General features: G+C 41.4%; 49 protein-coding genes (1 of these 49 running past the window's edge). 20 read left to right on the top strand and 29 right to left on the bottom strand.

From position 1 onward, the window contains the following. Window positions 1-325 carry the end of a glycosyltransferase family A protein gene (locus tag LKO26_RS01725; RefSeq protein WP_227586077.1) on the top strand. Its footprint begins 515 nt before the window's first position, so the window shows 325 of its 840 coding nt (coding positions 516-840); the start codon falls outside the window, past its left edge; its stop codon occupies window positions 323-325. Next, window positions 322-1,455, top strand: a complete 1,134-nt coding sequence (locus LKO26_RS01720) for a glycosyltransferase family 4 protein (RefSeq protein ID WP_227586076.1) — start codon at window positions 322-324, stop codon at window positions 1,453-1,455. Before LKO26_RS01725 ends, LKO26_RS01720 begins: the two co-directional genes overlap by 4 nt. Here LKO26_RS01720 and LKO26_RS01715 read toward each other — a convergent pair. Together LKO26_RS01715 and LKO26_RS01710 are read right to left on the bottom strand one after the other, a co-directional pair. Continuing rightward, on the bottom strand, window positions 1,423-2,355 hold the full coding sequence (locus LKO26_RS01715; RefSeq protein WP_227586075.1) for a glycosyl transferase family 90: 933 nt from the start codon (window positions 2,353-2,355) through the stop codon (window positions 1,423-1,425). The genes LKO26_RS01720 and LKO26_RS01715 overlap by 33 nt on opposite strands. A 3-nt stretch (window positions 2,356-2,358) precedes the next feature. After that, window positions 2,359-2,697, bottom strand: coding sequence for a phosphomannose isomerase type II C-terminal cupin domain (locus LKO26_RS01710; RefSeq protein WP_227586074.1), 339 nt, complete (start codon window positions 2,695-2,697; stop codon window positions 2,359-2,361). Window positions 2,698-2,775: 78 nt separating this feature from the next. Here LKO26_RS01710 and gltX point away from each other — a divergent pair, with 78 nt between their 5' ends. Both gltX and LKO26_RS01700 read left to right on the top strand, forming a co-directional pair. Then, window positions 2,776-4,278 carry a glutamate--tRNA ligase gene (gene gltX, locus LKO26_RS01705; RefSeq protein ID WP_227586073.1) on the top strand — a complete coding sequence of 501 codons (1,503 nt, stop codon included), beginning with the start codon at window positions 2,776-2,778 and terminating at the stop codon, window positions 4,276-4,278. Window positions 4,279-4,323: 45 nt separating this feature from the next. Beyond that, a complete protein-coding gene (locus tag LKO26_RS01700) occupies window positions 4,324-5,280 on the top strand; it encodes an acetyl-CoA carboxylase carboxyltransferase subunit alpha (RefSeq protein ID WP_227586072.1) in 957 nt (318 codons plus the stop codon). A gap of 49 nt (window positions 5,281-5,329) precedes the next feature. Here the strand turns inward: LKO26_RS01700 and LKO26_RS01695 are convergent, their stop codons facing one another. After that, on the bottom strand, window positions 5,330-5,923 hold the full coding sequence (locus LKO26_RS01695) for a DUF6759 domain-containing protein (RefSeq protein ID WP_227586071.1): 594 nt from the start codon (window positions 5,921-5,923) through the stop codon (window positions 5,330-5,332). A 349-nt stretch (window positions 5,924-6,272) separates the two neighbouring features. Here LKO26_RS01695 and tsf point away from each other — a divergent pair, with 349 nt between their 5' ends. The 4 genes from tsf (at window position 6,273) to LKO26_RS01675 (ending at window position 18,067) form a co-directional block, all read left to right on the top strand. After that, window positions 6,273-7,094, top strand: a complete 822-nt coding sequence (tsf, locus tag LKO26_RS01690; protein WP_227586070.1) for a translation elongation factor Ts — start codon at window positions 6,273-6,275, stop codon at window positions 7,092-7,094. Window positions 7,095-7,198: 104 nt separating this feature from the next. Beyond that, window positions 7,199-11,350 carry a gliding motility-associated C-terminal domain-containing protein gene (locus LKO26_RS01685; RefSeq protein ID WP_227586069.1) on the top strand — a complete coding sequence of 1,384 codons (4,152 nt, stop codon included), beginning with the start codon at window positions 7,199-7,201 and terminating at the stop codon, window positions 11,348-11,350. A 76-nt stretch (window positions 11,351-11,426) separates the two neighbouring features. Beyond that, a complete protein-coding gene (locus tag LKO26_RS01680) occupies window positions 11,427-14,534 on the top strand; it encodes a T9SS type B sorting domain-containing protein (RefSeq protein WP_227586068.1) in 3,108 nt (1,035 codons plus the stop codon). 83 nt (window positions 14,535-14,617) lie between these two features. Further along, on the top strand, window positions 14,618-18,067 hold the full coding sequence (locus LKO26_RS01675; RefSeq protein WP_227586067.1) for a gliding motility-associated C-terminal domain-containing protein: 3,450 nt from the start codon (window positions 14,618-14,620) through the stop codon (window positions 18,065-18,067). Between the two features lie 137 nt (window positions 18,068-18,204). Here the strand turns inward: LKO26_RS01675 and LKO26_RS01670 are convergent, their stop codons facing one another. Together LKO26_RS01670 and LKO26_RS01665 are read right to left on the bottom strand one after the other, a co-directional pair. Further along, window positions 18,205-18,768: a DUF2892 domain-containing protein gene (locus tag LKO26_RS01670; RefSeq protein WP_227586066.1), complete on the bottom strand. Its 564-nt coding sequence runs from the start codon at window positions 18,766-18,768 to the stop codon at window positions 18,205-18,207. A 60-nt stretch (window positions 18,769-18,828) separates the two neighbouring features. Continuing rightward, entirely contained in the window at window positions 18,829-19,329 is a 501-nt protein-coding gene (locus LKO26_RS01665; RefSeq protein ID WP_227586065.1) for a dihydrofolate reductase, read from the bottom strand. 92 nt (window positions 19,330-19,421) lie between these two features. Here LKO26_RS01665 and LKO26_RS01660 point away from each other — a divergent pair, with 92 nt between their 5' ends. From LKO26_RS01660 to LKO26_RS01640, 5 genes are all read left to right on the top strand, one after another. Further along, complete coding sequence (locus tag LKO26_RS01660) at window positions 19,422-20,030, top strand: LemA family protein (RefSeq protein ID WP_227586064.1); 609 nt, start codon at window positions 19,422-19,424, stop codon at window positions 20,028-20,030. A 5-nt stretch (window positions 20,031-20,035) separates the two neighbouring features. Further along, entirely contained in the window at window positions 20,036-20,464 is a 429-nt protein-coding gene (locus LKO26_RS01655) for a TPM domain-containing protein (RefSeq protein WP_227586063.1), read from the top strand. Then, entirely contained in the window at window positions 20,445-21,257 is an 813-nt protein-coding gene (locus LKO26_RS01650) for a TPM domain-containing protein (RefSeq protein WP_227586062.1), read from the top strand. Before LKO26_RS01655 ends, LKO26_RS01650 begins: the two co-directional genes overlap by 20 nt. Before the next feature lie 321 nt (window positions 21,258-21,578). Then, window positions 21,579-22,469: a DMT family transporter gene (locus tag LKO26_RS01645; protein ID WP_227586061.1), complete on the top strand. Its 891-nt coding sequence runs from the start codon at window positions 21,579-21,581 to the stop codon at window positions 22,467-22,469. Beyond that, entirely contained in the window at window positions 22,469-23,554 is a 1,086-nt protein-coding gene (locus tag LKO26_RS01640) for a PorV/PorQ family protein (RefSeq protein WP_227586060.1), read from the top strand. Before LKO26_RS01645 ends, LKO26_RS01640 begins: the two co-directional genes overlap by 1 nt. 7 nt (window positions 23,555-23,561) lie before the next feature. Here LKO26_RS01640 and ygiD read toward each other — a convergent pair whose 3' ends face one another. Together ygiD and LKO26_RS01630 are read right to left on the bottom strand one after the other, a co-directional pair. Further along, the gene (gene ygiD, locus LKO26_RS01635; RefSeq protein WP_227586059.1) at window positions 23,562-24,389 is read right to left on the bottom strand and encodes a 4,5-DOPA dioxygenase extradiol; all 828 of its coding nucleotides are present in this window, start codon (window positions 24,387-24,389) and stop codon (window positions 23,562-23,564) included. Window positions 24,390-24,473: 84 nt separating this feature from the next. After that, the gene (locus LKO26_RS01630; protein WP_227586058.1) at window positions 24,474-24,983 is read right to left on the bottom strand and encodes a YceI family protein; all 510 of its coding nucleotides are present in this window, start codon (window positions 24,981-24,983) and stop codon (window positions 24,474-24,476) included. 199 nt (window positions 24,984-25,182) lie between these two features. Here LKO26_RS01630 and LKO26_RS01625 point away from each other — a divergent pair, with 199 nt between their 5' ends. The 3 genes from LKO26_RS01625 (at window position 25,183) to LKO26_RS01615 (ending at window position 28,801) form a co-directional block, all read left to right on the top strand. Next, window positions 25,183-25,893, top strand: a complete 711-nt coding sequence (locus tag LKO26_RS01625; protein ID WP_227586057.1) for a phosphatase PAP2 family protein — start codon at window positions 25,183-25,185, stop codon at window positions 25,891-25,893. A gap of 48 nt (window positions 25,894-25,941) precedes the next feature. Further along, the gene (locus tag LKO26_RS01620) at window positions 25,942-28,083 is read left to right on the top strand and encodes a S9 family peptidase (protein ID WP_227586056.1); all 2,142 of its coding nucleotides are present in this window, start codon (window positions 25,942-25,944) and stop codon (window positions 28,081-28,083) included. Window positions 28,084-28,195: 112 nt separating this feature from the next. Then, window positions 28,196-28,801: a DUF4919 domain-containing protein gene (locus LKO26_RS01615; protein WP_227586055.1), complete on the top strand. Its 606-nt coding sequence runs from the start codon at window positions 28,196-28,198 to the stop codon at window positions 28,799-28,801. A 159-nt stretch (window positions 28,802-28,960) separates the two neighbouring features. Here the strand turns inward: LKO26_RS01615 and LKO26_RS01610 are convergent, their stop codons facing one another. The 3 genes from LKO26_RS01610 to LKO26_RS01600 form a co-directional block, all read right to left on the bottom strand. After that, window positions 28,961-29,353: a hypothetical protein gene (locus tag LKO26_RS01610; protein ID WP_227586054.1), complete on the bottom strand. Its 393-nt coding sequence runs from the start codon at window positions 29,351-29,353 to the stop codon at window positions 28,961-28,963. Window positions 29,354-29,644: 291 nt separating this feature from the next. Beyond that, window positions 29,645-30,196 carry a DUF7010 family protein gene (locus tag LKO26_RS01605; RefSeq protein ID WP_227586053.1) on the bottom strand — a complete coding sequence of 184 codons (552 nt, stop codon included), beginning with the start codon at window positions 30,194-30,196 and terminating at the stop codon, window positions 29,645-29,647. Window positions 30,197-30,735: 539 nt separating this feature from the next. After that, window positions 30,736-31,293, bottom strand: a complete 558-nt coding sequence (locus LKO26_RS01600; protein WP_317206364.1) for a hypothetical protein — start codon at window positions 31,291-31,293, stop codon at window positions 30,736-30,738. A gap of 412 nt (window positions 31,294-31,705) precedes the next feature. Between LKO26_RS01600 and LKO26_RS12750 the strand changes: the two genes are divergently transcribed. Beyond that, window positions 31,706-32,632, top strand: a complete 927-nt coding sequence (locus LKO26_RS12750; RefSeq protein ID WP_317206363.1) for a tyrosine-type recombinase/integrase — start codon at window positions 31,706-31,708, stop codon at window positions 32,630-32,632. 463 nt (window positions 32,633-33,095) lie between these two features. Here the strand turns inward: LKO26_RS12750 and LKO26_RS01585 are convergent, their stop codons facing one another. The 16 genes from LKO26_RS01585 to LKO26_RS01510 form a co-directional block, all read right to left on the bottom strand. Beyond that, window positions 33,096-33,905 (bottom strand): hypothetical protein, encoded by an 810-nt coding sequence (locus tag LKO26_RS01585; protein WP_227586051.1) that lies wholly within the window; start codon window positions 33,903-33,905, stop codon window positions 33,096-33,098. 879 nt (window positions 33,906-34,784) lie between these two features. Then, a complete protein-coding gene (locus LKO26_RS01580; RefSeq protein WP_227586050.1) occupies window positions 34,785-35,348 on the bottom strand; it encodes a DUF2141 domain-containing protein in 564 nt (187 codons plus the stop codon). A gap of 40 nt (window positions 35,349-35,388) precedes the next feature. Next, a complete protein-coding gene (locus LKO26_RS01575; protein WP_227586049.1) occupies window positions 35,389-35,715 on the bottom strand; it encodes a cupin domain-containing protein in 327 nt (108 codons plus the stop codon). Between the two features lie 95 nt (window positions 35,716-35,810). Further along, entirely contained in the window at window positions 35,811-38,312 is a 2,502-nt protein-coding gene (locus LKO26_RS01570; protein ID WP_227586048.1) for a cation-translocating P-type ATPase, read from the bottom strand. Between the two features lie 15 nt (window positions 38,313-38,327). Next, window positions 38,328-39,452, bottom strand: a complete 1,125-nt coding sequence (gene chrA / locus LKO26_RS01565) for a chromate efflux transporter (RefSeq protein ID WP_227586047.1) — start codon at window positions 39,450-39,452, stop codon at window positions 38,328-38,330. Window positions 39,453-39,590: 138 nt separating this feature from the next. Then, window positions 39,591-40,157: a cytochrome b/b6 domain-containing protein gene (locus tag LKO26_RS01560; protein ID WP_227586046.1), complete on the bottom strand. Its 567-nt coding sequence runs from the start codon at window positions 40,155-40,157 to the stop codon at window positions 39,591-39,593. A 33-nt stretch (window positions 40,158-40,190) separates the two neighbouring features. Continuing rightward, window positions 40,191-41,324 (bottom strand): efflux RND transporter periplasmic adaptor subunit, encoded by a 1,134-nt coding sequence (locus LKO26_RS01555; protein ID WP_227586045.1) that lies wholly within the window; start codon window positions 41,322-41,324, stop codon window positions 40,191-40,193. Between the two features lie 11 nt (window positions 41,325-41,335). Then, on the bottom strand, window positions 41,336-45,679 hold the full coding sequence (locus LKO26_RS01550; RefSeq protein WP_227586044.1) for a CusA/CzcA family heavy metal efflux RND transporter: 4,344 nt from the start codon (window positions 45,677-45,679) through the stop codon (window positions 41,336-41,338). 80 nt (window positions 45,680-45,759) lie between these two features. After that, window positions 45,760-46,137, bottom strand: a complete 378-nt coding sequence (locus LKO26_RS01545) for a hypothetical protein (RefSeq protein WP_227586043.1) — start codon at window positions 46,135-46,137, stop codon at window positions 45,760-45,762. A gap of 94 nt (window positions 46,138-46,231) precedes the next feature. After that, window positions 46,232-46,687, bottom strand: a complete 456-nt coding sequence (locus tag LKO26_RS01540; protein ID WP_227586042.1) for a hypothetical protein — start codon at window positions 46,685-46,687, stop codon at window positions 46,232-46,234. 11 nt (window positions 46,688-46,698) lie between these two features. Beyond that, window positions 46,699-47,289, bottom strand: a complete 591-nt coding sequence (locus LKO26_RS01535; RefSeq protein ID WP_227586041.1) for a TetR/AcrR family transcriptional regulator — start codon at window positions 47,287-47,289, stop codon at window positions 46,699-46,701. A gap of 976 nt (window positions 47,290-48,265) precedes the next feature. After that, entirely contained in the window at window positions 48,266-49,000 is a 735-nt protein-coding gene (locus LKO26_RS01530) for a YggS family pyridoxal phosphate-dependent enzyme (protein ID WP_227586040.1), read from the bottom strand. Beyond that, entirely contained in the window at window positions 48,997-49,719 is a 723-nt protein-coding gene (locus LKO26_RS01525; protein ID WP_227586039.1) for an AAA family ATPase, read from the bottom strand. The genes LKO26_RS01530 and LKO26_RS01525 overlap by 4 nt, the downstream gene beginning before the upstream one ends. After that, window positions 49,716-50,261: a GNAT family N-acetyltransferase gene (locus LKO26_RS01520; RefSeq protein ID WP_227586038.1), complete on the bottom strand. Its 546-nt coding sequence runs from the start codon at window positions 50,259-50,261 to the stop codon at window positions 49,716-49,718. Before LKO26_RS01520 ends, LKO26_RS01525 begins: the two co-directional genes overlap by 4 nt. Before the next feature lie 13 nt (window positions 50,262-50,274). Further along, a complete protein-coding gene (locus LKO26_RS01515; RefSeq protein ID WP_227586037.1) occupies window positions 50,275-50,793 on the bottom strand; it encodes a GNAT family N-acetyltransferase in 519 nt (172 codons plus the stop codon). Between the two features lie 530 nt (window positions 50,794-51,323). Further along, window positions 51,324-51,836: a hypothetical protein gene (locus LKO26_RS01510; protein ID WP_227586036.1), complete on the bottom strand. Its 513-nt coding sequence runs from the start codon at window positions 51,834-51,836 to the stop codon at window positions 51,324-51,326. 358 nt (window positions 51,837-52,194) lie between these two features. Here LKO26_RS01510 and LKO26_RS01505 point away from each other — a divergent pair, with 358 nt between their 5' ends. Continuing rightward, window positions 52,195-52,503 (top strand): hypothetical protein, encoded by a 309-nt coding sequence (locus LKO26_RS01505; protein ID WP_227586035.1) that lies wholly within the window; start codon window positions 52,195-52,197, stop codon window positions 52,501-52,503. Between the two features lie 173 nt (window positions 52,504-52,676). On the opposite strand, the gene LKO26_RS01500 is transcribed toward LKO26_RS01505, so the two are convergent. Then, window positions 52,677-53,531, bottom strand: a complete 855-nt coding sequence (locus LKO26_RS01500; protein WP_227586034.1) for a hypothetical protein — start codon at window positions 53,529-53,531, stop codon at window positions 52,677-52,679. Beyond that, on the bottom strand, window positions 53,528-54,241 hold the full coding sequence (locus tag LKO26_RS01495; protein ID WP_227586033.1) for a hypothetical protein: 714 nt from the start codon (window positions 54,239-54,241) through the stop codon (window positions 53,528-53,530). Before LKO26_RS01495 ends, LKO26_RS01500 begins: the two co-directional genes overlap by 4 nt. A 303-nt stretch (window positions 54,242-54,544) precedes the next feature. On the opposite strand from LKO26_RS01495, the gene LKO26_RS01490 reads away from it, so the two are divergent. Together LKO26_RS01490 and LKO26_RS01485 are read left to right on the top strand one after the other, a co-directional pair. Then, window positions 54,545-55,426, top strand: a complete 882-nt coding sequence (locus tag LKO26_RS01490) for a tyrosine-type recombinase/integrase (RefSeq protein WP_227586032.1) — start codon at window positions 54,545-54,547, stop codon at window positions 55,424-55,426. A 65-nt stretch (window positions 55,427-55,491) separates the two neighbouring features. Next, complete coding sequence (locus LKO26_RS01485; protein ID WP_227586198.1) at window positions 55,492-56,703, top strand: IS91 family transposase; 1,212 nt, start codon at window positions 55,492-55,494, stop codon at window positions 56,701-56,703. Between the two features lie 290 nt (window positions 56,704-56,993). Here the strand turns inward: LKO26_RS01485 and LKO26_RS01480 are convergent, their stop codons facing one another. Beyond that, on the bottom strand, window positions 56,994-57,341 hold the full coding sequence (locus LKO26_RS01480; protein ID WP_227586031.1) for a hypothetical protein: 348 nt from the start codon (window positions 57,339-57,341) through the stop codon (window positions 56,994-56,996). Between the last annotated feature and the right edge of the window lie 330 nt (window positions 57,342-57,671).

The raw sequence follows: 57,671 nt of genomic DNA, 5'->3' as shown, positions 1-57,671 counted from the left end.
CGAAGACTGGGAATTCTGGCTTCAATTGCTAAGTCCGGAAGATCAGGTATACCGACTGAATTCTGTACAATTTTACTACAGACAGCGCGATCAATCCATGATTTCCTTTCTGAATGAAAAGAACAAAAGACGGGATATGGAAACCTATATCATGGAAAAACACCGGGAAAAATACCCGCCACTATTACGGGATGGTTTTTCTATGGAAAATTTCCTGGAAATCAGCAGCAAACTGGAAGAACTGAAATCTTTTAAAAAATCTGTCGCATTCCGGACTGTTTATAAAGTTGAAAAATCTATACAAAAAATTTTCACAGCGGGATGATTAAAGAATTACTACTCATCAGAAAGTTTTACAGACAAGTAAATACAAGTGGAAATTATTTGTTTTTTCCGTTTTATCATGTGGGCGGCGCCGAAACCGTACACCTCAACATCCTCCGGACTTTTCAGGAGAAACCCAACTGTTTCATCACCAACAAGTCATTTTCTGATGCTAACAGGCCCTCATTTCAAAAATATTCAAACCTCATTGAGATTGAACCACTTACCCGTACCGGAAAATATCGCAAGTATCTTTTAAAATCCATTGCTAGAAGAATAAACCACGATAAAAATCCCGTAGTTTTCGGATGCAACAGCATCTTTTTTTATGATTTAATTCCCATGCTGAAATCCCATGTATGGATTGCAGATCTCACACATGCGTTTTCTTACGAACAATACTCTCCGGAATTTTACAGCCTGCCGGTAGCAAACCGATTTAATGCCCGCATTGTACTGGGGCAGAAAACCAAAGAGGATTACGCCAACTTATATAAGGATCATGGAATAGATTCAAAATATACTGAGCGGATTAATATCATCAAAAACAACGTTTACGTGCCTGATTCACTGGTAAAACCAAAGAATAACATCCTGCAGATTGTCTTTGTAGCAAGAAATTCTCCGGAAAAAAGACCCGAAATTGTGTTTGAAATTCTGCGAAGGCTGAATCAGGATGGTATTCCTTTTCAGTGCACAATTGTTGGCGATTTCGACCAGCTGAACCTGCAAATAGACTACGCAAAATTTACAGGGGAAATTCATAATAAAGCCACCCTTCAGAATGTGTACCTTAACAGTGATGTATTATTGCTTACCTCTGAACGGGAAGGTTTGCCCATGGTAATTCTGGAAGCAATGGCACATCAAGTACTACCAATTAGCACAGCTATAGGCGAAATCTCTGAGCTAAAGCGTGCTGAGCCGGGCATCATTCTTTCCGAATCTTTGGAACCGGAAGCGGTTATCTCTGAAATGCTGAAAATCATCAGACACCTGAATGAAAACAAGTCTGAATTGCGCATCCGCCAAAAAAATTGCTATCATACGGTAAAAGAAAATTACAGTACAGAAAAATTCACAGACAGTTATCGAAAACTATTCCACAAAATACTTCCTCAAAACCAATAAATTACAGAGGTCTTCGGTGTGTTTATTGAAAAACTGAGCGCAGTGCCGGTTGGCATTGTTGATAATTTCCAGGCACTTGTCAGGATGACTGATGTAGTAGCGGAGCTGCTCTTCCAGATCTGAATAATCTGATTTGATTTCAATATAATGTTGGCCGCCTGTCAGAGTGCCCTCCATAAACCAGGTCTCCAGCGTAGGTTTTGGCATCACGGCTACAGAATTGGAAGACATCACCCATTTCAGATTGGTGGCCACATCGTTGCCCTGAAGACACAAAATGAACTTGTAGGCCAGATGATCCTGCACGGAAATCTTGGGTTTCCACCAACGGGGATTGCCTCCTTCTTTATTCACCTGCCCCAGATCACACAGCGGATGGTCAAAAAACAAATCATAAAAGCGGTACCGGTGCTCCTGAAAAACAGTCCCCCTACCTATAAGCATATCTTTTTTCTGAAGGAAAGGCCGGTCATTTTTAATCCATTTCACATGACGTACTTTGTTCAGGCTCATCAGCACACTGTTCTGATTATCTGCTGATACAGGTCTGCTTTTTACCAGACTGGGAACTTCCGGGATATGCGTAACATCGCCAAAAACATGATTTAACCGCAGATTCTCATCAAAAAACCGGGCATATTCGTACGCATCAAAATAATACACTTTAGGTTTCTGTGCTTTTCTGAGGTTTTTAATGGAATGCTGACCAGAACGTGCAACATGGTCTTCCAGTTTATTATAGTAGGACACCCGCGCTTCCACCTCTTTCAGTTGCTGCGGTGTGAGTTTTTTCTTCAGGCTTTTAATTCTGGAAACATAATCATCTGCCGGCAGCAGGCTTCTCAGGAAAGCTTGGATATAGTAGATAACTTTATTCTGTCTGATAATGCTGGCCATCATCTACTACCGTGCATAATCATCCTGAATCCGGATAATGTCGTCTTCGCCAAAGTATGTGCCGGTCTGAACTTCCACAAATACCAGTGGCTCTCCGGTCCGGTTTTCTATGCGGTGTCTGGCACCCAGCGGGATGAAGATACTTTCACCATATTTTACGATGTGCTCTGCATCATCCAGAATAACCATTGCCTCACCCTGTACAATGGTCCAGAACTCTTGCCTTTTGTGATGATATTGGTAAGAAAGTCTCTGCCCGGGATTTACCAGAATTCTTTTTACTTTAAAGGTGGGTTCGTCCTGCAATACATAGTATTTCCCCCAGGGTCTGTCTCCTATTTCCATTTGTTTTAAATATTCTACAAAACTAACAATTTTTTCCTTTCGTTTTTTCCGTAAATTTGCAGCCAAAATTATGAAATAATGAGCAGAGTGAGAGTGCGTTTTGCACCCAGTCCTACCGGACCCTTACACCTGGGCGGAGCCAGAACCGCTTTATACGACTATCTTTTCGCCAAAAAAAACGACGGCGATTTCGTGCTTAGAATAGAAGACACAGACACTGCACGTTTTGTAGAAGGTGCAGAGGAATATATTATGGAATCCCTGGAGTGGATGGGCATCACACCAGATGAAAGCCCGAAACACGGTGGACCCTACGGACCCTACCGTCAGAGCGAAAGACGCGAAATCTACGACCAGTACACGGCGCAGATCCTGAAAACCGATTATGCGTACATTGCCTTCGATACCCCCGAAGAACTGGACGAAATCCGCAGCAAATATGAAGAAAAGGGCGAAATATTCTCCTACAACTATATGACCCGAAATCTGCTGAGCAACAGTTTGTCCCTATCAGACGAACAGGTTGCGGAAAAGCTTCAAAATAAAGTTCCGTATGTCATCAGATTCAAAATGCCTGTAGACCGTATTCTGAATCTTGAAGACATCATCCGCGGAAAGTTTTCTGTAAACACCAACACGCTGGATGATAAAGTTCTGGTAAAGCAGGACGGAATGCCTACTTACCATTTTGCCAATATTATAGATGATTATGAAATGAAAATCTCACACGTCATTCGTGGAGAGGAGTGGCTGCCCTCCATGGGACTGCACGTTTTGCTGTATGAAGCAATGGGTTGGGAAGCCCCACAATTTGCCCACCTGCCGCTTATTCTGAAGCCTGAAGGCAAAGGAAAACTGAGCAAGAGAGATGGCGCAAAATTCGGATTCCCGGTTTTCCCGATGAATTTCACCGATCCTGTGACCGGAGAAATGTCTCCCGGATATAAAGAGGCCGGATATCTGCCCGGTGCTTTTGTGAATTTCCTGGCACTGCTGGGCTGGTCACCGGCAGACAACAAGGAAATCCTGAGCCTGGAAGAAATGGCAGCAGAATTTGACCTTCACAAAGTTCATAAAGCCGGCGCACGCTTTTCAAAAGAAAAAGCAGACTGGTTCAATCAGCAGTACATTCAGATGAAAACCGATGAGGAAATGCTGGCTATTCTGAAGGAACTCTATCCTGAACTGCCTGTAAATGACGACAAATTGCTGAAAATCATTCACCTCATGAAAGAAAGAGCTGTTTTCCCGCAGGACATTTACGAAAACGGCAAATTTTTCTTCTCGGCGCCGGACCAGTATGATGAGAAAGCCGTAAAAAAAGCATGGAGCGACTATACAGGTAGTATTTTGCACGAATTTTCGACCCATTTGCAGCCGGAAATGAACAGCGAAAGCATCAAATCAAAAATTCAGGAATTTGCTGCCGAAAAGAATCTGGGTATGGGCAAAGTGATGATGCCCCTGCGCCTGGCACTGGTGGGCGAACTGAAAGGCCCGGATGTTCCGGACATTATGGAAATACTTGGTTTCGAGGAGACTACGCGCAGAATTTCAAACGCAACGAATAATATCTCTTAACTTTCTTCAATTTTCACTAAATTTGAAGGATAATTTTTTCAGAATATGCAATACTTAGAATTTGAAAAGCCGATTGAGGAGTTGATGGAGCAATATCAGAAATGTTCCATTGTAGGCGAAGACACCGGTGTGGATGTGAAATTGGCCTGCTCGCAGATCGAAGATAAAATAGTAGAAAAGAAAAAAGAAATATACCTGAACCTTACGCCATGGCAGCGTGTCCAACTTTCGCGTCATCCGGACCGTCCTTATACCCTGGATTTCATTGGAGGTATTGTAGACAAGGACAGCTTCCTGGAGCTTCACGGCGACCGCAATTTTGCAGATGATCCGGCCATGATTGGTGGTATGGCTACCATAGACGGACAGCGGGTCATGATTATTGGTACACAAAAAGGCAGAACTACCAAGGAAAGACAGCACAGAAGATTCGGGATGAGTAATCCGGAAGGATACAGAAAAGCACTGCGTCTGATGAAACTTGCAGAGAAATTCAGCATCCCGGTGGTTACTTTTATTGATACCCCGGGGGCATATCCGGGTCTTGAGGCAGAAGAAAGAGGACAGGGAGAAGCCATTGCCAGAAATATTTTTGAAATGACCATGCTGAAAACACCTGTATTCTGCTACATCATAGGCGAAGGAGCCAGTGGCGGTGCATTAGGAATTGGCGTGGGCAACAAAGTCTATATGCTGGAAAACACCTGGTACACGGTGATTGCGCCGGAAAGTTGCTCCTCTATCCTGTGGAGAAACTGGAATCATAAAGAAGATGCAGCCAATGCGCTGAAACTGACCCCGAAAGATGCACTGGAACATAAATTTATAGACGGCATCATAGAAGAACCACTGGGCGGGGCGCACTACGACCCTGCTGTAGCATTCGAAAATCTGAAGCAATCCATTCTGCAAAACATCAAAGCCTTCTCTAAGTTTTCCGGTAAAGAACTGGAGCGCCAGAGACAGGATAAGTTTATTGCGATGGGACAATTTAAAGGTTAATTCATTTACTCATTAATAAAGAACGCTCACCTGGCGGTGAGCGTTCTTGTTATTTTGAAGCCAGTGTGATGGCAATGTCTGAACTGATGTTTTTGGCGCTGGCATATTTATAATCACAAATACTGGTGGTGAGCATATAGTTGCCTTTATCCACCAGAATATAATTCTGATTATTGGCCGGGACATTCAGGTTATAATAATTGCCTTTGCCGGCAAACTTTACAATGAGATTGCATGAAGACTGATTCACAATCTGCACATAAGCCTCCCTTTTGTTTGGATTATTATCAAACAGGTGATTCAGAACTTTGGCGGCCATCTTGCTCTTATCATTGACGCCGTCTTTCAGATCGGTTTTCACGTCCTTTACGAGTTTCCCTTTGGTGAGTTGCTGTACTTTTGGTTTGGCCTGCACATCATCTGCGGGAGCAATGAGTTGTACCAGTTTTATTTTAAGCGACTGCACATTGGGATCCTCAGGATGATCTTTTATAAAAGCCGCAATAATCTTCGGATCGTTGCTCATTTGTGCCTGCTCTGCCGTAATCACGGTTTTCTCTGCTTGTTTAGCCGCACTTTTTTTCTTTTGAGAAAAAGCCACGCAAAACAGCATGATGAAAACTAAAGAAAAATATTTTGTCATAAGTGGATTTCTATTTTTAATCGCCATCCGGTGCCGGTGCCAGTAGCATTTTTGCCGGTTCTGATGACGGTTTTTTGTTATCAATTAAAAATTTGAGCGTTAAAATTAATAAAAATTCAGTTACAATCCGTTCTCAAAATTGAAATAAACGCAGTCTCATCATTGAGAAATGGGTCTTTTATCTGCTCTCACAGAATAAGATTGTTTAGAGATCTTTTAGTTAAATTTTAAAACACACTTCAACATAACGAAAAAATCCATGTTTTAGTTTCCGTAATAATTTATATCTTTGCACTGCTCAAAAAAGAAGCAAAAAATAACCTAGTTTTTAATATAAAAATACAGAAATATGTACACACCAGTGGCTGCAGACGTAGCGAAACTTAGAAACACGACAGGAGCAGGGATGATGGACTGCAAAAAAGCTTTAACAGAAGCAGAAGGAGATTTCGAAAAAGCAATTGAAATTCTTAGAAAAAAAGGACAGAAAGTTGCAGCAAACAGAGCAGACAGAGAATCTACAGAGGGAGCTGTTATTGCTAAAGTAAATGCAGATCAGACCGCAGGTGTAATCATCGCACTGAACTGTGAAACTGATTTCGTAGCAAAAAATGACAATTTCGTGGCTTTGGCTCATGATCTTGCAGAACTGGCACTGGGTAAAACCAAAGAAGAATTCCTGGCTTCTGACTATAAAGGAATCACCGTAGCAGAAAAACTGACTGAACAAACCGGAGTTATTGGTGAAAAAATTGAAGTAGGTTCTTTTGAAACGATTGAAGGACCATTCGTAGGTGCTTACATTCACGCAGGGAACAAAATTGCAGCCATTACTTCCCTTTCAGCCAATGTAGATGGTTCTGAAGAAGCTGCGAAAGCAGTATCTATGCAGGTAGCGGCTATGAACCCGATTGCTCTGGATGAAACTCAGGTGTCTCAGGACATCATTGAAAAAGAACTGGATATTGAGAGAGACCTGCTTACCAAAGAAGGGAAGCCTGCAAACATCATTGATAATATTCTGAAAGGAAAAATGCAGAGATATTACAAAGACAATACGCTGGTACACCAGGCGTTCATTAAGGACGGAGGTATGTCTGTAGCAGATTATGTAAAATCTGTAAACGGGGACCTGAAAGTGGTAGGTTACGTAAGAGTAAGCCTTACTTAGTAACCCGGCATCACATGGCATGATCTCCCTGATTTTCGGGGAGATTTTTTTTGTAAATAATTGATAATTAATGAGTACATTTGTCACCCTTTTGTAATAATTTTATGAAAAAACTTCTACCGGCTCTCTTTCTGCTTCTGTCGTTTTTTGGGTATGCACAGCTGGATACGGAACATTGGTTTGCACCTATGGCACCCAAATCTGCCACAAGTGGATTTGACAGTAATTTATATCTCTCCACCAATGAGACTACACCATTTACCGTAAGCGTCTATTACAATAATATGGTATTTGCCACAGCAAATATCAGCAAGGGAAATCCCGCAGTAGTACCGGTACCGGGTGCATATATGATGGGCACCAATTCCAGCCAGCTGTTCACTCCCATTGCAAAAGGAATTTACGCTAAAGGTTCAAAAAAATTCTTTGCCAATTACCGTTTCGCAGTAACCAATCATGCCGAAATCATCACTTCAAAAGGTCTTGCCGGACTCGGAACCACATTTTATGCAGCGATGGCAGCCAACACCGGAACCGCCTATTATATAAATTCTACGATTGGTGTAATGGCCACAGAGGACAACACCACCGTGACCATTTCGGGTTATAATCCAGCCGTAGTTTTTTCTAACGGCACCTCCTTGCCCACGCTCACCTTTACGCTGAACAAAGGACAGTCCTATATTCTGGATGCGGTGAGTGATGTGGTGACCGCCAATAAAGACGGGCTCATAGGAGCCAAAATAGTGGCGAACAGACCCGTGACTGTTACCAATGGCAACTTCAACGGCATCTATACCAACCAGAATTTTACCAATAATGATATCCTGATGGACCAGGCAGTACCCGTGGACCGCCTCGGTGACCTATTTGTACTGGTTAAAGGCAACGCACCCACTTCATCCGGAATGGAAACCGCAATGGTGGTAGCTACCGAGGATAACACCCAGATTTCCGTTAATGGAAATCCGATCGGAACCATTCTGAACGAAGGAGATTATTTCATGGTCGACGGTGCCGCAGGATACGTCAACCAAGGGAACAATCATTATAACATGAGCATCTCCTCCAGCAAAAACGTGTATGTGTATCAGTTTCTGGGAGGGACCGCCACAGGAACAGTGCATGCCGCAGGAGGATTTAACTATATACCGCCTCTGAATTGTTTTCTGCCAAATAAAGTAGATGAAATCGGAAATATCTCCAGTATGGGATCCTCACAGTACAGCACGAAACTGAACATCATTACCCAAAGCGGAGCGGTAGTTACCGTAAACGGAGCGGTACTGGGTGGTGCGAACGGCCCTTACCCCGTAAATTCCAATCCGAACTGGGTTACCTATTCAGTAGCAAACGTCAATGGAAACATTACCGTAAATTCTACCAAATCCGTCACCGCAGGAATTGCGGCCGGAAGTGGTGCCGTAGGATATGGTGGCTATTTTGCCGGATTCTCTTCCATCCCTTCCATTACTAAGACAGGTGATTGCTTCGCAGGCATACAACTACAGGTAGACAACTCTTATGATGCTTACCAATGGTACCTGAACGGTGTGGCCATACCGGGAGAAACCGGCTATAGTATCAACCCGGAACTTTATGGAGCTGGCAACTATACCGTGATGGTAACCAAAAACCTTTGCGAATCAAGGATTACTGAAGCTTATGACTATACACTGTGTCCGCCCATTACAGAATCCACGCAGACCATAGGATCCTGCAACACATTCACCATCAATCCGGCCTTTACCACATCTACTCAAACCATTGATCCGGCTCTTACACAAATCATCCAGGCACCGGGCAGCGGAACAACCAACGTAAATCCGGTTACAGGAATAATTTCATATACCCCACAAAACGGCCTCACTGCAAATACGCAGGTTCAGTTTGTGTATTATCTCCAGGGAACCGGAAATCCGGCAGATTTTGAATACTTCAGAGTCATTTTAAATATTGAAGTTTTGCAGACAACGGGCGCATCCATTGCCACCTGTGCCAATGCCGACGGCAGCGGAACCTTTGACCTGACTTCGGTTACCGTGAGCAACGATCCCGGTGCTGCAGTGACCTATTTCTCAGATGCAGCACTCACAAATGCTATCCCGAATCCGGCAAATTATACAGGACCGGCAGGCATGGTCTACGCTTCTGTAGTTTCCACCTACGGGTGTGCGGGCACAGCACCCGTGCAACTTACCATAAACCCTGCGCCCAACATTGACACCAGTAATTTTAATGCTGCCTTGTGCGACGAAAATCTGGACGGAACCGTTCCTGTGGATTTCACGGTGATTACTCCACAGATTGTCAATAACGCTGCGCAATTCACGACCAGATATTATTTGAATCAAGCCGACGCTGCTGCCGGAAATGCGAATACTCTTCCTGTAAACTGGACGTACAATGCACCCACTACGGTTTATGTACGTGTGGACACCATTACAGGTAACTGCCCGCCGGTTTTCGGTCAGATTGACTTCATTATTGCCAATCCGCTGCCGCTACTGACTTCGGAAATCACGAGCACACTCTGTGATCCGGACGGGAACGGATCAGAAAATGCCAATCTTACAAACTATATTCCATCCTTTACCACCGCTGCAGGGGTCAGTGCAACCTTTCACAGCAGTCTGGCAGATGCTCAGAATGGAAACAATGCCATTAACCCTAACCAGCTGGTCACCGGCACAGGAATATATTATATTCGTTTCAGCAGTAATGACGGATGCCCGAATACCGGAAAAATCACACTGAATCTGGAAACACTTCAGGTAACCCCTGCAACACTTTCAGCCTGTGGCAATACCGCCGGAACCGCTACCTTCAATCTTTCTCAGGCCAATGTGACCACCAACACCGGTGTTACCCTGACTTATTTTACAGACGCCGCTCTTACAGTTCCTTTGAACAACCCAAATGCCTATAATTCGGCCTCTGCTACCGTATATGTACTGGTATCTACACAGAACGGCTGTATCAGCAGCACTACAATCCAACTGAACGTGATTCCGCTGCCGAACATCAATACGGCAAATTTCAACGGCGCACTCTGCGATGACAATTTTGATGGCATTGTGACGGTAGATTTCAGCACCATTACGCCACAGATTGTGAACAATGCGGGCGCCTTTACCGTTCGGTATTATACCACACTTGCTGCTGCACAGGCAGGCGGAAACAACAACTTACCTAATAACTGGACCTATAACGCCACAACCACCGTGTATGTGCGGGTAGACAGCATTACCGGCAATTGTACACCGGCCTACGGACAGATTACTTTCAGTATAGGCAATAAAATTCAACTGTTAACCAATGATGTGACCACTGAAGTCTGTGACAATGATCTGAGTGGTGATGAACAGGTGAACCTGAACGGCTTCATTGCACAATTTACCACTGCTCCGGGAGTTTCGGCGAGTTACCACCTGTCACTGGCCGATGCTCAGAATGATGTAAACGCCGTGAATTCCAATCAGAACATTACCGGTCCTCAGACTTTCTATGTCCGCTTTGAAAGCAATAACGGCTGTCCCAATACGGCAGAACTGAATATCAGTCTTAAATCTCCCAAAGCGTCGGAGACCCTGAAAGATATTTCCATTTGCCCCGGAACCTCTGTCACTCTGGACGCGGGAGCTGGATTTACCAGCTATCTCTGGAGCACCGGCGCTACTACACAGACCATAACGGCGACCATCGGCAACTATTATGTGGATCTGAGTTTTAACGGATGTGTGTACAGGCAATATGTTCAGGTTTTACCCGCAGAGCAACCGGTCATCACTAAAATAGAGGTGAAGGGAGACATAGCCACCATCCATGTATCCGGCGGAACACCACCATATGAATACTCCCTGGACGGTGTTATCTATCAGGCCTCCAATGTTTTCATGGGTTTATCCAAAGGGACACATACTGTATATGTACGTTCTGCCGAAAAATGCCGGCCGGTCATGAAAGAATTCCTGGTATTGAATCTGATTAATGCAATTACACCAAACGGAGATGGTGTGAATGATGTTCTGGACTATTCTGATTTACGCACGAAAGAAAATGTAAGCATTCAGATTTTTGACCGCTATGGCTCGGTAGTATACCAGTCTTCAGCAAAAAAATACATCTGGGACGGTAAGGTTTCCGGCCAGGCCATCAGCAGTGGCACGTACTGGTATGTCCTGAAATGGACCGACCCCGACACAAAAGAAAATTCAGAATACCAGGGCTGGATACTGCTTAAAAACAGAGAATAACATAAAATATTTAAGCCGATAGCCGGTATATGAAGAATTTATTATAAATTTGTGAAAATGAAATAACTTTTGAAAAATGAAAAAACAACTACTTCTTTTTTTGATGATTGTGTTTTCGTTCGGTAAGTTAAGTGCTCAGTATGACACCGATCACTGGATTGCGCCATACTACGCCAATACTACCGGATACACACATGGTCTGTACTTCTCTACGAAGTCTACCACGCCTTTTGATGTGGAAATTTTTAACAATGGTACCATCATTCACACCATTACAGGGTTAAGTAAAAACAACCCCAAGGTGTTGATTATGCCATCTACTGTAGCTCAGCAGTATTTTTTCGCAAATACTGCAGCAGAAGCTTTAACGGTAATAAATAAAGGGGTTTATACTAAATCCGTAGGAAACAACCCGGATTTCAAGTATTTTGTCTCTCTTAGAATGCAGCAATCAGCGCATGGTGAATTCTTAACCTCCAAAGGCCGTGCAGGTCTGGGCACCGAGTTCTTTGCAGCTCCGGCACCATTAACTGCTTCGTCCACAGGAATGAACTTCACCGCGGGGATTCTGGCCACAGAAAATAACACCACTGTAACCGTGAGCGGTTACGGTGCCGGTGTACGGTTTGTAAACGGACCCACCACCACCACTCCGCCATCCTATACCTTCACCCTGAACAGGGGTCAGTCTGTACTGCTTGCCGGTATCGCCAATATTGGAGGAAACCAGACCGGATTCATCGGAGCACGAATTAATGCGGATAAACCCGTCACCATGACCAATGGTAATGCCAACGGTATGTTCGGAACGGCCAATACATCCTCCGGCTCCGACCTTATCATGGATCAAAGTGTCCCTACCGAGCGTCTGGGAACCACCTTCGCCATGGTGCGAAGCCTTACTTATCTGGCCGATGCTTCTAACCAGGAAGGTGGTCTCATAGTAGCCACCGAAGACAATACTCAGATTTTCCTGAATGGCTCCCCAACTGCTATTGCCACCATCAACGCCGGCCAATGGTACCGGGTTTTGAGTAATGCGTATATCAACCAGGGGAATAACCACCACAATGTGTACATCAGTACCACCAGACCGGTTTATCTGTATCAGCTTTTGGGAACGGGATCAAGTTCTTCGGGTACCAACACCGCCGGGTTTAACTATATACCGCCTTTAAGCTGTTATATGCCACGGGAGGTTGATGAAATTGCCTTAATAAACCAGATGCCCAACTACGGTGGAAATATTACCATGAAACTGAACATCCTTACGGAAGCAGGAGCCGTGGTAACCGTAAACGGTGTGGCACCTACCGCCGCACAAGGTCCATATCCTGTAACCGGTAATGCCAACTGGGTTTCCTACGACATCCCTGGTGTAACCGGAAACCTGACCATTAACTCTACCAAAGCGCTTACCGCAGGGATCAACGGAGGTTACTCTACTGCCGGATACGGAGGGTATTTTGCAGGATTCTCTTCTGTACCTGCCATAGTGAAAACTACCGGAGAATGTATCCCGGGACTGGTCCTGGAAGTAGATGATATTTATGAAACCTATCAGTGGTTCCTGAACGGCAACCCGATTTCCGGAGCGAACACGTACAGCTATACACCTACATTGCCAGGCATCTATACCGTAACGGTAAGCATCAGCGGATGTAACCCGGTAACCACACCGGAATACCACGTTTATCCTTGTCTGGTGGAAACTACAGAATCTGTAAACGTATGTGGCGGTAAAACGTTCCCTGTAGAGTTTACCACTTCTACCCAAACCATTGACCTGAACTCCATTGTCATCACTACCCCGCCTGCAAACGGTACGGTAACGATTGACAACATCAACGGTACCGTAACCTATACCGCTAACCCCGGATTTTTAGGACCGGATACTTTCACGTACTATTTCCAAAGTACTGTACCGGATTTCTTCGACAGTGAAGAGGTAACCATTAATATTAATGTAGTGGTACTGGAAACCGATGACGATACCCTGATTGCCTGTCCTTATAATGGTGTGGCACCTTTTGACCTGACCACAGCAGATGTAACCGATTATCCGGGAGCAACCCTGCAATATTACCCTACACTGACTGATGCGCAAAACGACACCAACGAAATTACCGTGCCTGCTGCCTATATCTCAGCTACAGGAAATGTATATGTAAAAGTAACCACTCCGGAAGGATGTGTGGACTACTCGACTATTACGCTCAATTTCTATGAGCAACCACAGGTTAACGATGCCGTTATGGAATCCTGCTTTATAGTAGGAGCCCCAAACACCGGAGAATTTGATCTTACAACCGCCAATGTAGGCGGAGGTCTTGGAGCCACATTTGATTATTTCCCGTCACTTGCTGATGCAGAAAACAATACCAACGAAATTCAGAATCCGTTTGTTTATGTTTCCCCTAGTACAAATGTATATGTAAGAGTGTACAATGCAAACGGATGTTATGATATTGCGACCATCACCCTGACGGTTATTCCACCGAATTACTCGCCTGTTCTGCAAGATCAGATTATCTGTATCGAGTCCAGAACTACGCTGGATGCCGGACCTGGTTTCGACGCTTACGAGTGGAGCACCGGTGAAACTACACAGTCCATCAGCAATGTAACAGTAGGTCAATACTGGGTATTACTGACCACAAACGGATGTCAGACCCTGCAGGAAGTACAGGTACACAAAGCACCGGAAGTTGTACTTACTAATATTGACATTGACAATAATACCGTTACCCTTACGGTAGCAGGAGGTAAAGCCCCTTATGAATTCTCTATAGACGGAATCAACTGGCAGGATTCTAATGTATTTACGGATCTGCCAAGAGGTGAGAACACCTTCTTCGTAAGAGATGCATTCAATTGTGAGCCAATTTCAGTTACGATTACCGTTCCGAATTTCATCAATGCAGTAACACCAAACGATGACGGAGTGAATGACTATCTGGATTACTCTGCCCTGCGTTATAAAGAAAACCTTACGTTCTCTATTTATGACCGCTATGGCAACAGATTGCATTTGGCCGATAAAAAGAACGATTACCGTTGGGACGGACGTACAGGAAACAAGAAAGTGGTTACCGGAACCTACTGGTATCACATCACCTGGAATGAGCCAGACGGCACACCTGCCATCTATAAAGGTTGGATTCTGGTGAAAAACAGAGATTAATATTAACCTTAATCATATCAGAAACACGGCTTCACAGCCGTGTTTTTTTATTTAAATACAAATTACTGAATGCTAAATTTAAAATGATTAAATTTGTAAGGAATGAACTGAATGCCGTGAAAAAATATCTACCTTTTATCTTATTTCTATTCATGTTTGCGAATGTCTATTCGCAGCTGGACCGAGAGCATTGGTTTGCACCCATGATAGACCGGTCCGGAAACCCCTTTCCATTTCAGAAAGTGTACCTCTCTACCAACAGAACTACGCCATTCCCTGTAAGCATATATAACAATAATGTATTGATTGGCACGGTTACCATCAGTAAAGGAAATCCTCAGAAGTTTGACATACCGCGTCAATACATCATCACCACACTTCAGAATGACCTCTTCACGCCCATTACCAAAGGATTAAACGTAAAAGCAGAATTTCCCTTCTACGCCAACCTCCGGTTCTCCGTGTATAACCATGCAGAAATTGTCACGTCCAAAGGAACAGCGTCTGCCGGAACCACGTTCTATACCGCCATGGCACCCCTTACGGTAGAAAACCCAATTCTCAATTTTATGACGGGAATTCTGGCTACAGAAGACAATACTACCGTAACCGTATCCGGATACCCCGCTACTGTTCAGTTCTCAAACGGAACTACAGGCGCCACCAACCCTGTCATGACCTTTACCCTGAACAAAGGACAGTCCTATATCATAGAAGGCAAAGGCGATGTGGCTGCAAACGGCGACAGTTTCATTGGCAGTAAAATCGTAGCCAGCAAACCCGTGAATGTGACCAATGGGAACTTTAACGGACAATACGCCGGTCTGCATCCCCTTAGTTCTGATATCCTGATGGATCAGTCTATTCCCACCAATCACCTAGGCAATACCTTTGCGCTGGTAAAAGGATTCGGAACCGTTGGCAATAATATGGAAGGTGCCCTGGTAGTTGCCATACAAAATAATACTGAAGTCTATCTGAACAATGAAACGGTGCCCGCTGCCGTACTGAATGAAGGTGAACATTATGTAGTTCCCGATAACAAGTATATCCCGCAGGGAACCTCCCATCATAATCTCTATATCTCTACCTCCCAAAATGCTTATGTGTACCAGCTGCTCTCCGGCATTGACAGTGGCGGCAACAGTGTAGCCACCGGCGGATTCAACTTCATTCCTGCGCTGAACTGCTACCTTCCCAAACAGATTGATGAACTGGGACTCATAGACGAAAACGAGGTATATTCCAATGCCAACCCCACCGGAATTCTGAACATCCCAACAAAACTGAACTTAATCACGGAGGTAGGTGCCATTGTACAGATTAACGGCGTTGCTCCGCCCGCAGGAGCCGGCCCCTTTCCCATGACAGGTACCACCAATTGGGTGACTTACGGTATTCCCAATGTCACCGGAAACGTGACCGTGACCTCAAGTAAAGCCATCACGGCAGGAATTAACGCCGGTACCGATGCTGTAGGGTATGGCGGATTCTTTGCCGGTTTCCCCACACAACCCGTGATTCTGACTTCGGGCACTACTTGTATTCCCGGGATAATCCTTACAGTAGATCCCATTATTTATGACTCCTACCAGTGGTTTCTGAATGGCACACTGATCCCGGGAGCAACTTCTGCCTCCATCACCCCTACAGAACCGGGCTATTACACCGCATCTGTAACGATGGGCAGCTGTGCGCCGCTGGTTACGTCACAATTTAAAGTAGAAAAGTGCATGGTGAACACCAGTGTCACTTACAATATCTGCGTGTCCCAAAACATCACGCCTGCTTTTACAAGTGTTTCGGTGCCGCAGAATATCGCATTATCTTCCATACAGATCACCACGCCGCCTGCACTGGGTACGGTAACAATAAATGCTGCAACCGGTGAAATTGTTTATACCACGACCAATCCGGGCGTTTCTGGTACCGATACATTTACCTACACGTTCTGTGGTGACCATCCGGACTTCCCGGAATGTGAAACCGTGACCGTAACGATAAATATTGCCCAAATTCCGGTGAACAATGTCACGCTGAATGCCTGTAATGTAAACGGCCAGGGAACCTATGATCTTACTTCTGCCGCCGTCACCACGCAGACACCGGTAACCATCACTTATTACCCTACGTTAAATGATGCCCAGACCGAAAACCCGGCCGCACTCATCGGAAATACAGGGGCCTACACTACCGCACCCACTACGGTTTATGCAGTGGTTGCATCTCCGGAAGGCTGTAAGAGCATTGCCCAGATTATACTCGGCTTCTTTCCTTTAGCGGTGGTGTCAGATTTCAGCCAGACCTTCTGTGATGATAACGTAGATGGCATTATTGAAATTAATCTCAATAATATTAGCACACAGGTGCTTCAGAACGCTGCTTATTTCGGGGTTCAATATTATCCTACCCTGGCAGACGCCACCGCAGGAAATGCAAATACACTGCCTGTGAACTGGACCTTTACGGCAAATACCACCATTTACATCCGCGTCAATTCACCGGACGGTTGCGCACCGGTAATTAAGGCACTTAATTTTATTTTCGGAACGGCTATTCCGCTGCTTACCACTACTTCTGTTCAAACGGTTTGTGATGAGGATTTTGATGGTATTGCCGATGTCAATCTGATGAATTACCTGCAATTCTATACGAATGACCCGCAGGTTACGGCCACTTTTCATCACAGCTTGGCCAATGCGCAGAACAACACCGGCGCCCTTACAAATCCTGTAAACGTGGATCAGACCGGCACCTACTTCATCCGCTTTGAAAAACCGGGAATCTGTCCGTCGGTAGCAGAGATCATCATCAACATTAAAACCCCGAAGGAAAGTGACACGCTGGTAGATCAGGTGATCTGCCAGAACAGAACCACGGTTCTGGATGCCGGAGCCGGTTTTGAGGCATATCTCTGGAGTACCGGTGAAACCACTCAGGCCATTACGGTCGGCATTGGCAACTACTGGGTAGATTTAACGTTTAATGGTTGCATGTACCGTCAGGAAGTTTCGGTAACCGCTGCAGAACTGCCGGTCATTACCGCCATCGACATCAAAGACAACACCGTGACCATCACGGTAACCGGAGGCACCCCTCCCTACCAGTATTCCCTGGATGGAATTACCTGGCAGACCTCCAATGTATTTTACAATGTAGGCCGCGGTACTTATACCATCTATGTGAAAGACGACCTGGATTGTTCTATCGTCACCAAGCAGTTCTCCATCATCAACCTCATTAATGCCATTACACCAAACGGAGACGGTGTGAATGATCTCATCAGCTATGCTGAACTCCTGACCAAGGAAGATCCGGTGTTCCGAATCTTTGACCGCTATGGCGCCGAGGTCTTTACCGGCACACCTGCCAACAGATTCACGTGGGACGGCATGGTTTCCCCTACCCGCCATGTCCCTACCGCCACCTATTGGTATATTCTGCAATGGCGTGAGTTTGGTACAGACACGGTATATTCCTATACCAGCTGGCTGTTGGTGAAAAACAGAATGGGCAATATTTTCGAAGACTGAAAACTTTCGGAATCCACAGCATCAATCGGCGATAGCAGTAATTTTACGAACTGTTTTTGACTATTAATCCCTGGACTATTAAACCAAAAAAAACGCATCCCGGAGATGCGTTTTTTGTATATGGAGGTATTCTGCTGTCAGAATTTTCCTCTTTGTCTCATGTGCGGATTATGCATATGTTTCTGCATGGACGGCATTTTCATCTGATCTTTCATCATTTTAATCTGATCGGTCATCAGACCTGCAGAATCCAGTCTTTTGGCCTCTTCCAGAAGGCGCTGCCCTTCCTGTCTTCTTCCTTTTGAAATGGCCACAGCCGCCAGATTCAGCGTTGCCATGGCACGGTCCTGCTTCATATTCAGTCCGTATTCCAGCGCTTTCTTCATATAGGGTTCTACTTTTGCCGGACTGTCCTGCGCCAGAGTAAGACCGGTCAGGTAATGGAAATATCCGTACTGACTTTTGTGCAACTGACTTTCAAAATTTTTAATTCTGGCCAATACCCCGGCAGCTTTTGGCATATTCTGCTTTCTGAGGTGCCAGAACGCCAGCAGGATGTATTCATTCTTGAAGAACAACAAAATGGGTAATGCGGTGAGCAACAGAATTACAATTCCCCATCCCACATTACGGTTCATCATCAGGTAAACGGCTGCTGCAACCATCAGGGCTGCTATTACGAATTTCAGGTATTTGTTCATTATTGATATTTAGATGTGCAAAGATAAAATAATTTGACCGAAACAGACAGACAGCAGCTGCTACTTCTGATTCTTTTCCCGGCGCTCCCAGGTCTGGAAACACATATTGAATTCATTTTTCTCATCCTGACCCACACAGTTTTCTGCGGTAAGCACCCAGTCCTTTTCACTGATTTTTGGGAAAAAAGTATCGGCCAGTACTTCCGTATCCACGCGGGTCACTTCCAGTTTATCCGCCACCTCCAGAGTTTGCTCATAGATATTCCCCCCACCGATGATGAAAATATTTTCGTCAATTTTTTTGGCAAACTTCAGCGCTTCTTTTATACTTCCCACGATCAGTATTCCTTCCTGAAACCAGTCTGTTCTGCGGCTGATCACAATATTGGTACGGTTTGGGAGTGGCCGGCCGATGCTCTCATACGTCTTCCGTCCCATGATTACCGGATGCCCGGAGGTGATGGCTTTAAAATGTTTCAAATCTTCCGGAAGATGCCACAGCAACTTATTCTCTTTACCAATTCCGTTTTTCCGGTCCAGCGCCACCACTATCGTTGTCATTCTTTTTTATATTTCTGCAAAATTAAGACATAATTTGTATATTTGATTTGATTAAACATTTAAAACACAATCCAACATTAAAAATACCAACTATGAAAAACAAAGGTTGTCTAAGTGCAGCAACGCTCGGCATCGGGCTCGTTGCCATTCTGGTTATTCTGGCTCTTTGGGGCGTTCCTACCTACAATAACTTCGTAAAACAGGACGAAAATGTGAGCACGAAATGGAGTAATGTAGAAACGGTTTACCAAAAGCGCGCGAATCTGATTCCGAACCTGGAAAACACAGTAAAATCTTATAGTCAGTTTGAGCAGGAAACGCTGACCAAAGTGATTGAAGCCAGATCCAAAGCAACGTCCATCAATCTGGATCCCTCCAATATGACCGAGCAGGACATGGCAAGATTTCAGGCTGCCCAGGGGGAACTTACCGGAGCGCTGAGCAGGCTGATGGCCGTTGTAGAACAATATCCGAATCTGAAAGCAGATCAGCAGTACATGAACTTCCAGCGGGAATACACCGCAATTGAGAACAGCATCCGCGCCGAAACGGTAAACTTCAACCAGGCGGTAGATGAATACAATAATACCGTGAGAAAAGTACCGAATAATATTCTGGCCAACTTCACCAACTTCACCGTGAAACCTAAATTTAAGGCCGAAGCAGGTGCCGAGCGTGCGCCCGAAGTATTTACGAATTAAAACTTATGAATCATTTTCTGACCCCATCCGAAATGGCTTCTCTGGTGGAAGCCATTAAGGCGGCGGAGGATCACTCTACCGGCGAAATCCGTGTACACATAGACGCTACCACCGAGGAACGGAATGCCGATGTGGCCTTTGAAGTCTTCAAAAAACTGTGCAAAGACCAGACGGCAGAAAAAAATGCAGTGCTTTTTCATGTAAATTTTGAGCAGCACTATCTTACCATCATCGGGGACGAGGGTATTCACAGAAAAGTAAAACAACAGTTCTGGGACCGCCTGCATGATGAAATCACTACCGGTTTTGCCTCAGGGCATTATTTTGAACCTTTGCAGAAGGCCATTCTGGATACCGGTGCAGAACTTAAAAAACATTTCCCGGTGACGGGCGAAAATCCAAATGAACTTCCGAATGAGATTAGTTTCTCTTAAATTCTTTTTTACCGCCGTGCTTCTGGCCGGCTTCATGGCATCTGCGCAGTTTACCGTTCCGCAAAAACCCGCTGTGCTGTATCCCGTGTATGACGAGGTTGGACTGCTTTCTGCAGAAGAAAAGAATTTACTGAATGAAAAGCTCATCAACTTTGCCGACAGTACATCCACTGAAATTGAGGTCATCATCATCCCCACTACCGGTGGTGAAGACATCAACTTTGTGGCATGGCAGTTTGGAGAAACCTGGAAAATCGGAGAAAAAGGACAGGACAATGGCATTGTATTTCTGATTGCATCAGAAGACCGAAAAATCAGCATCCAACAAGGCCGCGATGTAGAAAAATACCTTACGGCATCTGTGGCCGGACAAATCATTGACTATATCATTGCCCCCAATTTCAAACAGGGACAGTGGTACGAAGGCATCAACCGGGGCACCACAGCGCTAATGGAAGCCGTACAGGGCAAATACAAACCCCGGGCAAAGGAACCCTCTGAAGGAGGCGGCATGAGTGTTTTTGAGATCTTGCTGATCGCTTTTTTCATCATTTTTCTGCTGAGCTTTTTCTTCGGCAGCAAAGGCGGTGGCAGAGGTGGCCGTGGCGGGGACGATGACGACGTAATTCTGTCCCGAAGAGGGCGCAGAACGTATCCCGGTGGCTTTTTCCCATTCCCGCCTATGGGTGGCGGCTTCGGAGGTGGCGGTGGCAGTTTTGGCGGCGGAGGCGGTTTTGGAGGCTTCGGTGGAGGCGGAAGTTTCGGTGGAGGCGGCGCATCCGGTGGCTGGTAAAGTCACTTACGAAATAAGACAAAAAAATACCCTTCTGTTTTGAAAGGCATTCATTTTTTAACAATAATCATGATCTATTTAAAAAGCACTGTTCCGGTTCAAAATCCTTTTAAACAGATAAGAGGAATAATGACCTTAACCACACAGGAAGCATCTCAATAGTCAGCACAACTGTTTAGCCTCATCGTATGAAACTCAGAATGGACGGGCAATGAGGGTAATTTTCATGACGAAACTAATGGTCTGAAGTGTATTGGCAAAAATAATCGTCGGTCTTCAATGGAGTTAACCTAATTTTGCGTCTGATTCTAAAAACAAAAAATGAAAAGCTCAGCCCTGTTCCGTCTTCATTTCATTGTATTTCTCTGGGGGTTTACTGCAATCCTCGGCAAACTGATTACGGCCAATGCGCAGACACTGACCTTCTACCGGATGCTTTTTGCAGCATTCCTGCTGTTTGTGTTCATCCGTTTTATCGGGCGCCAGCATCTGGGTATTTCCCGGAAACTCATGTTCAGGCTTTTTGCCGTGGGCGGATTTATGGCCTTTCACTGGCTGTGTTTTTTTCATTCCATCAAAGTGTCTAATGTGGCCATTGCCCTGAGTTGCCTGTCGCTCTCTACCTTATTTGCAGCCATACTGGAACCCATCGTCTTCAAACGAAAAATAGACCTCTCAGAAATCATCATGGGCATTGTGATTGTAGCCTGTATGGTGGCCATATTCAATATTGAATTCCGGTACAAGGAAGGGATTTTCTTTGGCATCCTGACCGCACTTTTCGGTACGGTATTTTCGGTGTTCAACGGGAAACTTTATGGCAAAACCTCATCCGGAAATATTATTTTCTATGAAATATTCGGTGGCTGGCTCATTATTACACTTTTTTATCTGGCTACCGGCCAGTTATCCCGGGTGACAGCCATCAGCTACGGTGATCTGGCGCTGATTGCCTTGCTGGCAAGTGTTTTCACCGCTTATCCCATGCTGGAATCTGTAAGTTTAATGAAGTACATCTCCCCTTTCACACTGGTTCTCACGGTAAATTTGGAACCGGTGTACGGAATTATCCTTGCTTTTTTTATCTTTGGTGCGTCAGAACAGATGAGTGTCATGTTTTATGTGGCTTCCTTTGTCATGATTGCCGCCATTGTGGTAAACGGAATTATAAAATCCAGAAAGTCTAAGAAAAATCTAAAACCAGAAATCTAATGAGGAAACTACTGCTATTACTCGTATGTACATCTGCCATAGCCCAGGCGCAGATTGTAAGAAAATACTCCAACGAGTTCCTGAACATTGGTGCGGGAGCCCGCGGTCTGGCCATGGGCGGTGCGGTAGTGAGCAATCAGAACGATGTCTATGCCCCGATGTGGAACCCTGCAGGTCTTCTGGGTATAGAACGTGACTGGCAGGGGGCAGCCATGCACGCAGAATATTTTGAAAGCATTGCCAAATATGATTACCTGGCCTATGCTAAAAAGCTGGAAAACAGTGGCGGTGTGTTTGCCGTTTCCATTGTAAGACTGGGTGTAGATAATATTCTGAATACCACCCAGATGATAGACAGCGAAGGGAATATTGATTATGACAAAATCACCAAATTCTCTCAGGCAGACTATGCCGGACTGGTTTCTTATGCGTTTCACCCGGGCGGAAATGAAAAAATCTCTGCCGGTGTCAATGCCAAAGTAGTGTACAGAAATGTAGGAAAATTTGCCAATGCCTTTGGTTTTGGTTTTGATGTAGGCGCCATTTACCATTCAGACAGCGGTTGGAACTACGGAGCCATGCTGCGGGACGCCTCTACTACCGTCAATTTCTGGAATGTCAATCAGGATGAATTATCGGCCATTGTAAACGGCGAGGAGTTCAACCCGGCTCCTCAGGACAAAATGGAACTCACCATGCCCAAACTGAATATGGGGGCCAGCAAGAATTTTGAAATCAGCCATTATATGTCCATTCTGCCGGAAGCCGGAATCAATGTGGACTTTGCCAAAACAGCAGCCCTTATTTCCACAGATTTCGCCAGCATCACGCCTTATGCCGGTGCAGAGCTGAACTATGACAATCTGGTGTTCGTACGCCTGGGGGTGAACCGTTTTCAGACCATCACAGACATTGAAGACCTCAGCCGCAAGGTTTCCTTCCAGCCCAGTGCCGGGATTGGGATTCAATACCGCGGTCTGACGCTGGATTACGCCATCACCAATTCGGGAATCGGCGGAAGCAATTTCTTCTCGAACTTCTTCTCTCTGAAACTGGATATGGGCGCTATGCGCAATAACCCGTAACAGCCCATCAGCCAATCCGCACACTCGTCATGCTCAGGCTGCCTCCCAGCAACTCATCATTAAAAAGAGCAATATCGTCGGTCTTCTCTTTCAGGGCCAGCGTGTAAATCAGCGGCATATAATGATCCGGTGTGGGAACGGCGGTTTGCATGGCCACACCCTGCTTATTATAGTTAATCAGATTGCGGAAATTTCCGTCCAGAATCCAGCTATTGGTCAGTTCTCGTGCCTCAATGGCCCAGTCCCAGCCGGCTCCTACCGTGTTGATATTCCGCCAGTCTACCAGCCGCAGATTATGCACAATATTCCCACTTCCGATGATGAGCACGCCCTTTTCCCGAAGTTTCTGAAGCTGAGTGGCCAGCTGAAAATGATATTCAGGAGGTTTGCTATAATCAATGCTCAACTGGATAACCGGAATATCTGCCTCGGGGTACATGTGACGGATGACCGACCAGGCTCCATGATCCAGACCCCAGCTGTGGTCTTCTTCCACCTGTGCAGGCAGCAGCAGACCAGCCGTTTCTCTGGCCAGTTCGGGACTACCGGGAGCAGGATACTGTACGGCAAACAGATCCGGCGGAAAGCCGTAAAAATCATGGATGGTTTTCGGCAAATCCATAGCGGTCACAAAAGTTCCGTTGGTAAACCAGTGCGCTGAAACACATAAAATAGCATTGGGCACCGGGATTTCTTTGGAGATCTTCCGGAATCCGCGCACAAACTGATTTTCCTCAATGGCGTTCATAGGCGAACCGTGGCCCAGGAACAGTACCGGCATCTTCGGAGTTGGGGCAAAACCGGACGAGATATTAGTTAAATCGTTTAAATTCATTGTTTTGGATTTGGTTTAAAAAGCAATCCGGAACTACCTGAGTAATTCCGGATTGATGAAATTTTACGGTCTGAATACTCAGGATTAAGCTTTTACAAATTGTAGTTCGCCGGCAATTTTCACTTCGTCTGATACCATCACCCCTCCTGCTTCCAGGGCAGCGTTCCAGTTCAGGCCGAATTCGCTTCTTTTGATTTTCCCTTCAAAAGAAAAACCGGCTTTGGTATTTCCCCACGGATCTACGCTAATTCCACCGAAATCTACTTCCAGATTTACCGGTTTGGTAATGCCATTGATGGTCAGATTTCCGGAGATATCATCATTCAGTGAATTGGTTTCAAACGTGATCACAGGATGCTTCTCTGCGCTGAAGAATTCGTCACTTCTCAGGTGATTGTCTCTGTCTGCATTATTGGTATCCACAGATGCGGTCTGGATGGTTGCGGTAGCTCTGGCACTTTTAAAAGTATCATCTTCTGTTTCCAAAGCCACGTTAAAGTCTTTAAATTGCCCTTTCACATTAGAAATCATTAAATGTTTTACTTTAAAAGTAATTTCACTGTGCGAAGGGTCTAAGTTCCATTTTGTTGACATAATATTTGTTTTTTAATTGGTTAATAAATGAATACTGCAAAGATAGAGCCCTCCTGTTGCCATTTCATTGACCTAAGATAAGAAGTGACAATTCCTGCAGCCATTCATTAAAATTACAACTATAAAAATAATTTACTCTGACTTTATATGAATTTAACATCAGTCTCCGGTTTTATGATTAGCTTTGAAAAAAATACAAATGAAGCACGGCTTAGTACTGATGATCCTGCTGAATCTTTATTCAAGCCTTTCAGCACAAGTACCGGACAGGCTGTACCTGGCAGAAAGCCGGATTCCTTTTACCCCAAAACAACTCTATATTCCGGGAACCCTGATGCTTGCCGGAGTCCTGACCGATACAGAAAACCGAAAGGGACAGCTCCTGAAGACCGAGACCGAAAACAAACACCTGATGGGCCTCACCGGACAGGCAGATGACTTCCTGATTGCCGTTCCTGTTTTGGCCCTCTACGGCCTGGAAATGACCGGCATGCAGGCCCGGACCGACCTTAAAAACCGCACGGTACTCATGGTAAAAGGCCAGGCACTGAGCACCGGCATGGTTCTGATCCTGAAATCTGCCATGAAGAAAACCCGGCCAGACGGCACTGCTTTCTCCTTCCCCAGTGGCCACAGCGCCATTGCTTTTGCCGGCGCCACCCAGCTCTCCCTGGAATACGGACAGCACAACCGATGGGTACCCTTTGCCGCTTACGGACTGGCAGCCACCGTGGGTGCCATGAGGCTGGGGAATGACAAACATTATCTTTCAGATGTGCTCTTCGGGGCCGGACTGGGAATTCTCTCCATGAAAATGGCGTACTGGACCCACCGGTACCGCTGGAACCGGCCTGAAAGTGATGCCGATCCGCTGCTAAATCTGTATCAGCAGTCCATAAAAACACAATAGTAACAGTCCGGAATTATTTCTTAATTTTAGCCAGCTAATTTTTTAGAAATGAAATTTTCAAAAATCCCTTTACTGCTCGTAGTTTTCAGCAGTTTATTATATGGTCAGAACCAAAAATTCACCATGGCTGAAGCCGTAAACGGACTGCGCAGCAACCTGGCGGTGAAAAACATCAGTCAGTTTTCCTGGACACCAGACGGTAAATCTTATATTCAGGGCGCCAGAAATGCCTACCTGATCACCGATGTCAAATCTGCAAAAACCGATACCCTGGTATCGCTGAGCCGTATCAATAAAAACCTGGATGATTCCCGGAAACTGAAATCTCTGCCCCCGGTGAAATTCATTAGCCCGAACAAAGGCTATTTTGCCCAGACCGGCACCTACCACTGGCTGGAAAAGAGCGGAAACGACTGGAAAGTCACTCCATGGGCTGCCCTGAACTCCGGTGCTGCAAATACAGTAGTGCTGGAAGATCAGAAAAGCATTGCATACACCGTAGCAAACAACCTGTACCTGCACCGCAACGGCAAATCTGTGGCGGTGACTCAGGACACAGACCCGGGAATCGTAAACGGGCAGGCCGTGCACCGACAGGAATTTGGCATCAGTGGCGGAATTTTCCCCGCACCGGACAGTGATAAAATTGCATTCTACCGCATGGACGAACGGATGGTGACAGATTATCCCATTATAGACTGGTCTGTAACTCCGGCGAAGAATGCCAACATCAAATACCCGATGGCCGGTGCTGCTTCCCATCACGTAACGCTGGGCGTGTACAATGCCAAATCAGAAACCACTTCTTATCTGAATATCGACGGAGACCAGGAGCAATACCTGACTGCAGTGACCTGGAGTCCGGATTCCCGGTTTATATTCGTGGGCGTGCTGAACCGCGACCAGAATCATTTACAAATGAATCAGTATGATGCGGCCTCCGGAAACCTGGTGAAAACTATTTTCGAAGAAAAATCAGACCGATATGTGGAACCCCAGCATCCCTTATTATTTTTCCCGAATTCCAATACCGATTTCATCTGGCAGAGTCAGCGCACCGGTTATAACCACCTCTTCCATTATCATCTGGACAAAGGACTGGTCTCTCAGATGACCAAAGGAGACTGGCTGGTAACTGATATCCTGGGCTTTAACGAAAAAAAGAAAGAAATTTATTTTGCCGCCACCAAAGAAACTCCGCAGGAGCGGCACCTGTACCGCGTGAACTGGAACAACTTCAAAATGCAGCGTCTGGATGAGGCGCCGGGCATGCACTCCGGAATTCTGAGCAAAGACGGCAGTATGCTTTACAATGTGTACACCAATGCCACCACCCCGCGCAGCGCACAGTTGATCAATACCCAGACCCTGAAATCCCAAAATATTCTGACCGCAGAGAATCCGCTGAAAAATTACCTGCGTCCGGAAATTAAAAACGTTACCCTGAAAGCAGATGACGGAACCGACCTCTATGGGAAACTGATTCTGCCAACCAACTTTGACCCTAATATGAAATATCCGGTCATTGTTTATCTCTATAACGGGCCGCACCTGCAACTGGTGACCAACAGTTTCCCGCAATCCGGAAACCTGTGGTACGAATATATGGCGCAAAACGGTTACATCGTCTTTACCATGGACGGCCGCGGCTCATCTAACCGCGGGCTTAAATTTGAACAGGCGGTCTTCCGTAATCTGGGTGAGACCGAAATGAACGATCAGTTGCAGGGGGTGAACTACCTGAAGTCTCTGCCGTATGTAGATGCAGACCGTATGGGAATACATGGATGGAGTTTTGGCGGTTTTATGACCACCAGCTTCATGCTGAAGCATCCCGAAGTATTCAAAGCCGGAGTGGCCGGCGGACCGGTTATAGACTGGCGCATGTACGAAATCATGTACACCGAGCGGTATATGGATACCCCGGAATCCAATCCGGAGGGTTATGCCCAGTCTAACCTCCTGGATAAAGTTCAGAACCTGAAAGGAAAACTCCTGATGATTCATGGTGCGCAGGACAATGTGGTGGTTTGGCAACATTCTGTAAACTTCCTGAAAGCGGCCGTAGACCATGGCATTCAGGTAGACTATTTTGTATATCCGGGGCATGAGCACAATGTGATGGGCAAAGACCGTGTACACCTGATGCAGAAAGTAACCGATTACTTTGACCAGCATCTAAAGAACTGATTCAGACCTTAAAAATCTCTGCCCACGCAGAGATTTTTTTTATGGGTATGCAGTTAATGTCTATATTGCAGAAGATTACAGAAGCAAAAAAATGAGTAAAATATGGATCTTTATGCTGATAATTTGCTGCAGTGTCCTCCCGGCACAGCGCGCCATAGACTTTGAAGAAATTCACCGGAATGTACAGGATTCCACATCAGTATATTTTTACGAAAAGCTGACATATCAGTTCGTTTACCGCCCCACATCTCTGGACTCGCTGCAGGCCAGGCATCTGTATTATGGACAATTGAAGGGCAAAAAGAAGCCCAATGAACTGGAGAAAAGCGACTTCTTTAAACTGGTGCGCGCCGGCAACTGGAAAGAGGCGATTCCCGAAGGCGAAAAAATTCTGCAGACAGATCCTGTGAATCTGGAAGTACTGGGCATTATGCTGGGGGCATACAGCAAAACAGACCCGGAGAACCCGCAGCTGGCGTTGCGCGGATTACAGTTCCGGACACTGGTAGAAGCGGTTCTGGCAGCTACCACCGAGCATAAAAGCCAGAAAATTTATACCGTGATGAAAGTAGTAGATTCCTATATTATAGCGGGTGTGCAGAACATAGACCTGGGCACCTACACCCGGCGGTCTGAGCACACACCGGAGGGCATTATAGACCACTGGCGGCAGGGCCGCAACCGGATTTCGTTTCTGGTGGTGTATTCACAGGATTGAGGAATGAGAAGACCTGCGGTATCCTTGTTCCCGCAAAGGAAATCTGCTAAGAATGGATGGTGAGGAGGTGGTGTTTTATGTTTCTACCGCATGGAAACTCCTGAAATTGGGGCTGTACAACAGCTACTGATGTCATACGTAGTTAAGTTATTTTATTAATTAAAACACTGATTTTATGAATGATTTAATGTAATTTTCGGATAAATTCATTTTATCAGAAAATTCTTTAATATATAAAGCTAAATCATTTTCAGATTTTGTTAATGCAATATTCTTGCAAGTTTCAAATTCATCTTTTCTAAATTCTCTAGGATTTTCAGTTCCTGTCCCAAATGTTGATTGAGCTTCAAAGAAAAGCAAGAAATATAGAACCTTATAACGATATTGATTTTCTTTTAGGCATTCAAAATCAGCCTTAGAAATAATGAATTCAAAATTTAAATCAATATGTCCTGACGATACAGGAAAACAGTAAATAAATGACTTTTCACTTTTATAAATGTAAGGACTATAACCTTCTTTTAGACAGTACACTTTGTCCTCTTTTTTCATATATTAATTAAAGCTAAAATCTATTTGTATTATAAGTGTAATTTAACTTGGGTTTGCACTTTATTCAATTGCGTTCAAAATCCCCTACAGCTTTCTTCTGTACCATCGCACATATCAAAGATACGAAAGTGCAGGCATTGGTGGTTAAATAATTTAAAACATTTTTCCACCGTAAATCAAAACCTCCCCAAAATCGCTTCTGAGGAGGTCATATTTCGTGCATTTTTGCCAATACTTCCAGAAAATTGGGGTTGTGCAACGGCGACTGCTGTTAGCGGTTCGGCTTTTATTTCATAGTTTAAATTTTCTGTTTTTCAAAATTATAATTGATAGGATATATACTACAACAATAGCTATTGGAATTGTTATAAATCTGTCAGAAGGAAATAAATACCAAAGAACTAAAATTAAAATTGTCCTCAAAATTGAATGAAATAGTCCAACCCAATGGTCAATAATCCAAGTCAATGGAACCCACATTAGTCCTGTCAAAATTCCAATCGTTAATGGAAGAGACGTATAGTCTTCAATAAAAAATGGTATTGCGATTGAATACACTAAAATCGCTTGGGCAACTGTAAGAAAAAAAAGAGTGTCAAAAGTATTTTTAGGCTTGCTTTTGTCAAGATAGTCTTCACCAGTCAACTTTGAAATTCCCATAGCTAAGTAGACAATCGAGCCTGTTGCTATAAATAAAACCCAAACAGTAATATTGTCAGGGAAAAAAAATCCTGAAATAGCAACAATTAACCACGCAATTAAACCGGCAATCGGAGATGCTAAAAGTTTCTTTCGTTTAAATTCTTCTTTTTGTTCTTCAAGTGTTCGTTTATTGTCTGTCATATCGTGTCAATTTGAATTCGTCAGGTCGTTTTTTTTTAGCTGACCGCTAACGGTCAAGTATAAGCGTAGTGCGGGTTTTCGAAGACGATATTTACATTTTATTCAAAATTTTATTACGTGACGAAATTTTCAATTTAGCAATAAATCCCGCATTACGCTTATACATTGTGCTTGTTGCACAACTCCTTTTCCAAAGTTAAACTAATTTTTTGATGGCGACGGGTTTTTGTTGAAAACAATCGTGTAAAACATTGTTATCCAGTTGGTTATGGTAATGATTTATTGTATTACCCGAAAAGTTCACCGAAATGCCCAAATTCTACCCGTACCAGGGATGAATTTGTGGTTTTGCCAAAAGCATTTCATCAGAACCGTCACAGCCCGCGTATAAGCCCACCTGAAATCCCGAATAATTTTCCCACCGTAAATAAAAACCTCCCCAAAATCGCTTCTGAAGAGGTCATTTTTTACACATTTTGGCCATTATTTGCAGAAAATTGGGGTTGTGCAACGGCGACCGATGTTGGCTGCAGTATGTTTTAGTAAGGAATTGTAATTATTTCTCCTTGGTTCTTTAGTATAATAAGATTTTCGGGAATTTCTCCATTAATTTCTTGGTTCGGATATAAATGATACATTCCGAAATTTTTTGCGTCAATTTTGACTTTTTCATTTTCGGCATTCATATAAATCCAAGGATTTACAAAAGCCCAGTCAATGTTTTTGATTTTACTCAAGTCTTCCAAATCTCCTGTATCGCCAGAAATATAAATTTTCTTTCCGTGCCAAGTAATTAAATATGAAAAATGCTTGAATGAAACTCCGAAAACTTTATGACTTGTTTGAAATGCTTGAATGCCAAAATTTGGAATAGTTTCTCCCAAATTTTCTAATTCATTGATGTTCCAAGGATCAAACTTTTGTCCCGTAAGTTTTTTCAATAATTTTGCAGAATAATGGTCGGAGTGTCGATGTGTGAAAATGAAAATAGCATTGTCTTTTATGTTATCAATTTCCGATTTATCGTATTCCATATATTTATGAGCACCAGATTTGTAAGGAAAATCAATATAAAAATTGTTTTCTCCGTCGGTCATATAAAGCCCACAATTTCCAATGAATTTAATTTTGATTTCGTTTGATTGGCTAAATCCAAAATTGGAGAAACAGATAATTGTAAAAATTAATAAAAGTTTTTGGTAAAAGTTTGTCATATGTGATGTGTTGTTTAAATATTGCAGTTAACGTTTTGCGGCTATGCGCCGGGCGGGGCTTTTTACTAAAATTGTTCTTTTGAAAACGCTCATTTTTCGTATCCGTAATTTATCAACCGAAGACGGATTTCCCGCCTGGCGCATAGCCGTTGTTGAACTAAACCTTCGGTAGCTTTCCCAATCGCATAAATCAGTTACTTTGTAAAGTTAATTAAAAAATTAATAGAATGGCTACAAAAAAAAGAGTTTAGACGAACTCAGAGAAAACAAAATCATCAATCAGGCAAAGCGCGAAGTGCCTGGTTTTACAGAACTTTTAGGCCGGTTTGAACGTACGGTTTCGGTGCTTGGAAGAAGCCAAAGTACGTTCAGTAATTACTCCAGACACGTGGCGGCGGTGTCGCTGCATTTTGGGAAAATCCCTACAGAGTTGGATGCAGAGCAGATCCACGATTACCTTTTTTACCTTCAGAAAAAATCAAAATCACCCTCGCAATCGTATTTTAAACACACGGTTTACGGACTTCGTTTTCTGTTGAAATCGGAAGGATTGAGCTACGGTTTTCTAAGTCTTCCGGAAATTAAAAAAGAGAAAAAACTGCCCGTAGTGCTCAGTAAACAGGAGGTTTGGCAGATGTTGTCCTGCTGTAAACTTTTAAAACATAAAATCTTAATTGGGTTGCTTTACGGTTGCGGATTGCGCTGTCTTGAGGTCAGAAATCTTCGTCTCTGTGATTTGGATTTTGACCGAAAACAGCTGAAAGTGGTTCAGGGAAAAGGTAAAAAAGACCGCTATTTGCCACTTTCCAAGCATTTGATTCGGGGCTTGAAAAAATACATTGAAGCGGAAAAACCGGAAGATTTTCTCTTTGGAGAACCCCGGTTCGATTACAAAGATTACCGGCAGAAAGGCATCAGAAAGCAGATGGTTTTGAGCCACGAGGAGTTTATCCGCCGTTTTGCGATGCATATTTTGCCGAAAAGATTTGTAAAAATCCGTTATTACGGTTTTCTCAGCAGCACGTGGAAACGACTGAAGCTTAAAAATCTGCAACAGAATTTAGGCCTTCAGCCCATGGAAAAACTTCCATCCAAAACTTTTCAGCCGAAATGTAGTTGTTGCAAAGTTGGGAATCTGGTAACGATTGCAACGTTCGATTTACGCGGTCCGCCAAGTTGGTTTTTGGAGATGAGCCAAAACTTTGAAAAGCCTAAAATCTAGCATTTTGGGTAAGGGATTTTATGCCCAAAAGTGAAGGAAAACACGATAAAACCGTGAAAAAATACCAATATTAGTCAAAAAAAAAGAGACTCTTCCCGAAGTCTCCTGTATATCTTTAAAATTTTCCGTCGATAAACCCATAATGCTGAAAAAAACTCCCGAAGCTTCCGTTCAGCAAGGTTTTCATTGTTCGTGCTTCGCACGCAACGAAAACTTAGCTATTGGCAGAAGTTATTTTTATAAAATTAGGACTGTTCATATAAAATAAACAATCCTAATTATTATCATTCTATACTTTTTTCTTCTTTATGAATTTTGTATATATAAAACTAAAAGACAAACTGAAGAAAATGGCTGTAACTAAATTTTCAATGTAATAAATTTCATCATCAAAAAAATAATTCAGAATTAAACTTACTACATAAAAAACGACTAAAGATTGAAAAAATAATCTCCACATTTTTTAATCCCAAATATATTGATCAAAGAAACCAGATATTCCAGAAGCCCAAGGCGCTCCCAACATTGCTCCTATTGCTGCTCCTTGTAGACCTGTAATTGCACCAGTGATTGCATCTCCAATCGCTCCTTCAATATCTGCTTTTAAATATTTGTTTTTTATTTTTATTTTCGATGCTGCATTTGTATCTGTAATAAATTTAGCTCTTATTGATTGCCATCTTTCAACATCAGTATTCCAAAATTCATATGAAGACTTTCCAACAAGCATTGCAGATTTTAAAGCTATTTTATCATTTTCACTTATTTCATCATCATTATTTAAATCATTTAATAATCTGTCTATATCGTTTTGAACATTTTGAATTGTTCCGTCAGAATCGATGATAGTTAACAAGTCCTGATAATATTGAGTATTTGTTAATCTGATAAAATCTGTATCGTTAACATAGCTAAAAGTTTTAAAATCATCTAAAAAAGCAGAAATTTGTTCATTACTCCATTCGGTCTCGGTATTTGAAAATACATAATTTTTGTAAAACTCAAAGGCTACGCTGCTTGGTTGATTCGCTTGTGTATAATCACTTTCGTTATTTTCAATATCTTCCATTAAAGCATAAAGACTATTGTTATGCATCGCCCCTATATCTGAACTGCTATATCTTGCAAAAGCACCAGAATTTGAGTTGATTTTAGAAATATTTTCTTGTTTTGCGATAGAATCTGAAACTCTATCTTCATAATTTGAACATGACAGCATGAATAAGCTAATCATAAAAAAAATGATTTGTCTGTAGAAAAAATTCTTTTTCATAAAATAAAAAAATTAATTAAGTTAAAAAATATTAGGTTGTTGATTAATAGATACCTAACGAAATTTTTCTATCAGAATTTATTGTTTATCCGTTAATAATTTCAATCACTATTAATTTTGTTGTCTACACGACTTATGTTTGATTCAATTCTATAACGTTTTAACATATAATTTCTGCCAACGTTTTGGGGCTTTGCGATGGTGGGGCAATCGAAGCACAAATCTTCAATTTTGTACAAAAGTTGAACCGAAGAACTACCGTTGAACTTTGCAGTTTCGCCCCACTATTGCAAAACCCATGTGCTTGTTGCACAACTCCTTTTCCAAAGTTAAACTAATTTTTTGATGGCGACGGATTTTTGTTGAAAATAATCGTGTAAAACATTGTTAACCAGTTGGTTATGTTAATGATTTATTGTATCACCCGAAAAGTTCACCGAAATGCCCAAATTCTACCCGTACCAGGGATGAATTTGTGGTTTTGCCAGAACCATCACATCAGAGCCGTCACAGCCCGCGTATAAGCCCACCTGAAATCCCGAATAATTTTCCCACCGTAAATAAAAACCTCCCCAAAATCGCTTCTGAGGAGGTCATTTTTTACACATTTTGGCCATTATTTGCAGAAAATTGGGGTTGTGCAACGGCGACCGATGTTACAGGCTGGCGTTCTGTCATTCGTGTTGTCAAGTCGTTTTCTATCGTGAGTTTCGCTGTCATTTCCGTGTCGGTTGTGTGTCTGCGGTTTTAAAAAATTTTAGAAGGGAAGGAATTTTAAAAAATAATTTTCTGTTGGGTAAAGCGTAAGTTCTTTTGTAATTTTTGGCCTGTGCGTTTGCTCGTGGGAATTGCAAATGTACTTACGCTTATCTTTAAGGCTTACATATAAATTACCTTTACCTCAACCGTTTTGTCTGCATTTAATTCAAAACTTGCTTTAGAAAAATTGGGTCTGTTTCTTAATCCTATTGTCTGATAATTGGAAAATCCAATTCCCTCTTTGGGTAAGATTAAACCTTTGTCAATCTTACTGTTGTTATTTTCATCGTGTAAAATGTTCACGGCATATTTTCCTTTGGGCAGGTTTTTAAAAGTGATTTCGGATTTACCGTTTACAATTTTTGCTTTCTCTAATTGTATGTCCCTAAATTGCCCTTCCGGTGCTTGCGGATTAAGTGCATTCATTGGCATTAATTGCGTAGGTAATTCCATAAAATATTTGTAATCGGCATTGGCTGTAACTTTCGGAATAAGATTGGCCTTTGCTTCTTTTTCCCTTTGTTCGCTAATGCTGATATGGTTTCTGTTGATTTGCAGGGTTTTGTTATAGACCTGTGCTGTATCAATACATTGTTTCAGTGTCCAGACTTCCTGTGCCTGAACGGTATTCCACCCGATAAATATCAGAGGAATAATAAATAGTTTGCTAGCGTTCACTAACACAATTGAGCAATTTTTTTTGTTTCGTTTTTAATTATTTTAATTATTCCTGTCGTATCATCGTCAACAACATTTTAAAACGTTCGATAGCTTTCAAGGAATGTGGAATGTTTGCGGGCATAATGATAGACTGTCCTTTGCTCAAATAAAAGGATTTTCCATTGATGGTTATTTCTGCTTCACCGTCCAAAATTTGGACAATCGCATCATAAGAAGTTTTATGCTCCGAAAGACCTTGTTCTTTATCAAACGAAAAAAGCGTGAGATTTCCTGCTTTACTTTTTGTAACCTGCTTACTGATAACACCGCCGTCTGTGTATTCAATCGTATCTTCCAATGAGAATACGGTTTCTTTTTCAAATGCTGCCATACCTTTTCATTTTTAAAATTTGTTAGTTAGTATTCACTCGCAAAAGTATAAATATTTTCAGAGAGAACAATACCTTTCTCTGAAAAATCACTTATTTACTTTCTTCTTTTAATCCATTTGTATATCTCAAACCACAAAACTGAAGTTGCAGCAATTAAAAATGTTATTCCTAATTCCGGGATGTTTAATCCGGTTACGTGAAAGAAACCGGCAAATATCGGTATGTACAATATGGCGAAAAGCAATATCAAAGTTGTTCCGATGATCACTGGAAACAAACGGTTTTTGTATTTGAAACTCTCAAACATACTGTAAACGAATGAGCGATTGACCAGGCTCAAAAACACATTGGCAAAAATCAAGGTAGTAAAAACCATGGCCCTTGTTGTTTCTTCGCTGCTCCCTTTTTGAACGGCAAATTGATAGGCAAACAATACACCTGCTGTAATGATCAAACCTTGAATAATGCTGATGCTTAATTCTTTCCAATTCAAGAAAGTTTCGGTCATTTTCCGTGGTTTTCGTTGCATCGTGTCTTTTTCCATCGGTTCATTTTCATAGACAATGGAACAGGTGGGTCCCATAATCAATTCCAGAAAAATAACGTGTACCGGCGTAAAAATATGCGGATAAATCCACCCCAAAAACAAAGGCAGCGAAACGGTCAGAATAATCGGAATATGAATGGAGATAATATACTGAATGGCTTTTTTGATATTGGCATAAATTCGTCTCCCTGCTGCAATTCCTGTGATGAGTTTGTCCAAATCATCATTGGTAATCACTAATGAAGCTGCTGCTTTGGCTATTTCCGTGCCTTTGCTTCCCATTGCAACACCAATATGAGCGGCTTTCAGTGCAGGAGCATCGTTTACACCATCGCCCAACATAGCAACAACTTCTTCATCTTTTTTGAAAGCATTGACTATTTTTAATTTAGCTTCTGGAAACATTCGGGTAAACAAGGTCGTTTTTCTTGTCAGTTCAATCAATTCTGGTTCTGTATGGTGGATAATTTCTGCTCCGTTTACAGCCGGAGTTTCATTGATAATTCCCGCTTGCCGGGCAATAGCATTAGTGGTATCGGCATTATCGCCTGTAATCACCTTTACTTTAATTCCGGCATCGTATATTTTTTGGAATACTTCCTGAATATTTTTCTTTGGTGGGTCGTAAAACACGGTAAATCCTAAGAATTCAAAGTTGAAATCCCGTTGTTTTTCAGGGAAATCATTTTCTTCAAAATTTGACTTGGCTACACCCAATACCCGATAGCCCTGTTTGCCAAAATCGCTGATATGCTGACGCATTTTTTCTTTTTCGCCTTCTGAGAGATTGGATACGGCAAGTATGGCTTCGGGAGCACCTTTGGCGGCTATTATTCGCTCTCCCAATCCATTTTCAAAAAGATGGGTCATCATCGGTGGTTTTCCTTCCAAGGGATATTCGTGTATCATTTGGAAGTTCTTCCGTTGGTCATCGGCTTGAGTTTTTTCATAAACCTGATGCAGCGTTTTCTCCATCGGATCAAACGGAACAGGTTCACTACTCCACATCGCAAACGCAATGAGTTCTGAAAGTTCGGGTGAGTTAAAATCAGCTTCGTCAAAAATATTGTTGGATTTATAATCGAACAAAGCTTTCAAGTGCATTGAGTTTTCGGTAATGGTGCCAGTCTTGTCTGCGCAGATCACCGTGGTACTCCCCAATGTTTCTACCACACTGCTTCGCTTGATGATAATTCCTTCTCGCATCAGTTTCCAGGCTCCCAATGCCATAAAAGTGGTAAAAGCCACAGGGATTTCTTCCGGCAAAATGGACATCGCCAAAGTCAGTCCAACCAATAAACTTTCAATAATATCTCTTGATTGCCAAAAACTGTATGCCCAAACTAATAAAAAAACAACAATGCCGATGATTGCCATCCATTTGACAAATTTTGTAATCTGAATTTGTAAGGGAGATTGCTCTCCTTTGATGTTCTGAATGGATTGTCCGATTTTTCCCAGCTTGGTTTCCGCACCGATTTTTTCCACTTTGAAAACCGCCAGTCCAGAAACGGTCAACGAACCGCTATATACTTTCCGGTCTTCGGTTTCCTGACTTTTGAACACCGAAAAGCTTTCCCCTGTTAGCGATGCTTCATTGACCGAAAAATCATTGCTATGCACAATCTCACCATCGGCATTGATCATCTTTCCTTCTTCGGTAATGCACAAGTCGCCCACGGCAATTTCGTGGGTAGGGATTCGTATTACTTTTGAATTTCGGATAACGGTACTGAGCGGTTCGTTCAGTTTTTCCAAGGCTTCCAATGCCTTTTTACTACGATTGTCCTGATAGAACGAAATACCCGAAACGGCTATAATCGCTCCCAACATAAAAATTGCTTCGGAATAATTGCCCACAATCACATAAATAATCGCCACGGCAATGAGCAAAAGTAACATCGGCTCTTTCAGGATGTCCAATAGCATCGTGTACCAGGCACTTTTCTTCACGTTATCTGCCTGATTGAAGCCGAAATCGTTTCGAGAGATTTTCAAATCTTCTTCCGAAAGTCCAGTCAGGTGTTTGGGAATGTTATAGGGTGTCATAAAACAATATTTTAATTATATTAGATGTAATAAATAGCCCGTCAAAGACCCCAGAAGTATGATAACGACGGAGCTTATTTTTCGGAAGCCAAAGGTTAGAAAAAGGCTGATGATTGCAATGGATATCGTCCGCCAGTCGGTTATTACTTCTCTTCCCATAATGATGCAGACCGAAATAATGAGTGCTACCGAAGCAATATTTACTGCATCTAAAAAGGAAGAGAAACGTGTTGATTTTCGTAAAAATTTCAAAATTGGATTCAATAATGCGACGAAAATAAAAGAAGGCAAAAAGACAGCAAATGTTGAGATAATTGCACCCCAAATTCCATTGATTTGATAACCAATAAATGTAACCGAAGACGTAACGGGGCCAGGCGTAAACTGCCCCACGGCAATGGCATCAATCAGTTCTTGGCGACTTAAAATACCTGTGGTCACGAGTTCAGAATCTAAAAATGCAAACAACACATAACCACTTCCGTACAAAACTGCTCCTATCTTTAGGAAAATCCAAAACAGTTTGAGGTTGGTAACAGAAATTGTGGTCATTAAGGGAATGGACAAGAACGGAATCGGGAAAAAACTGTTGAGTGTATGCTTCTCTTTAAGTGATTTATAAAGCATAAATAGTAAACCGAAACCAAACATTAATAAGATTTCATTTTGCACAAAAAATGAAAAAATTAAAACCAATAATCCAACAATAGCCAACTCTTTAGATTTTGCAGATTGCTTGCCTAATGGATAGACTGCTGCCAAAATAATGGCAATAATTGCGGGTTTGATACCATAAACAAATGGTTCGACTTGAGGAAGTTGTCCATATATTTTGTACAAATAAGCAAAAATCCCCGTGATAAGTACGGCAGGAAGAATAAAAAGACTTCCGGCAACAAGCATTCCCTTCCAGCCGCCTTTTTCTTTACCAATATGTATGGCGAGTTCAGTACTGTTGGGACCAGGAATTAAATTTGTAGCTCCCATCAAATCAAGAAATTGCTGCTCGGATAACCAATTTCTTTTCACTACAACTTCCTCCCGCATCATAGCAGTATGACCAGCAGGACCACCAAATGCCGTAAATCCCAGTTTCAGAAAAAGTCGGGCAATTTCTTTGATGTTGTTATGTTCGCTCACTAATGAAATCTTTGCGTTAAAATTATTGGTTATTACGGTTCATAATCATTTAATTAATATATATTTTTCCAAAATATATAAGGTCGATAGGTTATATTATTGTAAAGTATTTTGGCTTATCAATATCAAAATTTTTCTTTAATCCCCACCAATCATTTTTGAGGTGACACCTTTTTTACTGGATAATTCAGCAATGACAATTCCCACAAAATGCAAAAGAATAAAAATAGGAAACCAATAAATGCCCCATTTGTGAACGGTTTCAATACCTTCTTTCCATTGTGGAAAAAATCCTTGTCTGATACAAATACCCGTAACGGCAGAAATGAATACAAAAAGATAAAAATACACATAAGTAAAACCCTGTAACCGTTCTTTAAGCGGTTGATTGCTTTTAAAAGGGTTAGGAAAGCGAATACCTTTTACCAACATATAAATTATTCTAACAAGGAATGAAAATATCATAATGTGGGCAAATACTTCGTGCCATTGCCACATAGGTTCAAGAATGCTTTTAGCAATTTCCATTGACTGTTCTTTGGCTAATAAATCTGTTTTACTTTCGATGATACCGATTATATGTTTTTTATTCATCCAGTTCATACGAAGAAAACCGGTGAGAAATAACACAGGCATTGCAAAAGCCATTATCCAATGCAAAATGCGATGGATAAGCGTAAAATGAATTTTAATATCTGTTTTCATAATTGAAAAATTTAGTTTTTTGTTTGAAATAATTTATTCTTCACTTTCATTTTTCAGTGCCATTAAGAGTGTGTAAGCATTTTTGACCACGATATTTTCATTATCAAACTGCTCGGCATTGATGATTTCGACAAGATTATTTTCAGCATTTCCGGTTTGCACTTCTTTCATTTCAAAAGTTTGTTTTCCTTTCTCCACAAAAACATAGTGTTTGTTTTCAAACCGAACAATCGCCTCTTCAGGAAGCACATTAGCGTTATGGGCAGAAACCTCTATTTCGGCATTCATAAACATTCCTGGAAGTAAATTTTTATCGTACTGCTCAAACTGGCAATGTACTTCAGCAGCATTCTGACCGGAGATGTTTTTGCTGATGAGAATGACTTCCAAAGGATATTTTGTCTGCGGATGGTTGTTGGAGTATGCCAACAATTTTTGCCCCACATCAAGTTTATTGATGTCTTTTTCAAAAACGGTCAATTTCAAATGAATGTCATTAGGGTTTACCAACTCAAAGAGTATATCACTTGGGTTTACATATTTCCCAATATTAACGTTTACTGCCGATACAAAACCCGATATCGGTGAATAGATATTAATGCTTTTTGAAATGGTACCGGTACTTATTCTTTGCGGATTTAAGCCTATCAATTTCAGTTTTTCTTCCAGCGATTTCAATAAAACCAACTGCGTTTGATAATTCGTTCTTGCTTGCTCAAACACTTTATCGCTCGTGGCTTTGCTTTGGTTCAGCTCTTTCTGGCGGTTGTACTCGCTTTCGGTTAAACTCAACTGGGCTTTTGTGGTTAAATAATCCTGTTGCAACTGTATATACTGTATGTCTTCCATTACTGCCAATGGGTCCCCTTTGCGGATGTGCATTCCGGGCAGTAATTTTGTTGATTTCAGATAACCACCCAACGGAACACTAACCGAAACCAAACTTTGAGGCGGTACATCAATCTTTCCGTTTAATCTGAGTACTGAAGAAATATTGGACGTGAAAATCTTACCTGTTTCAATTGCCGCATTTTTATACTGTTCGTCCGTAAGCGAAAGGGTGTTTTCCTGCGTTGGCCGCTCATTTTCTGCATTGCTCTGTTTGTTGTCATTTCCGCAGGAAGTGAGTAACAGTGCTATATTTATGATAAAAATTATATTTTTCATTTTCCGAGATTTTATTGATTGTTGTGAAAATTTAGTTCAGCAAGCACATTATTCAAATTTTTCACTGCTTCGATATAATCACTTTGAATGCCGATTGCCTGATTGATTAAGAGCACCCATTCCAGATAATTGATGTCACCGTTCAGAAATTGCTTTTCGGCTGTTTCAGTAATGGTTGCTGCATTTTTCAAGGCTGTGTTTTCAAAATAACGAACCATTTCTTCAAACTTTTGATATTCCATAAAAGCAGAATGATACGCATTTTCAAAGTTTTTCAACTTCCATTCGTATTCATTGGCAGCGATATTTTCATTGATTTTTGCTGCATTGATTTTTGCTTTTTGACTACCCGTAAAAATTGGAATACTCAAGCCAAGTTGCACCGAATGGAACTGCGGTGTGCTGTTGTATAATTTATCGTCGGGTCCCGTTCCACGCATTCCCATCAGGTTGTATCCAAAGGAGAGGTCAGGCAATAATTTTGATTGCTCCGATTTGGTAACCGCATTGGCTATCTGTTGTTGCTGTTTCAAAAACTGCATTTCAGGATGCGAAGTCAATAAAGAACTGTCATTTTCTAAAAATGGAATACCTAAATCAGCATCTTCCATCGGCACAAAAACAGTTTCGGTATTAAGCAAGAGTTGAAATTGTAGCTGTATTATTTCCATATCCCTGCCTAACTGCAACAGTTGCAATGCCATCTGTCCACGTTGGTTTTCGGCAGTTGTTTTTTCCAGAACATTGCTTTCTCCGGCTTTAAAACGAAGGATAGCTTTGTTCAGAAATTCGGCAAACAGCGTATCGGTTTTTTGCAACAGCTCTCTTTTGTGTTGCAGGTAAACCAGCGTATAAAAAACCTGAGAAACCTGCTTTTTGAGCTGTGCCTCTCGAACGCCGGTATTCAACAGGCTGCTTTTCCACTCTTCGGTCAGCAATTCTTTTTGTCGTTTATAAACAGTCGGGAAGCTGATCGTTTGGGAAACCCCAAACCGGGTATCGTTATAAATACCATTGATTTGTCCGTATTCACCAAATACATCCGTTCCCGGAATTGCTGTTCCCGATTTTATCAATTTTTGATGGTATTCATTTTTCAAACGTTCATTTTTGACCGAAAGATTATTGGCCAAAGCCGTGTCAATCGCTTGTTGTAACGTGATGGGTGTTTGAGCGTTTATTTCCTGAAAGGAAAAAGCAGAAAATACCACAAGCATCGCAACCAGTTTTTTATTGACAGTTATTTTTCTGTGCGTAAGCATATACAAAATGGGTAAAACAAATAAGGTTAAAAAGGTGGCAATCAATAAACCACCAATCACTACAGTTGCTAATGGTCTTTGCACTTCGGCCCCTTCGCCTGTACTGAGTGCCATAGGCAAAAATCCAAGTGAAGCAACCGATGCGGTCATTAATACGGGACGCAAACGGGTTTTGGTTCCCATCATCACGATGCGTTTCAGGTTTGTATAACCTTGCTTTGTCAACCGGTTAAACTCTGCCATCAAAACAATTCCGTTGAGCACCGCCACACCAAACAAAGCGATAAAACCAATGCCGGCACTGACACTGAATGAAATATCTCTGATTGCCAGTGCGAAAATTCCCCCGATGGTCGAAAGTGGAATTGTGCTGTATATAAGCAAGCCTTGTTTCACCGAACCAAAGGCAAAGTACAGCAGCAGGAAAATAAGTGCCAAAGCAAGCGGAACGGCAACATATAGCCGGTCTTTTGCCGCTTCTAAATTCTCAAAAGCTCCGCCATAGGTGATGTAATACCCCGGAGGCAGTTTTATCTGTTCTTCCACCTTTTGCTGCAATTCACTTACTGTGCTTTGGATATCTCTGCCCCGAACATTAAACCCTACAATAATTCTGCGTTGCGAATTATCCCGTTGGATTTGGTTGGGTCCCTCCACAATGTCCACATTGGCAACAGTACTCAACGGAATTTGTACCCCTTGTGGTGTAGTAATCAATAGTTGCCGGACATCTTCTAAATTTTTCCGTTTCTCACCCGCCAAACGCACCACCAAATCAAAACGTCTTTCGCCTTCGTAAACCATTCCGCTGCTTTCTCCGGCAAAAGCGGCATTAACCACCCGGTTAATATCGCTGATGTTCAAACCGTATTGTGCAATAGTAGTGCGATTGTAATCAATCACTATTTGGGGCATTCCGGTTATGGATTCTACATAAACCGCCTCACTGCCTTCTACTGAATTACTTAATCTCCCCAATTGAGCTGCATAAGTTGCCAGTGTATCCAAATCCTCACCAAAGATTTTCACCACCACATCCTGCCTCGCTCCGGACATCAGTTCGTTAAAACGCATATTCACAGGATATTGAAAACCGAAAGAAACGCCCGGCAAGGCTTCCAAGGCTGCGGACATTTTAGCTTCCAGTTCGGTATAGGTTTTAGCGGAAGTCCATTCTTTGCGTGGTTTCAAAATAATCATCATATCTGATGCGTCCACCGCCATCGGATCGGTTGGCACTTCACTGCTTCCTGTTTTTCCGACTACTTTTTCCACTTCCGGGAAATTTTCGAGGATAATTTCAGATGCTTTTGAGACCGCTTCAACCGAAGTATTCAGATTACTACCCGGCAAAACCCGGGTGTCCACTGCAAAATCGCCCTCGGGCAATGCCGGTATAAATTCTCCGCCTAATCTTGTGAATATGAAAACGGCAACCGCAAACAATCCTAAAACAGTTGCCAAAACCATTTTTTGACGACGTAATATTTTGGTCAGGTATTTTTGATAAAAACGTTCCAAACGGTTCATCATCCTATCCGAAAATGTGGTTTTGTGCGAGATTTTTTTGCTCAAAACCAGGGAACTCATCATCGGAATATAAGTGAGTGAAAGCAGGAAAGCACCGAGCAAAGCAAAAACTACGGTCTGTGCCATCGGCATAAACATTTTTCCTTCAATGCCCCGCAGGGTAAAAATGGGCAGATAAACGATCAGGATGATAATCTGTCCGAAAACAGCTGCGTTCATCATTCCCGATGCAGAAGTTTTCACCTCTTCGTCCATTTCGGACTGTGTAAGTTTATTGACATTTTTAAATACTTTACTGTGGGATAGCTTGTGTAAAACCGCTTCCACGATAATCACAGCTCCATCCACAATCAATCCGAAATCCAAGGCTCCCAAGCTCATCAGGTTACCACTCACGCCAAAGGTGTTCATCAGGATTATCGCAAACAACATAGACAACGGAATGACCGAAGCTACGAGCAATCCTGCCCTAAAATTGCCCAGAAACAACACCAACACAAAAACCACGATCAAAGCCCCCTCCAGCAGATTAGTGGTTACGGTACTGATGGAATTGTTTACCATTTTGGTACGGTCCAGAAAAGCATCAATCATAACACCTTCGGGCAGCGTTTTCTCGATCTGGGTAATGCGTTCTTTGATGTTTTTGATGACTTCGTTGCTGTTTTCGCCTTTCAGCATCATCACTACCGCTCCAGATACTTCCTGCTCGCCATTATACGTCATTGCTCCGTATCGTGGAGCACTTCCCAGACGGACTTCGCCTACATCACGAACTAATAATGGCATTCCGTTGGGCAGATTTTTAACGACGATATTCCGAATATCTTCCATACCGCCGACTAATCCTTCGCTGCGGATAAATAAAATGGTAGGACCTTTTTCTATATAAGAGCCACCCGTATTCTGGTTGTTGGTTTCCAAAGCAGTGAATACATCGCCAATGGTAATATTGTATGCCATCAGTTTTTCGGGAATGACCGCTACTTCGTATTGCTTGAGGTATCCGCCAAAACTGCTCACTTCGGCTACGCCTTTTACATCCAACAATTGCCTCCGGACAATCCAATCCTGAATGGTTCGTAATTCCATCACATTGTATTGGTCTTCGTAACCTTTTTTCGGGCGAACGGTGTATTGATAAATTTCGCCCAATCCTGTGGTAACGGGTGCTAAGACAGGTGTCCCAACACCTTTGGGGATTTGCTCCTGAGCCTGTTGCAATCGTTCAGAAACCTGTTGTCTTGCCCAGTAAATGTCGATATCATCTTCAAAAACAATCGTTACCACGGACAATCCAAAGCGTGAAAAACTGCGGAGTTCTATCAGTCCCGGAATGTTGTTGTTGACCTGTTCGATAGGGAAAGTAATGAGGCGTTCCACATCGGGAGCACCCAATGCAGGAGCTACCGTAATCACCTGCACTTGGTTGTTTGTTATATCGGGGACGGCATCAATTGGAAGCTTTCTAACTTCATAAATTCCATAACCAATAAGGGCAAGTACAAACAGACCTATGATGAGTTTGTTCTTTATTGAAAACTCAATGATTTTATTCAGCATAATTCATTCAATTAATCGTTTTGAGAAATGTGCAATTGCGATAGGCACAGTAAAAAGCCTATCGTTCATTCAAAAAATGATTAACTAAAGCGTGGCGGTTGCCAGATGCTGTTCAGATATGCGTTTGAATAGCTTTGCTGATTATAGGCAGGAAGTTTTAGATCTGCCGTTACAACGGTTTTGTGAGTAATTACAAAAAACGGAGGTGACACGATGGAAACAATTGATGAAAAATGACCATCAGTTGTTTTAAACGGTAATTTATCGTGATGGTTGTGGTCGCTTTGATGATGGTGGTTGATGTCTCCGGTATAGTGCTGTACTAAAAAATTGAAGAGCGAGGTGTTATTGTCTTCTTGTGTATGCTCTATATAATGTTGCACCAACATTGGCAATTTCAGTACCTCTCCGAATGCCGTATTTGCACTCAGAAAGGTAAAGAGAAATAATATTGCCAAAAGTCTTCTCACATTACAAAGATACTTGTTCTATAAACAATTTGAATAAATAATCAACAGATTCTTTTGATTATTAAGCAAATAGCTATTTAGACTAATTAAAATAATGATGGTAGTCCTGATACGATTTTTGCAAACTCAAAACGATCTGATTAGCTTTTGCTTCATCGGTTTCACTTTCCAGCGTTTTTACTATTTCAAGGTGCGGGTGTAGCCATTTGTGTAATTCGTCGTGGCTTTTGCCTGTCATCGTACAGCTTCTTATGAGCTGGGTGTTTTGGTCTTTTAGTTGTTCGGCAAGCGTTTTATAATCCGTCTTTCCGTCCTGAATATAGGCATTAACCAATTCTTCCCCTTTCATTACAAATGGCTTCATTTCTTCGTTCACCAACCATTTTTCTCCATTGTTGAGTTCGATAGATTCAGAACTTTCATCTTGTTGATGTTCTGCGTGGTTTTCAGTTTCCTGATGTGTGGTTGATTTTTCAGTTGTATTATTACAACTCCACAAAAACAAAACGCTAATTCCTAAAACAAATACTTTTTTCATATTCTTAATTTTTAATTTTTCTCAATCATTTTCAAAATTCCATCTAAGACCGTTTTTCCGTCCTTAACAAGATTTGATTTATGTCCTGATAATTTCCATTTCAGCACGGTCATTCTCATTCCGCCAATAATTATGGTTGTTAGGGTAGAAGCTCCAATCAATTTATTGTATTGCCCTTCTTCTTGACCTTTTGTTATGTTTGCTTTCACATATTCCTGCATCATATTCATAATTTCAGCCACTTTATTACTCAAACTTTCATCAAAATGGAAAATGCTTTCTGCAAAAATGACACTCACAATAGCTGGTTTGTTCGTAAAAGTTTGTAGCTGTGAATTAAAAATCGATCTTAATTCATCAGCAGTCGTGTCTGTCGGTTTAAAAGAAATAGACTGAATACGGTTTTTCATTTCTGTTTTGAAATATTCAAGTAAACTCAATAATATTTCATTTTTACTTTTGAAATGTCGGTACAATGCAGGTTCAGACAAACCAATATCCTCTGCCAATGTTTTAATTGTCAAATTCTGAATACCATATTTTGAAATACGGTTGGTTGCGGCTTCCATTATCTCAATTTGCCTGCCTGTAAATTCTTGCATACTTGTCTAATTTGATTTTATATTAGTTAGTATTCACTCGCAAAGGTAAGTAAACTTTTTAATTCAACAAGTTCTTTACAAAAAAAATGAATTTGTTGTTAGGGCAGGTAAAATTGGCTCTTTTCAAACTGTGGGTGGTGGGTGGGCTTGGTGCGGTTTGCAAATGTGCCAATGTGTGTCAGCTGAAATTATTTTTTAAAATGTGCGGTGGGAAAATTTTTTAAAACCTTTCGGGTCTGTCTGTGTCAAATTGTAGCGAAACTGTCTGTTTTGTCGTGAATGTTGAGTAGTACGGTTGTTCTTACGCTTGCCTGTAACGGTTCTGTGCTTGGCGTTCGTGCGGGATCTCGGAGGACAAAACTGTCAACCTACCACAAAACTCCAATTGAAAAACTGAACTTGAATTTAGCACTGAACCCGCCATATTGCCAAACCAATGTGCTTGTTGCACAACTCCTTTTCCAAAGTTAAACTAATTTTTTGATGGCGACGGGTTTTTGTTGAAAATAATAGTGTAAAACATTGTTATCCAGTTGGTTATGGAAATGATTTATTGTATTACCCGAAAAGTTCACCGAAATGCCCAAATTCTACCCGTACCAGGGATGAATTTGTGGTTTTGCCAAAAGCATCTCATCAGAACCGTCACAGCCTGCGTATAAGCCCACCTGAAATCCCGAATAATTTTCCCATTGTAAATAAAAACCTCCCCAAAATCGCTTCTGAAGAGGTCATATTTCGTGCATTTTGGCCATTATTTGCAGAAAATTGGGGTTGTGCAACGGCGACGGCTGTTATAGGCTGCCATTCTTTTCATTAAGTCCGTTTTAAAATAAACAGCAGCTATTACTTCGGACGGCATTGCGTGATAATTCACGGCTTCTATCCGTTGTAAAGGATTATCGCTTTCAGTCTCCTAATCGCTGATTGCCGTTTTTAACTTATCAAAAGTTCATTTTAAAATATGTCCATACAGTTATTTTATGTCCTCGTTCCAATAATAGCTGTCGGGGTAAATTCTTTGTCCGAAAATAGCCGTACCTACTCTTATAATGGTTGCTCCCTCTGCAATGGCGGTTTCCAAATCGTTACTCATTCCCATTGATAACTCTTTCATTTCCACGTTTGGGATTTCTAAAGCAACGATTTGTTGTTGAATATCTTTAAGCAACCCAAAGCATTTACGTACTTTTTTGGTTTCGGAACTAAACAAACCTATGGTCATCAACCCTTTTATTTTGAGGGTTTCCAACTGTGCCACCTGTTTTACCAATTCAATGGCATTATCGGGGCTTGCGCCAAATTTGCTTTCTTCAAAAGAAGTATTTACCTGTATTAGTACTTCTATGGTTTTGTTTTCAAACAGTAAGCGTTGGTGTAATTTTTCCGCCAAATCTAAACGGTCAAGCGATTGGAAACAGGAAACATCATATTTCAAAAGGTCTTTGATTTTATTAGTCTGCAAATGTCCGATGAAATGATTGCTATGCGGAACATCTTTCAATGCTTCGTATTTTTCTTTGAGTTCCTGCACCTTGTTTTCGGCTATCAATGTTTGCCCTGCCTGCAAAGCGATTTTGATACGCTCCGCAGGCACGGTTTTGGTTGCCAAGAGCAATTTTACATCATTGCGATTTCTGCCGTTTTCTTTACAAGCATTGTTTATTCGCTCTTGTATAACGGCTATGTTTTGTAGAATTTCTTCGTTCATACTTCGACATTTTTTTGTTTTTCTTCCAGTTCTTTTATCAGTACCGATTTTACCGATGTAAACGTATGGTCTTTGGCTTCGGCAAATGAAATGTTGTATTTGCGTTCTATGTTCTGTAACTCTGCGGGAAATCGAGATAATAGCTTGTTGTAATACTCGTCTAAAATTTGGGGTGTAGGCATTTCAAAGTTTATCCGCAACTGAAACCGCCTTAATAAAGCTGTATCAATAATTTCGGGATGGTTCGTCGCACATAGCAAAAGGGCTTTTTCAGGATAATAGTCTATCAACTGAATGAGTGTATTGACCAACCTCCGCATTTCGCCTACGTCTTTATCATCGTTGCCCCTCGCTTTTCCTATCTGGTCAAATTCATCTAAAAACAAAACGGCTTTTTCCCTGCCTGCTTTATCAAATACCTGTTTGATATTCTGCGATGTTTCGCCAATGCGAGAACAAACCACATTGCTCAAATTGAGTATCAGGATATTTTGACCCAATGCCTGTGCTATGGCTTTGGCGGTCATCGTCTTGCCACAGCCCGAACTGCCGTGAAGCAATATTTTGTTATTTACAGGCAGTCCGTATTGGCTCAATTCTTCAATATATTGATGTTCCTTGATGAGTTGTCCAAACTTCTCTTTGTTGGCTTTATCAAGAAATACATCGTTTAATGACACCTGTTCTTTGTCGTTTATAATAAGGTCAAATACGTTCATTCTGCTTTAAATTTCCTGTTCCATTTTTCTTTACTGATTTCGTACATAAAATTCAGTTTGGGAGCTTCGCCAAAATAAGTTACTTCCTGTTCTGCAACTTTTTCAGCACCTAAACGACTGATGGCTATCTGTGAGCGGATATTATCTGCTCCGATATGGAAATACACCTTTGAAACAAACTGAAAAACATAGTCCAGCATTGTGGATTTTACCAATTGATTGATGCCCTTTCCCCAATACTCAACCGCATAAAACGTATAACCGATAAATATGCTGTTTTCCTGTTCGTTATAATCGTAAAAGCGTGTACTGCCGATAACGCTTTCTGTAGCTTTGTTTACAATTTTAAAAGCTCCCTTGCTTTGTATTGCTCCGTCAAAGAATGTTCTAAATATGTCCTTTTTCCAACGGTCTTTATTGGGATGCTGTTCCCATATTTTGGGGTCAGAAGCTGTGGTATATAAAGCTTCAAAATCCTTTTCCTGTAAAGGATAAAGGATTAGCTTTTCGTTTTCTAATGTAGGTTGAATGTTAAATTCCATATACAATACGTTTTTACAAAAACTTTTTCATCATTATATCAGTCTGTTCATCATCTCCTAATCTAAAAATGTGTTTGTCAAAGTCTACAAAACCATTCTTTTTATAAAAATTTATTGCTCTCGGATTTTCTTCCCAAACTCCTAACCAAACATAATCCGCATTTTTGTTTTTGGCTATTTCGATTGCTTTGTCATATAGAATTTGGCCAACTTTTTTTCCGTGAAATTCTTTAAGCACATAAATTCTCTCAATTTCAAGAGCTTTGTCGTCTTTTAGTTCGGTTTGAGATTGTCCGAAGTTCAGTTTTAAATATCCAATTATTTTTTCGTCAATTTTCGCAAAATAAAATTCTGCGTTTTTGTCATTAAGTTCAGTTTTTAATTTGTCAGTCGAAAAACCATTTTCTAAATAACTTTCCATATTTTCTTCGGTGTTACTTTCAGAAAATGTTTCGTAAAAAGTTTGTCGTCCAATTTTTTGTAATTGGTCAATGTCATTTACTGCTACTTTCTCAATGTCAATATTTTCCATTCTATCTTTGTTGGTCGAAGTTTTGATAAGGTTGCAGCTAACGGTTCGGCAGCTTGGCGAAGGAGCGGAAATCGAAGCACAAATGTTCAGTTTTGCACAAAAGTTCAATCGAAGAACTGAACTTGAATTTAGCACTGAACCCGCCATATTGCCAAACCAATGTGCTTGTTGCACAACTCCCCCAAAGTTAAACTAATTTTTTGATGGCGACGGGTTTTTGTTGAAAATAATAGCGTAAAACATTGTTATCCAGTTGGTTATGGTAATGATTTATTGTATCACCCGAAAAGTGCACCGCAATGCCCAAATTCTACCCGTACCAGGGATGAATTTGTGGTTTTGCCAAAAGCATCTCATCAGAACCGTTACAGCCCGCGTATAAGCCCACCTGAAATCCCGAATAATTTTCCCACCGTAAATCAAAACCTCCCCAAAATCGCTTCTGAAGAGGTCATATTTCGTGCATTTTTGCCAATACTTCCAGAAAATTGGGGTTGTGCAACGGTTACCCATGTTGGTGGCAGGTGTACTTATAATTCTTCATCGTCAAGGTCTTTTTTTAAACTTGCAATTTTCAATTTTCTATTTCGTATTAAATATTTCAGGTCATGTATATTATCAATCATCAATTGTCTATTGTAATAATTTATATGTTCCAAAATTCCAAACACATTTACAATAATTGCCCAATAAAATAAATTTTCAGGTTTGATAATCCAACTATTTACATAAAGTTGAAGAAATAATGGAATAGGGATTAATATTATAAGTACTATGTTGATCTTTTTAAATTTTTGAAACAAATTAATAGCAGTTTGTTGATTAAACTCTTTATTAGTTAAACGCTTCAACTTCAACTTCCAATAATACTGACCTTGAAAAAGAATAAAAACCATCAAACCCAATCCATAACTTATAAATATCGTGTTAAGGAAACCATATCTAAAATTAATATAAAATAGAACACCTAAAAAGAAAAATGCGTTGAAAAGTTCTAAAGGATAGTACCATTTTAATCTATCAATTATGTAGGTTTTGCTCATTTATTTTCTTTTATTAAATTAAGTTTGATTTTAACAGAATGTGTTTTACACTTGCCACCAACGAAAAAGTATTGGCGAAGTGCGGGCTGGATTGGACGAAAAGTTCAATTCAGAACCGAGCGAAGCCGATTCTTTTTCAGATTGTTAAATTAAGAAAAAAAAACAATATGAAAAGCAGCGGCGGATAAAAAAGAAGAGTAGTTCAATTACCCCTTAAACCCCGCATTTTGCCAAACCCATGTGGCTGTTGCACAACTCAAATATAAACAAAATTCAAGAATGTTTCATTTCTTTGAGTTTTCGCATAAAATATTGATAATCATTTGTTTAATAAAGTTTGTTTGCGTAAATTTACCTTATGCAAGGACGAAAAGATTTTACCCCGAAATTGTTTTATGAGCTGAGTTTAGATCGTTTGGTTCCCGCAGATAACCTTTATGGCAAAATAAACCAAGAATTGGATTTGCATTTCTTGTATCAATATACCCGAGGAATAAAAAATGCCAATAAACACGTTCTGATGGCTGCTCTCACCTACAATCTGAAGAAATACCTCAAGTTCATCACCCGAAAAGTGCACCGCAATGCCCAAATCATGAACCTTCCGAAGGGGAAGTTTTGGCTTTGGCAGAACTTCATTCCCAACGCTTCAATAGCTTCCATTTAAGCCACCCTAAAATCCAAAAAACTCTCACCGCTAAAAACAACAACCCCTCTTAAATCGCCTTAAAAAAGCTCGGTTTTTATAGACTTTTCACAACTTAACGCAGAAAGATCTGGGTTGTGCAACGGTTACGCTTGTTATGTGTTCGCCCTTATTTTTTGTTTGGTTTATGTTATTTATTTTTTCATCTCGTATTCAAATCTTGCAACTTTAAGACGCCATAATTTGAGCGTTTGTTTTGCTTTTAGTTTTTCATTTTCATCACTCACTATAAGTTTGTCCGTAAACGATTTGATGTATTTGCTCCAACAATTCCCTTTGGAATCGTTCAGTAAAAAATAAAAACCGGCATCCCCAAATTTATTTCCCGATGAATCTAAAATCAGTTCGTTTTTTTCTCCGACAGAAGGTTTCAAAATAACCGTTGCATTTCCTTTTGGCAACGGAAAAATGGCTTTTACGCAAGTAATTCCTGAGGGTAGCAAACAAGTTGTATAAATTCCCGAATAAATAACTTTTCCTGTTGATTGAAATTTTCGCAACCAAATCGTGTATTTTACTTCGTTGGTGTTTTTTGCAACTAATTCAATGATTTCGCTGATCAGATTTTCAGAGGATTGAATGTTGTTTATCGGAATATTGAGTTGATTAATTCGCTGACTGAACAATCTATTCACGACATAACCAAATATCTTAAATATCGGATTCCATTTTACATTTAATTGCAGTTTATATTCAGACGTTTTTTCGTAAAAATCAATAACATTTTTCGGTAGTTTTTTAATTTCATTTTCTGATAAATTCAAACTCGAAATGGAATCTAACAATCCTTTGGAATTGGATTTTCTTATTATGGTTAAATCTTCCTTTTCGGCTAATTGATGAATGAATTTTTCTCCAATTCCGTTTACTTCTCCAAAAGTACCAAACAACCACGTGTTTTCAGACGGATTGATTTTTCTTCCACAAATAATAACCCATTGTTGCGTAAACCAATCCTGAAATTTTTGCATTGTATCTGCTAAATTCATATTGGTTCAGTTTGATTTTGGATATATTTTTTTTGGTCATTCCATTCTCCATATTCTGCAAGTGGTCTGAAACGCAATGTGGTAAACTCAAAATGGAAATTTTTTCTATCACGTTCTTTCATCGCATTGATGTGTCGTTTGGGTTGCGGAGTTTTGCTGTGTCCACGAACCATATCGGTCATCGCTTTTTGTGTTTTCCAAATCGAAAAAGTTGAGATGATATTTGGGTATCGAATAGAAGCCAAAGACAAAGTTGTTCCGTTATCGTCCCGAACTTGTTTTTCAACAGGTCTTCCCCAACGAAGAAATCTCGGAATTTGCGTGTATTTCATTCGAGCGATTGTAACGGCAACTACTGGATTATTTTCATTTTCCAATTCCGTTTCGTGATTGGGAATTTGAAATCCCGAAATTTTCCCCCATTGTCGTAAATATTCCAATCGAATATGCCAACCTTTTGCTATTTGTTTTCCTTTTGGGTTGGATTGTAAAAATTCATCGAGATACTTTTCATTTTCCCATTGAGCGAAAACCACAATTTCTCTGTTAAAAAATCGGGATTTGGAATAGACTGACGAACCTAATACCATTGCGGACATCGTTTCTGCATAAATCAATCCATTTACTTGTTTTGATTTAATTGGTAAAAACATCATTCTGAGTGCAGAAATAAAAGATAGTTTTACAAGATGATAAGAAAATATACTCATTTTTTCTGTTTATGCCCGATCATTCATAGGGTGACACATAACGGTTGGGTATTTCTGTTGGCGGGGATTATTATAACTGGTTTTTGTAAATATAACAAAATGAACAACTGGCGAAAATCTTGATGATGTAAACTTCAACCCCGCTAATAGAAATACTTTGTTGAACTAAACCTTCGGTAGCTTTCCCAATCGCATAAATCAGTTACTTTGTAAAGTTAATTAAAAAACCAATAGAATGGCAACAAAAAAAAGAGTTTAGAAGAGCTCAGAGAAAACAAAATCATCAATCAGGCAAAGCGCGAAGTGCCTGGTTTTACAGAACTTTTAAGCCGTTTTGAACGTACCGTTTCGGTGTTGGGACGCAGTCAGAGTACGTTCAATAATTACTCCAGACACGTGGCGGCGGTGTCGCTGCATTTTGGGAAAATCCCGACAGAATTGGATCCAGAGCAGATCCACGATTACCTTTTTTACCTTCAGAAAAAATCAAAATCACCCTCGCAATCGTACTTTAAACACACGGTTTACGGACTTCGTTTTCTGTTGAAATCGGAAGGATTGAGCTACGGTTTTCTAAGTCTTCCGGAAATTAAAAAAGAGAAAAAACTGCCCGTAGTGCTCAGTAAACAGGAGGTTTGGCAGATGTTGTCCGGCTGTAAACTTTTAAAACATAAAATCTTAATCGGGTTGCTTTACGGCTGCGGATTGCGATGTCTGGAAGTCAGAAATCTTCGTCTCTGTGATTTGGATTTTGACAGAAAACAGCTGAAAGTGGTTCAGGGAAAAGGCAAAAAAGACCGCTACTTACCTTTGTCGGACCATTTAATTCGGGGTTTAAAAAAATACATTGAAGCGGAAAAACCGGAAGATTTTCTCTTTGGAGAACCCCGTGCAAATCGTGCGGGTGGAGAATTCGATTCAAGATATTCGCAACGTGGCGTACAATGGGCGGTGAAACAGGCTTCAAAAACGGCAAAAATAGGGAAAGAAGTGAGTGTTCATACGCTTCGGCACAGTTTTGCCACGCATCTTCTGGAAGATGGGATGAACATTGTGAGCATCAAAAATCTCCTCGGCCACGAAAACATCGAAACGACCCTCGTTTACCTTCAAATCGCCCAACTTTCTACTCAAAAACTCTTCTCTCCACTGGATACTTTGTTTGAGGAATGCAGAGCGAAGTAGTTGGTTTTGAATTTGTTAAAAGCCAAAATTCAAGCTTTAAATTTAATGAAAATCAACGTTTAGAAATCTCAAAAATACAGTCTGCTCAATCTGAATCTCAACCTCGGTATGAAGTCGCCGATGTGCTGAATATTTTAGGTTCAAAACTGGAAAATCTAGCACTAAATTCCTGGCAATTAAGAACTTTATTTGCGTTAAAAAAGTGCAGAACATCGGCTTTGGGCGGTCATATCGATGCGTGTGACGAATGCGGAAATATCAGCATCAGCTACAACTCCTGCCGAAACCGGCACTGCCCCAAATGTCAGGGCAAAAACCGGGAAAAATGGATGGAAAATCGGGAAACCGAACTGCTTCCTGTGCCTTATCTTCACCTGGTTTTTACGCTTCCGGAAGTTTTAAACAAAACCGCACTTCATGCTCCGAAAATGTTGTACGATATTTTATTTGAATCGGCTTGGGAAACGCTTCAAACCTTTGGTGAAAATCGAGGTTTAAAAATGGGAATGATCGCTGTTCTGCATACCTGGGGACAGAATCTGAGTCTGCACCCGCATTTGCACTGCATCGTTCCGGGTGGTGGTGTGGATGAAAACGGAGTATGGAAAAACATCAGAAGTGATGGTAAGTTTTTGTTTCCTGTAAAGGCTTTGAGCAAAGTTTTCAGGGCGAAATTTTGTGAGAAACTAAAGGGTCAATTATCATTAAAATGTAATAAAAATCAGATTGAAAATGATGAAAATCAATTTGAAGATCATCAAAATACAGCAGAAACTTATGAAAAACTCAGACAAAAACTTTGGGAAAAACCTTGGGTGGTTTTCGCTAAAAAGCCTTTTGGAAGCCCAAAATCTGTGGTAGAATATTTGGGCAGATACACGCATAAAATCGCCATCAGCAACCAGAGAATCAGGAAAATTGACGCGGAAACGGTAACTTTTTCTTACAAAGATTACCGCCAAAAAGGCATCAAAAAGCAGATGGTTTTAAGCCATGAAGAGTTTATCCGAAGATTTGCGATGCATATTTTACCGAAAAGATTTGTAAAAATCCGTCATTATGGTTTTTTGAGCAGCACCTGGAAGCGTATCAAACTTAAAAATCTACAACAAAATTTAGGCATCCAGCCCATGGAAAAACTTCCATCCAAAGCTTTTCAGCCGAAATGTAGTTGTTGCAGAGTTGGAAATCTTGTGACGATTGCAACGTTCGATTTGCGAGGTCCGCCAAGTTGGTTTTTGGAGATGAGCCGAAACTTTAAAACCCCAAAAATCTAGCATTTTGGGTAAGGGATTTTATACCCAAAAGTGAAGGAAAACACGATAAAACCGTGAAAAAACACCAATATTAGTCACAAAAAAAGAGACTCTTCCCGAAGTCTCCTGTATATCTTTAAAATTTTCCGTCGATAAACCCATAATGCTGAAAAAAGCTCCCGAAGCTGCAGCCTGTCCTGAGCGAAGCCGAAGGGTTCAACAGGGTTTTCATTGTTCGTGCTTCGCACGCAACGAAAACTTAGCTATTGTACGACGTTTTTTTATCCAAAAGTCAATAGTTTCCATTTCATTTATTGTAATGTTCTTTCATATTCTGCGAGTTCTTTTTCCCAACTTTCATTACTCAGGTTTTTAAAGTATTTTTTTTCAATTATGGTTTTGTCAACTTCAAGTGGGTTTAATGTGAAAATATTTTGCTTAATTTTCTTAATAGCGATTTTGTGGAAAATTTGAAACATTGTCCAAACCATTAAGTTTCCAAATTTATCATCTTCCGATAATTTGTTTTCCACTTCGTCCCATTTTTTTGATAATTGAATTGATTGCATTCCATTTTTACCCAATAAATTTGCGTCGTGAAAATTTATTTCAGTTCCCCAAAATGGTAAGATTCTGTTGTAAATATCAATAAATTTCATTTATGCGGTTTCTCAATAAAATGTCGTACAACGGGCCGCGGCTTGGCGATAGTGGCGGATTAGAAAGCCAAAACTTTCAATCTTTCACTAACTTGAGCAACAGCTTTTTATTATTTACTAAATTAACAAAAAAGGAAATATAAAAAGCTGTTGCGACAAAAAATGTACGAACTTTCTATATTTCCCATAACCCGCCATTTCGCCAAACCGATGTTGAACTAAACCTCCGGTAGCTTTCCCATTCGCCGTTTTAGTAATTTTGTTTTTATTAAACCCTAAAAAACATATAAAATGGCTACAAAAAAAAATCTCCGGAGGAGTTAAGGACTA

This window comes from Chryseobacterium sp. MFBS3-17 (assembly GCF_020687745.1).
Lineage (GTDB): Bacteria > Bacteroidota > Bacteroidia > Flavobacteriales > Weeksellaceae > Marnyiella.
Note: the sequence above shows the minus strand (reverse complement) of the source record. Positions and strands in the feature narration are given on the sequence as shown.

Coding starts and splice junctions, on each gene's coding strand:
- LKO26_RS01720 (WP_227586076.1), top strand. CDS start 322: ATGATTAAAGAATTACTACTCATCAGAAAGTTTTACAGACAAGTAAAT.
- LKO26_RS01620 (WP_227586056.1), top strand. CDS start 25,942: ATGAAATTTTCAAAAATCCCTTTACTGCTCGTAGTTTTCAGCAGTTTA.
- tsf (WP_227586070.1), top strand. CDS start 6,273: ATGTACACACCAGTGGCTGCAGACGTAGCGAAACTTAGAAACACGACA.
- LKO26_RS01570 (WP_227586048.1), bottom strand. CDS start 38,312: ATGACACCCTATAACATTCCCAAACACCTGACTGGACTTTCGGAAGAA.
- LKO26_RS01675 (WP_227586067.1), top strand. CDS start 14,618: ATGATTAAATTTGTAAGGAATGAACTGAATGCCGTGAAAAAATATCTA.
- LKO26_RS01650 (WP_227586062.1), top strand. CDS start 20,445: ATGAGATTAGTTTCTCTTAAATTCTTTTTTACCGCCGTGCTTCTGGCC.
- LKO26_RS01630 (WP_227586058.1), bottom strand. CDS start 24,983: ATGTCAACAAAATGGAACTTAGACCCTTCGCACAGTGAAATTACTTTT.
- LKO26_RS01640 (WP_227586060.1), top strand. CDS start 22,469: ATGAGGAAACTACTGCTATTACTCGTATGTACATCTGCCATAGCCCAG.
- LKO26_RS01625 (WP_227586057.1), top strand. CDS start 25,183: ATGAAGCACGGCTTAGTACTGATGATCCTGCTGAATCTTTATTCAAGC.
- LKO26_RS01575 (WP_227586049.1), bottom strand. CDS start 35,715: ATGGCAGCATTTGAAAAAGAAACCGTATTCTCATTGGAAGATACGATT.
- LKO26_RS01555 (WP_227586045.1), bottom strand. CDS start 41,324: ATGAAAAATATAATTTTTATCATAAATATAGCACTGTTACTCACTTCC.
- LKO26_RS01660 (WP_227586064.1), top strand. CDS start 19,422: ATGAAAAACAAAGGTTGTCTAAGTGCAGCAACGCTCGGCATCGGGCTC.
- LKO26_RS01615 (WP_227586055.1), top strand. CDS start 28,196: ATGCTGATAATTTGCTGCAGTGTCCTCCCGGCACAGCGCGCCATAGAC.
- LKO26_RS01605 (WP_227586053.1), bottom strand. CDS start 30,196: ATGACAGACAATAAACGAACACTTGAAGAACAAAAAGAAGAATTTAAA.
- LKO26_RS01530 (WP_227586040.1), bottom strand. CDS start 49,000: ATGAACGAAGAAATTCTACAAAACATAGCCGTTATACAAGAGCGAATA.
- LKO26_RS01695 (WP_227586071.1), bottom strand. CDS start 5,923: ATGACAAAATATTTTTCTTTAGTTTTCATCATGCTGTTTTGCGTGGCT.
- LKO26_RS01480 (WP_227586031.1), bottom strand. CDS start 57,341: ATGAAATTTATTGATATTTACAACAGAATCTTACCATTTTGGGGAACT.
- LKO26_RS01560 (WP_227586046.1), bottom strand. CDS start 40,157: ATGAAAACAGATATTAAAATTCATTTTACGCTTATCCATCGCATTTTG.
- LKO26_RS01700 (WP_227586072.1), top strand. CDS start 4,324: ATGCAATACTTAGAATTTGAAAAGCCGATTGAGGAGTTGATGGAGCAA.
- LKO26_RS01515 (WP_227586037.1), bottom strand. CDS start 50,793: ATGGAAAATATTGACATTGAGAAAGTAGCAGTAAATGACATTGACCAA.
- LKO26_RS01510 (WP_227586036.1), bottom strand. CDS start 51,836: ATGAGCAAAACCTACATAATTGATAGATTAAAATGGTACTATCCTTTA.
- LKO26_RS01585 (WP_227586051.1), bottom strand. CDS start 33,905: ATGAAAAAGAATTTTTTCTACAGACAAATCATTTTTTTTATGATTAGC.
- LKO26_RS01540 (WP_227586042.1), bottom strand. CDS start 46,687: ATGAAAAAAGTATTTGTTTTAGGAATTAGCGTTTTGTTTTTGTGGAGT.
- LKO26_RS01680 (WP_227586068.1), top strand. CDS start 11,427: ATGAAAAAACAACTACTTCTTTTTTTGATGATTGTGTTTTCGTTCGGT.
- LKO26_RS01495 (WP_227586033.1), bottom strand. CDS start 54,241: ATGAGTATATTTTCTTATCATCTTGTAAAACTATCTTTTATTTCTGCA.
- LKO26_RS01525 (WP_227586039.1), bottom strand. CDS start 49,719: ATGAACGTATTTGACCTTATTATAAACGACAAAGAACAGGTGTCATTA.
- LKO26_RS01665 (WP_227586065.1), bottom strand. CDS start 19,329: ATGACAACGATAGTGGTGGCGCTGGACCGGAAAAACGGAATTGGTAAA.
- LKO26_RS01685 (WP_227586069.1), top strand. CDS start 7,199: ATGAAAAAACTTCTACCGGCTCTCTTTCTGCTTCTGTCGTTTTTTGGG.
- ygiD (WP_227586059.1), bottom strand. CDS start 24,389: ATGAATTTAAACGATTTAACTAATATCTCGTCCGGTTTTGCCCCAACT.
- LKO26_RS01500 (WP_227586034.1), bottom strand. CDS start 53,531: ATGAATTTAGCAGATACAATGCAAAAATTTCAGGATTGGTTTACGCAA.
- LKO26_RS01670 (WP_227586066.1), bottom strand. CDS start 18,768: ATGAACAAATACCTGAAATTCGTAATAGCAGCCCTGATGGTTGCAGCA.
- LKO26_RS01610 (WP_227586054.1), bottom strand. CDS start 29,353: ATGAAAAAAGAGGACAAAGTGTACTGTCTAAAAGAAGGTTATAGTCCT.
- LKO26_RS01655 (WP_227586063.1), top strand. CDS start 20,036: ATGAATCATTTTCTGACCCCATCCGAAATGGCTTCTCTGGTGGAAGCC.
- gltX (WP_227586073.1), top strand. CDS start 2,776: ATGAGCAGAGTGAGAGTGCGTTTTGCACCCAGTCCTACCGGACCCTTA.
- LKO26_RS01520 (WP_227586038.1), bottom strand. CDS start 50,261: ATGGAATTTAACATTCAACCTACATTAGAAAACGAAAAGCTAATCCTT.
- LKO26_RS01715 (WP_227586075.1), bottom strand. CDS start 2,355: ATGATGGCCAGCATTATCAGACAGAATAAAGTTATCTACTATATCCAA.
- LKO26_RS01645 (WP_227586061.1), top strand. CDS start 21,579: ATGAAAAGCTCAGCCCTGTTCCGTCTTCATTTCATTGTATTTCTCTGG.
- LKO26_RS01550 (WP_227586044.1), bottom strand. CDS start 45,679: ATGCTGAATAAAATCATTGAGTTTTCAATAAAGAACAAACTCATCATA.
- LKO26_RS01505 (WP_227586035.1), top strand. CDS start 52,195: ATGCAAGGACGAAAAGATTTTACCCCGAAATTGTTTTATGAGCTGAGT.
- LKO26_RS01535 (WP_227586041.1), bottom strand. CDS start 47,289: ATGCAAGAATTTACAGGCAGGCAAATTGAGATAATGGAAGCCGCAACC.
- LKO26_RS01600 (WP_317206364.1), bottom strand. CDS start 31,293: ATGACCGACGGAGAAAACAATTTTTATATTGATTTTCCTTACAAATCT.
- LKO26_RS01710 (WP_227586074.1), bottom strand. CDS start 2,697: ATGGAAATAGGAGACAGACCCTGGGGGAAATACTATGTATTGCAGGAC.